The organism is Mesorhizobium sp. M1428, from assembly GCF_040317515.1.
In the GTDB taxonomy this organism is placed as follows: domain Bacteria; phylum Pseudomonadota; class Alphaproteobacteria; order Rhizobiales; family Rhizobiaceae; genus Mesorhizobium.
Genome location: NZ_JAMYKT010000030.1, coordinates 1 through 54,647, shown reverse-complemented (window position 1 = coordinate 54,647; position 54,647 = coordinate 1). Strand labels below are relative to the sequence as shown.

The following is a 54,647-nucleotide window of genomic DNA, read 5'->3' as shown; positions in this document are numbered from 1 at the left end:
AATCAACGGATGGCTGCAGATCCTCGTCTATTGCGGGATCGTCGTTTTGCTGGCCAAGCCGCTCGGCGGCTACATGCATCGCGTTTTCGGCGGCGAGCACACATTCCTGTCGTCAATTCTGGCCCCGCTCGAGCGCGGGCTCTACCGCATATCAGGGACCAGCGAGCGCGAGGAGCAGCACTGGACCTCCTATGCGGCGGCCCTGCTGTTCTTTAACCTGGCCGGCTTCCTGGTGCTCTATTTGCTGCAACGGCTGCAAGGCGGCCTGCCCTACAATCCGGCCGGCATGACCGCCGTCGAACCTGGGCTGGCGTTCAACACCGCCGCCAGCTTCATGACCAACACCAACTGGCAGAACTACGGCGGCGAAAGCACGATGTCCTATCTCGTGCAGATGGCCGGCTTGACCGTGCAGAATTTTCTGTCGGCGGCGACCGGGATCGCCATTGCGGTCGCACTGATCCGCGGCTTTGCCAGGGCCTCAGGCAAATCCATCGGCAATTTCTGGGTCGATATGACCCGCTGCACGCTCTATCTGCTTTTGCCGTTCTGCATCGTCCTGACGCTGATCTGTGTCTATCTCGGCATGCCGCAGACGCTCGCTGCCTACGTCAACGCGACCACGCTCGAAGGGGCGCAGCAGACCATCGCGGTCGGGCCGGTCGCTTCCCAGGTTGCCATCAAAATGCTCGGCACCAATGGCGGCGGTTTCTTCAGCGCCAATGCCGCGCACCCGTTCGAAAATCCCGATGCGATCTCCAACCTGATCCAGATGGTGACGATCTTTGCCCTCGGCGCGGCGCTGACCAATGTCTTCGGCCGCATGGTCGGCAACCAGCGCCAGGGCTGGGCAATTCTGTCGGCTATGGGCGTGCTGTTCATCGCCGGCGTTGCCGTCTGCTACTGGGCCGAGGCCGCCGGCAATCCGCTGGTCCATGCCCTCGGCATCGACGGCGGCAACATGGAGGGCAAGGAGAGCCGTTTCGGCATCGCTTTGTCGGCACTGTTTGCCGTCATCACCACCGCCGCGTCCTGCGGCGCGGTCAACGCCATGCATGACAGCTTTACCGCACTTGGCGGCATGATCCCGATCATCAACATGCAGCTCGGCGAGGTCATTGTCGGCGGCGTCGGCGCCGGCTTCTACGGTATCCTTATGTTCATCGTCATTGCCGTTTTTGTCGCCGGGCTGATGGTCGGGCGCACGCCCGAATATCTCGGCAAGAAGATCGAGGCCAAGGAGGTCAAGATGGCAATGCTGGCCGTGCTCTGCCTGCCGCTGGCAATGCTGATCTTCACCGCTATCGCGGTGGTGCTGCCGACCGGCGTTGCTTCCAGCGCCAACGCCGGCCCGCACGGCTTCTCCGAGGTTCTCTATGCCTACACCTCGGCCGCGGCGAACAATGGCTCCGCCTTTGGCGGCCTCAGTGGCAACACGCCCTGGTACAACATAACGCTCGGCATCGGCATGCTGATGGGCCGCTTCCTGGTCATTATTCCGGCGTTGGCGATTGCTGGCTCGCTGGTTGCGAAGAAGACCGTCCCTGCCTCCGCCGGCACCTTCCCGACCGACGGTCCGCTGTTCGTCGGGCTGCTGGTCGGTGTCATCCTGATCGTCGGTGGCCTGACCTTCTTCCCGGCCCTGGCGGTCGGACCGATCGTCGAGCACCTGGCGATGATTCACGGTCAGACATTCTGAAACGGCGATGCCCTGGTTCAACCTCATACGTCGGCACGACCGTCACCAACCCGATGACGGAAGGCCGGATGACGGGAGGGACGAGACGCCTCGTCCTTTTCCGACGGTCTCCACCTTCCTCGGCATGGCAGCCGTGCTGTTCGTGCTGTGGCTGCTGGCCTCCGCCCTTCCGCGCCTGTTCCCGAAGAGCGAGCACCCGGCGCCGTCCAACATTACCGACACTGGAGCCACCAAATGAGCCCGTCGAAATCCGTGAGCATCATGGACACGCGCATTCTGTGGCCCGCTATCGGCGGTTCCTTCAGAAAACTGAACCCGCGCACTTTGATGCGAAACCCGGTGATGTTCGTCGTCGCCGTCGTCTCGGCACTTACCACCGTGCTGTTCGTCAAGGACCTCGTCACCGGCGGCGGCGATCTTGGCTTCACGCTGCAGATCATCATCTGGCTGTGGTTCACAGTGCTTTTCGCCAATTTCGCCGAAGCGGTGGCCGAAGGCCGCGGCAAGGCGCAGGCTGACTCGCTGCGCCGGGCGCGAACCGAGACGCAGGCCAAGCTGTTGAACGGCGGCGACCGCCGCAAGTTCAAACTGGTGCCCGGCACCAGCCTGAAGGTCGGCGACATCGTGCTTGTCGAAGCCGGCGACATCATCCCCTCGGACGGCGAGGTGGTCGAAGGCGTGGCGTCGGTCAACGAGGCGGCGATCACCGGCGAATCCGCACCGGTCATCCGCGAATCCGGAGGCGATCGTTCGGCGGTGACTGGCGGCACGCAGGTCTTGTCGGACTGGATCCGCGTGCGCATCACTGCGGCTGCCGGCCATACGTTCCTCGACCGCATGATCTCGTTGGTCGAGGGCGCCGAGCGCCAGAAGACACCCAACGAGATCGCGCTCAACATCCTGCTCGTCGGCATGACGCTGATCTTCGTGCTAGCGACGGCGACGATCCCGAGCTTCGCCTCGTATTCGGGCGGCTATATCTCGGTGACCGTGCTGGTCGCCCTGTTCGTTACCCTGATCCCGAGCACAATTGGCGCCCTGCTGTCGGCGATCGGCATTGCCGGCATGGACCGCCTGGTGCGCTTCAACGTGCTAGCAATGTCGGGCCGCGCCGTCGAGGCGGCCGGCGATGTCGACACGCTGCTGCTCGACAAGACCGGAACCATCACCCTGGGCAACCGTCAGGCGACGGCATTTCGTCCGGTCAAGGGCGTCACCGAACAGGAACTGGCCGACGCGGCCCAGCTTGCCTCGCTTGCCGACGAAACGCCGGAAGGCCGCTCGATCGTCGTGCTGGCGAAGGAAAAATACGCCATCCGCGCCCGCGATATGGCAAGCCTGCACGCGACTTTCGTGCCCTTCACCGCGCAAAGCCGCATGAGCGGCGTCGATCTGGAAGGCTCCTCGGTCCGCAAGGGCGCAGTCGATGCGGTGCTTGCCCACGTCAACCTCTCGACCGTTGCCACAGGCAGTACGCGCCCCGGCAGCGACACCGTCCGCGACCTCCAGGCGATCGCCGACGAGATCGCCAAATCGGGTGGCACCCCACTGGCGGTCGAGCGCGACGGGCGCCTGCTCGGCGTCGTCCATCTGAAGGACATCATCAAGGGCGGCATCGCAGAACGTTTTGCCGAGTTGCGTCGCATGGGCATCCGCACGGTGATGATCACTGGCGATAATCCGATGACCGCGGCTGCGATTGCGGCGGAAGCCGGTGTCGACGACTTCCTTGCTCAGGCGACGCCCGAGGACAAGTTGAAGCTGATCCGCGACGAGCAGGCCAAAGGCAAGCTGGTCGCGATGTGCGGCGATGGCACCAACGATGCGCCGGCCCTTGCGCAGGCCGATGTCGGCGTTGCCATGAACACCGGCACGGTCGCGGCGCGCGAGGCCGGCAATATGGTCGATCTCGACAGCGATCCGACCAAGCTGATCGAGATCGTCGAAATCGGCAAGGCGCTGCTGATGACGCGCGGGTCGCTGACCACCTTCTCCATCGCCAACGACGTGGCCAAGTATTTTGCCATTATCCCGGCAATATTCGCCGTCTTCTACATCGCCCCGGGCCAGACTGCCGGGCCGCTGCAAGCGCTCAACGTCATGCATCTGGCAACGCCGCAGAGCGCCATTCTCTCGGCCATCATCTTCAACGCACTGATCATCATCGCGCTGATCCCGCTGTCGCTAAGGGGCGTCAAATACCGCCCGGTCGGCGCCGGTGCGCTGCTCAGCCGCAATCTCATTGTCTATGGCCTCGGCGGCGTCGTCGTCCCCTTCGTCGGCATCAAGGTGATCGACATGGCCATCACTGCTCTCGGTCTCGCATAAGGAACCACGTCGATGCTCAATCAAATCCGGCCCGCGATCGTCATGATCGTCTTCTTCACCGTTCTGACGGGTTTGGTCTATCCGATCGGCATGACCGGCATTGCCCAGGCGCTGTTTTCGCGCCAGGCCAATGGCAGCCTGATCGAGAAGGACGGCAAGCTCGTCGGTTCCGAGCTGATCGGCCAGGCTTTCGCGAGCGACCGCTATTTCCATGGCCGCCCGTCGGCTGCCGGCGACGGCTACAATGCCGCCGCCTCGGGCGGCTCGAATCTCGGCCCGACCAACCCGAAGCTCATCGACCGCATCAAGAGCGACGCCGAAAAGCTGAGAGCAGAAAACCCGAACCAGCCGGTGCCGATGGATCTGGTCACCACGTCCGGCAGCGGGCTTGATCCGCATATCAGCCCCGATGCGGCCTATTTTCAGATTGCCAGGGTGGCCAAGGCCAGGGGCGTCGATGAATCCAGGATCAAATCGCTTGTCGACGGCCATGTCGAGGATCGCGAATTGGGATTCATCGGCGAGCCGGTGGTCAATGTGCTGGCCCTCAACCTTGCGCTGGACGATGCGATGAAACAGTGAAGGACCGGCGCCGGGATCGACACCGAAGCCGGCACCGTTCATGATTGACCCTTATGCCAGACGACAGCCGCACCGCCGAAACCAGGCCCTCTCCCGACGCGCTGCTCGAGCATGCCGAGCGGGAGGAGCGCGGTCGCCTGAGGATATTTCTCGGCGCCGCCCCCGGCGTCGGCAAGACCTTCGAGATGCTGATGTCGGGCCGCGCCAGGCTGGCCGACGGGGTCGACGTGGTGATCGGCATCGTCGAGACGCACGGCCGCAAAGAGACGCAGACGCTGGTCGAAGGCTACGAGGTCATTCCTCGCCTTGAGATCGACTACAAGGGGCGGCTGCTCGAGGAGATGAACCTCGACGCCATCCTCGCCCGGCGCCCGGCGCTCGTCCTCGTCGACGAGCTTGCCCATACGAACGCGCCAGGTAGCCGTCACCCCAAGCGCTACCTCGACGTCCAGGAAATCCTGACGCACGGCATCGATGTCTACACGACGCTGAACATCCAGCACGTCGAGAGCCTGAACGATGTCGTGGCGCAGATCACCCGCGTCAGGGTGCGGGAAACTGTCCCCGACTCCATAATCGACCAGGCCGACGACATCGAGATCATCGACCTCACCCCCGACGACCTGATCAAGCGGCTTGAGGACGGCAAGGTCTACATCCCCAGCACCGCCCAGCGCGCCATCGAGAACTACTTCTCGCCGGGCAACCTGACGGCGCTTAGGGAACTGGCGTTGCGCCGCACCGCCCAGCGTGTCGACGAGCAGTTGCTCAACCATATGCAGGCCCACGCCATTCCGGGGCCGTGGGCGGCCAGCGAGCGTGTCCTGGTCTGGGTCGATGAGGATCCGCGCAGCGCGTCGCTTGTGCGCTATGCCCGCCGCCAGGCAGAGCGGCTGCGCGCCTCGTGGCTGGCGCTCTATGTCGAGACGCCACGCTCAACCGGCCTGTCCGAGCAGGATCGCGACAGGCTGGCATCGACGCTTAGACTTGCTGAACAATTGGGCGGCGTTGCCGTCACTATTCCCGGCCACGATATCGCTTCCGACATCCTGCGTTACGCGGCGGCCAACAACGTCACCCACATCATCACCGGCAAGCCGCGCAAGCCGCGCTGGCGGCAGTTGTTTGACGGCTCCGTCACTTATGACCTGATACGCGATGCCGGCAAGATCAGCATTCACGTCGTCTCCGGCGACGCCCAGGCGCAAGTCGCGCCGTCGCGGGGGCTGACCCCCGCTCAACCACCGCGCCTCGACATCAGGCCCTATCTGATTGTCGTCTTCTATGTTGTGGCAGGGCTGTTGTTCGGCGAATTGCTGTCGCGCGTGCTGGATGTGCGCAACATCGCTCTCGTCTTTCTCATGGCTGTGCTGGCGTCGGCGGTCACGGCCGGGCTTTGGCCGGCGATATTCGCTTCCGTTCTCAGCGCCGTGGTTTTCAATTTCTTCTTCCTCGATCCGCTCTACACGCTGAATATCAGCGACCCTGAAAGCGCCGTCGCACTCGGCTTCTTCTTTTGCGTGGCGATCATCGCCAGCAATTTGACGGCTCGGGTGCAGCGCCAGGTCGTGGCGGCACAATCCCGCGCCCGCACTACCGAGGATCTTTATTTGTTCTCCAAGAAACTGGCAGGAACGGGCACGCTCGACGACGTTCTCTGGGCGACTGCCTTCCAGATCGCCTCGATGCTGAAGCTGCGTGTGGTGCTGCTTCTGCCGGAGAACGGCACGATTGCGGTCAAGGCCGGCTATCCACCCGACGACACGCTGGCCGAGGCAGACATTGCCGCGGCGCGCTGGGCGTGGGAGCATAACCGCGCCGCCGGACGCGGCGCCGACACGCTGCCGGGCGCAAAACGCCTCTATCTGCCCTTACGGACCGGACGCACGGCGGTCGGCGTCGTCGGCCTCGACAACGACAAGCAAGGTCCGCTGCTGACACCCGAGCAGCAGCGTCTGCTCGATGCGCTCGCCGACCAGGCGGCGGTCGCCATCGAGCGCATCCAGCTCGTCGCCGATGTCGACCGGGCCAAGCTTGCGGCCGAGGCAGACCGTCTGCGCTCGGCCCTGCTCACCTCCATTTCACACGATCTGAAAACGCCGCTTGCCGCCGTCATGGGAGCGGCCGGAACGCTCAGGGACTTCGAGGCCGCACTTCCCGAGCAGGACCGGGCGGACCTGCTGTCGACCGTGCTCGATGAAGCGGAGAGGCTGAACCGCTTCATCGCCAATCTGCTCGACATGACCAAAATCGAATCCGGCACGATGGAGCCGAATTATGCGTTCCACTATGTCGGCGACATTGTCGGCTCAGCCCTGCGTCGGGCCCGCAAAATCGTCGGCGAGCACAAGACCGAGATCGATATTCCATCGGATCTGCCGATGTTGCGGGTCGACCCCGTTCTGTTCGAACAGGTGCTGTTCAACCTCCTCGACAATGCTGCAAAATACGCGCCGCCAGGTTCGACGATCCGCCTGCAGGGCTGGCTAGACAATGGCTTCGTCATCCTGCAGATCATGGATGAAGGACCAGGCATTCCGCCAGCCGATCTGGAGCGCGTTTTCGATACATTCTATCGGGTACGTAAGGGCGACCAGGTGCGTGCCGGCACAGGGCTCGGCTTATCGATCTGCCGCGGCTTCATCGAAGCGATGGGCGGCACCATCTCAGCGGCAAACAGGACCGACCGTACCGGTGCGGTTTTCACCATCAGGATGCCGCTGCCGGCAGAACTGCCTGATCTCGGTGAAACCACTGCAGACGATCAACACACGGACCACCTGGCATGACGAGCCTGGACGTCAGGATATTGGTGGTCGACGACGAACCGCCGATCCGAAAACTGCTTCGCGTCGGGCTCGGCAGCCAAGGCTATGCCATCAGCGAGGCGCCGAACGCCAGGGTGGCGATCGAACTCATGGAAGCGGAAAAACCGGACCTTGTGCTGCTCGATCTCGGCCTGCCCGGCATGAGCGGGCATGAGCTGCTGCGCAAATGGCGGGATGATGGCCTGGACATTCCCGTGGTTATTCTTTCCAGCCGCACTGATGAGGCCGGCATCGTCTCGGCCCTCGAACTCGGCGCCGATGACTATGTCACCAAGCCATTCGGTATGAACGAGCTTGTCGCACGCATCCGCGTCGCGCTTCGGCACAAGTTCCAGCAGCAGGGTGAGAGGCCGGTGTTCCAAACCGGCGACCTCTCGGTCGATCTGGTGAAGCGCATCGTCAAGGTCGAGGACAGGGAGATAAAGCTCTCGCCGAAGGAGTACGACATTCTTCGCACCTTGGTGCAGCACGCCGGCAAGGTTCTCACCCACCAGTTCCTGCTGAAGCAGGTCTGGGGCGACTCCACCGACGTTCAATATCTCAGGGTCTACGTCCGGCAGATCAGGCAAAAGATCGAAAAAATGCCCGACCAGCCCCGCTATATCACCACCGAGACCGGAGTCGGATACCGGCTGCGCGAAGTCGATTGACGCGACGAGCATCCGAAGCCGAAATGCCTCTTCCAATCCGCTTCAAATCAGCGGCGGCCATGGTGTCGCCGGACAAAAGCCCTATATTAAGGGAAGATTGGTTTTGTGCGGGAATGATCGAATGCCACGGCTTCGCCTATTGCAGTCTTTTGGGTCGGCAATGCTGACTGCGGCGATGCTGTCGGGCGTAAATCCGGCTGCATCGGCACAGGTCGTCAGTCCGGCCGACCGCAACGTGTTGATCCAGCAAGACCAGTTGCAGATGTTGGAGAACAGGCTGCGGCGGCAGCAATACCAGCAGCAGCAACAGCAGTACCGTGCCCAGGATCGCCAAATCCCAATACCGCAACGGCCGGAGGTGCCGCAGATGAGGCCAACTTGCCAGTTGCTGCCGTCGGGGAGCGGCTTTGTCAGCACCTGCCGCTGACGACCGGGCCCTTTCATTTATTTAGCCGACTTATATACTGGGGAAGCCGCTCCGCTTGCGCCCCTTGAAAGCGGCAGACTTTGCAACGCTGCCCTTGCCGTCTGGGCACCGCCTCGACTGGATTATCGAATGGCAGCCAGCAAGAAGAAGGTCGTACGCAAGACAAGGAAGGGCGACGGGGTTCATCAGGTCGCGGCGATTCCCTTTCGGCTGAACGAGCACGGCGATGTCGAGGTCATGCTGGTCACATCGCGAACGACGAGGCGCTTCATCGTACCGAAGGGCTGGCCGATGAAGGGCAAGAGCGGCCGCAAGGCAGCCACCATCGAAGCACAGGAAGAAGCCGGTGTTCTCGGCAAAACACTGAAACAGCCGGCCGGCACCTACCACTACTGGAAGCGGCTGACGAACCGCTTCGTTCGCGTCGACGTCGTCGTCTATTTGCTTGAGGTAACCGAGGAACTTGCCAATTGGCAGGAAGCCAAGAGACGGCAGCGGGCATGGCTGACGCCGACCGACGCGGCATTGCTGATCGACGAGCCGGATCTTTCGACGCTGGTGAGGAACATCGGGATTCCCGAGGTGGAGCATAATCCCGAAAAGCAGAATCCGGTTCTCGGAAAAGATCACGCCCAATAGAAGATGGAGCCCCGCCCCGGCTGTGTCGGGATGGAATTGGTTCCAGCGCCCGCCGCCGTCTCTTGGACCAATGCCTCACTGATTGCCATCGTCTTCCTCGGCCAGAGGCCGCGCCGGCGTGCCGGTATAGGCCCACAGCCATTCGCGCGGCAGCGGCCCCTTGTTGCGGTCGCTTTCTTGCGACTGTTCCCATGCATGGGCGAGGATGCCGACCGAGCGCGACAGCACGAAAAGGCCTCGCGTCAAAGGCGGCGGGAAGCCGAGCTCGCCGTAGATGACGGCCGTGGCACCATCGATATTGAGCGGGATTTTTTTGCGCTTGCGCCGCGCAACCTCGGCCTCGACCCTCTCGGCGATGTCGGCGAAGCGCCCGCTGACGACGCCGCGCGCGGCAAAGTCGCGGGTCAGCTCGATGAGGCGGGGCGCCCGCGGGTCGACCGGGTGGAAGCGATGGCCGAGCCCCGGCACATAACCGTCTTCCCCAGCAAGGAAATGATCAACCCGCAGTGACACGGCGTCCGTGAGGGGCACGCCGGCGTCCAGTTCGGCGGCGATGTCGCCGTAGAAGGAAAGCGCCTGTTCGCCGGCGCCGCCATGCACATCGCCAAGCACGTTGATGGCAGAGGCCATGGCGCTGTTGATGCCGACGCCGCAGGTTATCGCCATGCGGGCGATGGCGATCGACGGCGCCTGCGGCCCATGGTCGACGGCAGCACCCAGCGCGATGCCAAGCAGCGCCGCCTGCTCCTCGCTCGGCAGTTCGCCGCGCAGCATCAGCCAGATCATTGCCGGAAAGCTGACGCGGCCTATCAGATCCTGGATTTCATAGCCGCGCAGCCGGATGACGCCGGGGCGCATCTCTATGATGCCGGTCTGCCACCATTCCTCGCCGCGCGCACGGCCAGTCTTGTTCTCCGTGTCGCTCATGCCTTCTTTTCCGTGCCGCTCATGCCTTCGCTCTTTTCTTGGCGCGTGGCGGCAGGCCGGCAAAAACCTCGTCCATATGCTCGCCGAGCTTCGGCGGCGGCCTGCTCGGCAAGGGTGCCTCGCCATCAACCATGAAGCCGCCTCGCACCACGGTTAGCGGCCGGTCCATCCCGGACACAGCCTGGAAGCGCGCCGTCATGCCGCGCTCGATCACCTGTCGCTCCTGCAGTACCTGCGGGATCGTCAGCACCCGGCCTGCCGGCACGCCGGCGCGATTGAACGTCTCCTCCCAGGCGGCGGCAGAGCCGCTCGCCAGGGCGTCCTCGATCAGCGCCTTCAAGGCGATGCGGTTCTGCTTGCGCGTTTCGCGCTCGGCAAAGCGGACATCCGAGGCCAGCTCCGGCCGGCCGATCAATCGGCAGAGCGCGACGAACTGCTCCTGCTTGTTGGCGGCGATGTTGAGCAAGCCGTCGCCGGTGCGAAACGCGCCAGACGGTGCGGCCGTCATGTTTTCATTGCCCATCGGCTGCGGCTCGATATCCGCCGTCAGATAGTTCGACACCGGCCAGCCGAGCGCAGAAAGCGTGCATTCGAGCATCGAGACGTCGAGGAACGCGCCCTCGCCTGTCGTCTTCTGCCTGACCAGCGCGGCGGTAATGGCGAACGCCCCGACCAGCCCGCCAAGCGTATCGGCGACGGGATAGCCGACACGCAGCGGCGCCGTTTCCGGTGTACCGGTGATGCTCATAATGCCGGAAAGACCCTGGATGATCTGGTCGTAGGCTGGATTGTCGCGCATCGGCCCGGTCTGGCCGAAGCCCGATATCGCACAATAGACAAGGCTTGGCCGGACCTCTTTCAGCCTGGCATGGCCAAGCCCCAGCCGGTCCATTACGCCGGGCCGGAAATTCTCGACCAGCGCGTCGGCCGAAGCGACCAGATCGAGGAAGCGTTCGCGGTCGGCCTCCTGCTTGAGATCGAGCGCCACCGAGCGTTTGCCGGCATTCTGCGCCAGGAACGAAGCGCCCATGCCCGCCCGGTTGAGCTCCGGAGAGGCGCCGAGCTGGCGCGCCAGATCGCCGCCTTGCGGCGTCTCGACCTTGATGATGTCGGCCCCGAGCAACGCCAGCTGGTAGGCGCAATAGGGGCCGGCCAGCACATTGGTCAGGTCAAGGATGCGGATGCCGGAAAGCAGGTCTGTCATGACGTCACGAACAGCTCAGGCATCGCCCGGCACGTGCTCCGGTCCGCGCACGCGCCTGTGCTCGATGTAGGCCCAGATATGCGGTCCGACCAGCCCGATGAAGGCCAGCGTCAGCAGCGTCAGCGACAGCGGATGCTTGTAGAACACCGTCCAATCGCCGTTGGAGATGGTCATCGCGCGGCGGAACTGCGTTTCGGCAAGCGGCCCGAGAATCATGCCGATGATGACCGGCGCGGTCGGGAAATCGAAACGCCGCATCAGGAAACCGGCGGCACCGAGCAGATAGAGGATGACGAGGTCGATCGGCGATTGCGAGATGCCGTAGGTGCCGACCGTGGCAAACACCAGAATGCCGGCATAGAGCTGCGGCGCCGGGATCTTCAGCAATCGCACCCAAAGCCCGATCAGCGGCAGGTTCAGGACGACGAGGATGACATTGGCGATGAACAAGCTGGCGATCAGCCCCCACACCAGGTCGGCCTGCGTCGTCAAAAGCAGCGGCCCCGGATTGATGCCGTAGCTCTGAAATGCCGACAGCATGATCGCGGCCGTCGCCGAGGTCGGCAGCCCGAGCGTCAGCATCGGCACCAGCACGCCGGCGGCGGATGCATTATTGGCCGCTTCCGGCCCGGCAACGCCCTCGATGGCGCCGACCGTGCCGAACTCCTCCTTGTGTCTGGAGAGTTTCTTCTCGATCGCATAGGACAGGAAGGTCGGGATTTCGGCGCCGCCGGCCGGCATGGCGCCGATCGGGAAGCCGATCAGGGCGCCGCGCAGCCATGGCCTCCACGAACGCGACCATTCGGCCGCGGTCATGTAGAGCGACCCTTTCAACGGCACGATGTCGTCCTTGCCGGCATAGCGGCGCGAGGCCATGTAAAGCGTCTCGCCAACGGCGAACAGGCCAACCGCGACGACGATGACGTCGACGCCGTCCAACAATTCGCTCATGCCGAAGGTGAAGCGCGGCTGCCCCGTCTGCAGATCGACGCCTATCATGCCGACGACGAAGCCGACGAACAGGCTGGTCAGGCCGCGCACCGACGACGAGCCGAGCACCGCCGAAACCGTGATGAAGGCCAGCACCATCAGCGAGAAATATTCGGCCGGGCCAAAGGCCAGCGCGAATTTGACGACGATCGGCGCCAGAAAGGCAACGCCGATCGTGCCTAGCGTGCCGGCGACGAAGGAGCCGATCGCCGAGGTCGCCAGAGCCGCGCCGCCGCGGCCGGAGCGGGCCATCCTGTTGCCCTCGAGCGCGGTGACGATGGTGGCGCTTTCGCCAGGCGTGTTGAGCAGGATCGATGTCGTCGAGCCGCCATACATGGCGCCGTAGTAGATGCCGGCAAACAGGATGAAGGATGCCTCCGGCGCCACCTGATAGGTGATCGGCAACAGCAGCGCGATGGTCAGTGCCGGTCCGAGGCCGGGCAACACGCCGATCGCAGTCCCCAGCGTGGTGCCGACCAGGCACCATATGAGGTTGATCGGTGAGAAGGCGACGGAAAATCCGTGCGCGAGATGGCCGAGCGTTTCCATGGCGTCAGCCCCTCAGCATGGCGACGACCGAATCGACGATCGCGTTCAGCTGGTTTTCGATGAAGCCGGCGCCAATATTGACGCCGAGCGCCCTGGCAAAGCCGAAATAGGCGGCCAGCGCCAGGATCAGCCCCAGCAGCACATCACGCAGCGGACGCCGGCTGCCGAAACCGTGGCAGATGAGAACGAACATGATGACAGATGCGGCGGTAAAGCCGAGCGGCTGGATCAGCGCCAGATTGGCGATCAGTCCGAGGGCGACGATGCCCATCGCCTTCCAGTCGGTCGGCGTCTCCTTTTCGTCCTCCGGCTGCCATCCGCCCCGCAAGGCGGCAATGATGAGCAGCAGCGACAGGATCGCCATCCCGGTCATGGTGATGTAGGGAAATACGGTCGGACCGACCTTGGAATAGAGCGGCGACACCGGGATTGCCAGCGTCTGCCAGGCAACCGCACCCGCACAGGCGAGGAGCCCAACGCCGATCAGCAGTTCGGGCACTGCAAGGCGCGGCGGCGCCTGCTGGTCGCTGGTGCTCATGATCGTCCTCCCAATGTCGGTCCCTTGGGGCCGGTTCTCCTTGGACCGGTCTCACTCGGCCGATCTCGTAGTTTCACCTCCGGCGCCGCGTATGTCCATGCGGCTGGCGAAAGTCGGCAAGGGTTGGCGCAGGCCGCCCCTTGCCGAGAGCATCACGCCAGGCCGAGGTCCTTGAGGATTGTCCCGATGCGGGCCGTGTCTTCGGCGACGAATTTCGCATAATCGTCACCGGTAAGCAGGATCTGCGTCCAGTTGCGGTTCTTGCATTCGGTGGCCCAGGCGTCGCTCTTGGCCATGGTCTCGATCAGCTTGATCATTGCTGCCTTGTCAGCGTCTGAGACGCCGGGCGGTGCGAAGACGCCGCGCCAATTGAACAACTCGACATCGATGCCGGCTTCCTTCATCGTCGGCGCATCGATCCCGTCCTGGCGTTTGTCGGCGGAGATGGCCAGCAGCCGCAGCGCACCCGCCTTGATCTGTTCGGCGAACTCGCCATAGCCGGAGATGCCGGCCGCGACCTGGTTGCCGAGCAGCGCCGAAAGCGCCTCGCCGCCGCCGGCAAACGGCACATAGGAGAGATTGGTAGCCGGAACACCGACGGTCTTGGCGATGAGGCCGAACAAGATGTGGTCCGAGCCGCCGGCCGAACCGCCAGCGACCGGAACCTGCGTCGGGTCAGCTTTGAGGGCAGCGACAAAGTCCGCGGCCGTCTTGAACGGCGAGGCGGCCGGCACCACAAGCGCCTCGAACTCGCCGGTGAGGCGGGCGATCGGCGTGACTTCGGTAAGGTTGTTGGCCGCCTTGTTGGCGATGATGGCGCCAACCATGACCATGCCGGCCACCATCAGCGCATTGCCCTTGCCTTTCCACTGGTTGACGAACTGCGGCAGGCCGACAGTGCCGCCTGCACCGCCGACATTGGTGATCTGCGAGCCGGAGATCAGTTTTTCGCTGCGCAGCACCTGGTCCATGGCGCGCGCCGTCTGGTCCCAGCCGCCGCCCGGCGCCGCCGGCACGAAAATCTGCAGCTGCGGCGCGTCCTGCGCGAAGGCGGGGACAAAATGCGATGCTGCGAGTCCGGCAGCACCTGCTGCCGCGGTGCTCATCAAGAATCGGCGTCTGTTCAGCATGGGATTCCTCCAAATCGCGACACCTCCTCCGGTGCCTGCCAGAAACGTGGCCTGACTTCAGACCCGCTCGACAAAATTCATGCAGAGTTTGCGTCCTCCTGTCAAAGACAGAAGGCGCTGCATGCGGCACAATCGGCCTGCGCGATTTCAGGCTGGCGAACTCGATGCCCGACGACGACGTGGCAGGCAGTGCCAAACAGCATCCGTCAGGGTTGCCGCTCCAGCAGGATGGTCGGCTTGCCTTGGTAGACGGTTCGCAGCACTTCGCCATAACCACATTTTGCCGCGACGTTCAGCGATCCGGTGTTTTCCGGATCGATGATGCAGACGGTCTTCGCGGCGCCGAACGTCTCGTCGCCCCAGGCAAGCACCCGTGCGACGACTTCGCTGGCCAACCCCTGGCCATGCGCGCCCGAAACCAGAGCCCAGCCGGTCTCCGGAATGCCCTCGATCGACGGCGTCATGTCGCGTTTCAGATCGTGAAAGCCGGCCTCGCCGATGAAGCGGCCGGTCGCCTTTTCCTCGATCGCCCAGAAGCCGTAGCCCAGAAGCGACCACAGGCCGGCGTGGCGTAGAAAGCGCATCCAGCTTTCCTCCCGCGTGCGCGGCTTGCCGCCGATAAAGCGGGTGACAACGGGATCGGCCCACATGGCGACATAGGCGTCGAAATCGTCAAGCCGGTGCGGCCGCAGGACCGTGCGCGAGGTTTCAATCACTGGAGCGACAATTGTCTGCGGACTGGCCATGGTCATGTCTCGGTTGTGTTGCCGGTGCCTAATGCAGGTCTTCCAAAAGTGGGGACAGCGACACGCACGAGACGGGAAATCCAAATCCGTTGCGAAAAACAAGAGCCAAGGCTGTGTAGATCATCTTCCAGGCTGATGTGAATCCTACCAGGCAGTGTTAGTTTTTCTCCAGTATTGGTTCAGGCGCGTTGGGTTTCGGCGCTGCCGTCCGACAGAGGGAAAACAGCATGGACACCACCGACCTTGTGCTTGCCATCTTCCATCATCTCCTGGTGTTTTCGCTGGCAGGCATCATCGGCGCCGAATTCGTCCTGATCCGCAGCGACTTGTCCGCCGCGACGCTGAAGCGGCTCGTCGGCATCGACCGCCACTACGGCATCGTTGCCATGCTGATCATCGTCGTTGGCATCGGCCGCGTCGTCTATGGTCTGAAAGGCTGGGAATTCTACGTCTACAATTGGATGTTCTGGGCAAAGATGGCCGCTTTCGCCATTGTCGGCCTGTTGTCGATTATCCCGACCATCCGTTTCCTGTCCTGGAACAGGCAGGCGAGCGTCAGTCCCGGCTTCCAGGTGCCTGCGGCGGAGCTGGCGTCCGTTCGCACCTATGTCCGCATCGAGGCATTGATCTTCCTGTTGATCCCGCTGTTCGCGGCGGCGATGGCGCGCGGCTACGGCTATTAGAATAGGTTGGACGAAGGGCATCGCACGGCCCAACCTTCCCACTCATTTGGGCGGACAGACGTGCAGTTTGCCGTTTGAGCCCGATTGTCATTTGTCGGGTTGCGCTAGTTATTGCTCCATCTACAGTTGGTTTTAGAGGAATCCGCGCAGCGGTTGGCATTCATATCCTGGGAGGAAACACGATGCGAAAATTCATCGCCGCGCTGGCTGTCGCTGGGCCGCCATGATTTACCCGTCGGCCGCTGGCGCGCAGACCTACCCCGAACGCACCATCACCATTGTCGTGCCGTTTTCGGCCGGCGGCCCGACCGACACCGTCACGCGTCTTGTCGCGGAAGCTATGTCGAAAGATCTCGGCCAGCAGGTCATCGTCGAGAATGTCGGCGGCGCCGGCGGCACGCTCGGCGCGGGCCGCGTCGCGAATGCCGAGCCTGACGGCTACACGCTGCTCCTCCACCACATCGGCATGGCGACCAGTGCGACGCTATATAGGAATCTCGCCTACGACACGCTGAACGCGTTCGAATATGTCGGCCTCGTCACCGAGGTGCCGATGACCATTGTCGCCCGCAAGGACCTCGGCCCGACCGATCTGAAGGGACTGGTCGACTACGCCAAGGCCAACAAGGACACCGTCACCGTCGCCAATGCCGGAATAGGCGCGGCCTCGCATCTGTGCGGCATGCTGTTCATGAGCGCCATCGGCACGCCGCTCGTCACCGTGCCCTACCAGGGCACCGGCCCGGCCATGACCGATCTTCTCGGCGGCCAGGTCGATATCATGTGCGACCAGACGACCAATACCACCAAGCAGATCCAGGGCGGCACGATCAAGGCTTATGCCGTAACCTCGCCGCAACGGCTAGACGTGCTGCCGGACGTGCCGACGACGATAGAAGCCGGCCTTCCCCAGGTGCAGGTCGGCATCTGGCACGGCATCTATGCACCCAAGGGCACGCCGGCCGAGATCACCGAACGCCTGTCGAAATCGCTGCAGGTGGCGCTGAAGGACCAGAACGTCGTCGCCCGATTTGCCGAACTCGGCACCAAGCCGTCGCCCGAGGCCGATGCCACGCCGGCCGCGCTCAAGGCCAAGCTGGAAAGTGAGATCGCGCGCTGGAAGCCGATCATCGAGGCGGCCGGCCAGTACGCCGACTAAAGGTTTTAACGGGGCGCCGCCAGCGCCCCGTTTTTTACACCGGCATCGGCACGCCCGTGAGGCGGGCCGGGAGGACGCCATGAAACCTTTCGCAATCGACAGAACCAACGGCATATGCGCCGCGGTGTTGATCTTTATTGGCGCCTTTTTCGCGCTGCAGTCGCTGAGCCTGGAAATCGGCACCGCCTTTCGCATGGGGCCGGGCTATTTCCCGCTGGTGCTGGCGATCGTGCTGATCCTGCTTGGCGCCGCCATCCTCGTCCAAGCGGTGCGTTTTGAGAGCGAGCCGATCGGTTACATTGCGTGGCGCGGCATGCTGTTCATCCTGCCCGCTCCGATCTTCTTCGGCCTGACGGTGCGCGGCCTCGGCTTCATCCCGTCGATCTTCCTGACGTCGCTGATCGCATCTTTCGGTAGCGGCCGTATGAAGCCGCTGACTGCATTCGTGCTGTCAGCCGGCCTGACGCTGTTCGCATTCGTCGTCTTCAGCTACGCACTCGGCCTGCCGTTTCGGCGTTTCGGCCCGTGGTTGCCACTGTCGTTGTGAGGAGATGAAATGGAACTCCTCAACAACCTCGCACTCGGCTTTTCGACGGCCACATCTTTGGTAAATCTCGGTTTCTGCCTGATCGGCGTTCTTCTCGGCACGCTGATTGGCGTCCTGCCCGGCATCGGCGCCACCGCAACCATCGCCATGCTGTTGCCGATCACCTTCCAGATCGGCGACCCGGTTTCCTCTCTCATCATGCTCGCCGGTATCTATTACGGCGCGCAGTATGGCGGCTCGACCACCGCCATTCTCATCAACATGCCCGGCGAATCCTCGTCGGCCGTCACCGCAATCGACGGCTATCAGATGGCCCGGAACGGCCGCGCCGGAGCAGCCCTGGCGACCGCGGCGATAGGCTCGTTCTTTGCCGGCACGGTGTCGACCTTCCTCGTCGCCATCTTTGCTCCACCGCTGACGGCGATAGCGCTGAGATTCGGCGCGGCCGAGTATTTTTCGCTGATGATCGTCGGCCTGGTCTCGTCCGTCGCGCTCGCCCACGGCTCGATCGTCAAGGCGCTGGCCATGGTCGTGCTCGGCCTGCTGCTCGGACTTGTCGGCACCGATATCTACACCGGTACGCCCCGCTTCACGCTCGGTATCCGCGAATATGCCGACGGGCTGAATTTCGTCGCAGTGGCGGTCGGCGTCTTCGGCGTCGCCGAGATACTGCGCAACCTCGAAAACGAGCATGAGCGTTCCGTGCTGATCCGAAAGATCTCCGGCCTTATGCCGAGCCGCGAAGATTTTCGGCGCATGGCGGCTCCCATCGTGCGCGGTACAATCATCGGTTCGGCGCTCGGCATCCTGCCGGGAGGCGGCGCGATCCTTGCCGCTTTTGCCTCCTACACCGTCGAAAAACGTGTCTCGAAAAATCCCGGGGAATTCGGCAAGGGCGCCATCGAAGGCGTCGCCGGGCCGGAATCGGCCAACAATGCCGGCGCCCAAACCTCCTTCATTCCGATGCTGACGCTCGGCATTCCGGCCAACCCGGTAATGGCGCTGATGATCGGCGCGATGATCATCCAGGGCATCGTGCCCGGTCCCAATGTCGCCATCGAACAGCCTGCGCTGTTTTGGGGTATCATCACCTCGATGTGGATCGGCAATCTGATGTTGATTGTCCTAAACCTGCCGCTGATCGGGCTTTGGGTGAAACTTCTTACCATCCCCTACTACGTGCTCTTCCCGATCATCATGGCGTTCTGCTCGATCGGTGTTTACAGCGTCAACACCAACGTCTACGACCTCTATGCCGTCGCTTTCTTCGGCTTGCTTGGCTACCTCCTGACCAAGCTGCGCTGCGAACCTGCGCCGCTGCTGCTCGGCTTCGTGCTCGGCCCGCTGCTCGAGGAAAACCTGCGCCGCGCCATGATCCTCTCGCGCGGCGACCCGAGCACCTTCGTGACGCGGCCGATCAGCGCCAGCCTGCTCCTCATCGCGCTTGCTGTGCTCGTCATCGTGTTTCTCCCCGCGGTCAAGAAGAAGCGCGAGGAGGTGTTCGTCGAGGAGAGTTCCTGAATGTGGACGGAGCCACATAGGAGGAACTTCAGAGTCACTTGGCTGGCACTGATTCAGTAGCCGGCCCTACTGGCCCGAGCGGCGCGATCTCGACCAGCGGTGCAGGCACGCTGGTCGTCTTTTCCTTGGCCTTGCAGATATCGGCGATGACGCAGGCCGGGCAATCCGGCTTGCGCGCCTTGCAGACATAGCGGCCGTGCAGAATCAGCCAATGATGCGCATGCCGCATATATTCATCCGGAATGATCTTCAGGAAACCTTGCTCCACCTGTTCCGGCGTCTTGCCCGGCGCCAGGCCGAGCCTGTTGCCGATGCGGAAAATATGCGTGTCGACCGCCATCGTATGCTGGCCGAAGGCGACGTTTAGCACGACGTTGGCGGTCTTGCGCCCGACACCCGGCAGCTCGACCAGCTGATCGCGATCCTCAGGCACCTTGCCGCCATGGTCACGGATCAGCGCCTCGGACAGCGCTATGACGTTCTTGGCCTTGTTGCGCCACAGCCCAATGGTGCGGATATGGTCGCCGAGCTTGGCCTCGCCCAGCGCCAGTATCTTTTGCGGCGTGTCGGCAATTTTGAACAGCGCCCGCGTCGCCTTGTTGACGCCGGCGTCCGTCGCCTGCGCTGAAAGCACCACCGCCACCAACAGCGTGAAGGCGTTGATATGTTCGAGCTCGCCTTTCGGCTCCGGCCGCTGAACGGAAAAGCGCCGGAAAATCTCATGCACCTCAGCGCGGCTGTAAAGCGCCCGCGACCTCGCCGGCCGCGGACGCGGCTTGGCGTTCGAGCCATCGCGGCGGCCGGGCAACAGATCTTTTTTTAGCGCCGAAGAGTTTTTGGGCTTGGGGCTTGTCATTGCTCTCCTATAATATTCTGTAATGAGCGACACAAACGCCTCATTTCAGGCCGACGAGCCATTCTTCCAGGCGCTGCTGACACCGCACCGGTCGCTGGGCAAGACCGGCTTTGCCATCCTGATGGGCGCACTGCTGTTCGGGTGGCTGGTGACCGGAGCGTTTTTTCTGTCGCGCGGCGCCTGGCCGGTATTCGGCTTCTTCGGCCTTGACGTGATCGCCGTCTATATCGCCTTCCGCGCCAATTATCGTGCAGCCCGAGCTCGCGAGGAGGTGTCGGTGTCGCGCACCAGCCTCGATATCCGCAAGACTGCCCCGTCAGGCAAATCGGAAGCACATCGCTTCAATCCATTCTGGGCACGCTTTTCGATCGCCCGCCACGCCGAGATCGGCATCACCAGAATGGCGGTCGAGGCGCAAGGAAAAACCGTCTCGATCGGCGGCTTTCTCAACCCCGACGACCGCGAGAGTTTTGCCACCGCATTTTCGCGCGCTCTGGCGACCGCCAAGGCACGCTGAGCCAGCGTTTCAGAACCGATAGCGCAACAGCCTGCCGATCTTGCGCAATGCCGGAATGTATTTCCAAAGGCGAACAAACAGTTTCGCGAACCAGCGCATGCGAGCGGCATGTTCCGGCTTATAGGCGGGGATGTCCTCGACGAACCGCAGCTTCGGAACGGCTCGCTCCAATTCATGCGGGTTCTCGATGCTCCAATGGACCTCGGCGCCGGTGGCGCGGAAGGAGGAATTGAGGCGAATGATCTTCAGGCCCAGGCGACTATAGGCATCGAAAATCAGTTCGCCGCTCGAAAGATGTCCCACCAAACGAGAAAACAGTTGCTGCCCCTCCTTGACACCCAGGTAGGGAGTCAGGCCTTCCGCCACGACTATGGCCGGGCGATCCCGAGGCACTTCGTTCAGCCATCCCGGTTCGGTGACCGACGAAGCGATCAGGTGGTAGTGATCCCGCACGGGATAGAGCTTGCGCCTGAGCTCGATGACTTCGGGATAGTCGACGTCGAACCAGTCCACGCCGGCTGGCGGGTCGATACGGAATATGCGCGTATCGAGCCCACACCCCAGATGCAGTACGATGGCGTCAGGATTTCGGGCGACAAAGTCCTGAACGCAGACGTCCAGCGTCTTTGCCCTGATTGCCAGACCGATGCCGAGATTGTTGTCGACCTTGAGCCGTGAGAAATCATAGTCGATGTTGCGCACCGCCTCGTCGGCAAAGTAGTCCCTGAGCAGCGAATTGGGCAGCCGGCTCTCCAGCGCCTTGCCGTAAAGTGTCAAAAGCAAAGTCTCCTTTGCCCCGGTCAGGTTTACTTTTTCACCAGCCACGACCGTCCTCCCCATTCAAAGCCCAGCTCTATCTGGGTACATGCCGCGGGAAAGCAAGTTTCGGGTGGTGATCGGCGCCGCGAAGGACGATATTCGCACTCAAGGAGATACTGCCATGAACGCCCAAACGCCTCTCAAAACGACAGCAATCCTTCAGAAAGACATCACGCCTGAAGGTGGAGACTACGAAATCGTCCGTCGTGCCATCGAAAAGATCAGCCTCGACTATCGCGACCAGCCTTCGCTGGAGGTGCTGGCCGAGGAGGTCGGCGAGACGCCGACGGGACTGCAGAAGCTGTTCACCCGCTGGGCCGGCCTGTCGCCCAAGGCTTTTCTGCAGGCCGTCACCCTCGATCATGCGCGCAAACTGCTGGATGCCGGCATGCCGCTGCTTGAAACCTCGTTCGAACTCGGCATGTCCGGCCCAGGCCGGCTGCACGATCTGTTCGTCACCCACGAAGCGATGTCGCCGGGCGATTACAAGACCCGCGGCGCAGGGATCACTATCCGCTACGGCTATCATATCTCGCCCTTCGGCATCGCGCTGATCATGGTGACGGACCGCGGCCTTGCCGGCCTCGCCTTCAACGACCCCGGCGGCGAGCGTGCGGCCTTTGCCGACATGTCCAGCCGCTGGCCGAATGCGACCTATGTCGAGGACATGGCGGCGACGGCGCCCTATGCCGCGCGCATCTTCGATCCGTCGCTGTGGCGCGCCGACCAGCCGCTGCGCGTCGTCATGATCGGCACAGACTTCCAGGTCCGTGTCTGGGAGGCCTTGCTGCGTATTCCGATGGGCCAGGCCTGCACCTATTCCTCGATCGCCGCGCGCATCGGCGCACCGAGCGCCAGCCGGGCCGTGGGTGCCGCGGTCGGTGCCAATCCGATGTCCTTCGTCGTGCCGTGCCACCGGGCTCTCGGCAAGTCCGGCGCGCTCACCGGCTACCATTGGGGCCTGACCCGCAAACGCGCCATCCTCGGCTGGGAGGCGGGACAGGTCTCTTGAAGCGAGGCAAGGACCGCTAGGGTGACAAGCAGCGATCTTACGGAGTAGTTTCCCGCGCAATTAGAGTGATATGCGCTAGCGGGAGGCACTTCTTGATCGTCGTCATCGGCTCCATCAATCTCGACCTCATCGCCAGTGTCGACCGCTTGCCCGGTCCCGGCGAGACCGTGCGGGGCTCCGGTTTCGCCACTGCCCCCGGCGGCAAAGGCGCCAACCAGGCGCTGGCCGCCGCCCGCGCCGGCGCCAAGGTGCGCATGGTCGGCGCGGTCGGCAAGGACAGCTTCGCCAGCGACGCTCTGGCGCTGCTGCGCGACGGCAAGATCGACCTGTCCGGCGTTGGCGAGACCTTTGCCTCGACCGGTACCGCGTTGATCATGGTCGGCGCCGACGGCGAGAACGTGATCGCCGTTGTGCCGGGCGCCAACGATTCGGTCGTGCCGGGTGATCTCTCCAAGGCTTTCCTGAAAAACGGCGATGTCGTGCTGTTGCAGTTGGAAGTCCCGCTGCAAACGGTCGAGACGGCGCTCGACGCGGCAAGGACGGCCGGCGCGGTCACCGTGCTCAACACCGCCCCTTTCCATAGCGACGCGGCCGGCTTCCTCGGCAAGGCCGACTATCTCGTCGCCAACGAAACCGAGTTCGACCTCTATGGCGAGGCGCTGTCGTTGAGCGGCCGCGACCGCCCGGCACGGATGCGCGACTATGCCGCGAGAACCGGCCGTACCATCGTCGTCACGCTTGGCCCGGACGGCGTTCTGGCGGCAACGCCGGACGATCTGCTGATGGTTCCGGCGCTGCAGATCACCCCGCTCGACACGGTCGGCGCCGGCGACACGTTCTGCGGCTATTTTGCTGCCGGGCTGGCAGCCGGCCTGCCGCTCGACCAGGCGCTTGCCCGCGCTGCCGCAGCCGGTTCGCTGGCCTGCCTGAAAGCCGGTGCACAACCGGCGATCCCGCTGGCCAGGGACGTCGATGCTGCCTTGCAGAAATCTGCAGGCTAAAGCGGGATGACAGCCGTGCGCCCGACCACGAAGCATGCGGTGCCGCCCGCCGGCGACATCTGCCGCCTGTCTGCCGTGGAGCTTGCCGAGAAGATCAGGCGCCGGCAGCTTTCGGTGCGCGAAGTGGTCGCGGCATTTCTCGACAGGATCGAGGCAGTGAACCCGCTGGTCAACGCTATCGTTTCATTGCGTGAGCGTGCCGACATCCTGCGCGAGGCCAACAGCGCTGACGCCCATCTGGCGCGAGGAGGAGGCATCGGATCGCTGTTCGGCCTGCCGATCGCGATTAAGGATCTTGCGCTGACAAAAGGCTTGAGAACCACCTTCGGCTCGCCGATCTTCGCCGATTTCATGCCTGAGGAAGACGATTTCTTCGTCGAGCGCGTCCGCAAGGCCGGTGCCATCATCATCGGCAAGACCAACGTTCCCGAATTCGGGCTCGGCTCCAACACCTACAACACCGTGTTCGGACAGACGCTCAACGCATTCGACCCGGCGCTGACCGCCGGCGGCTCGAGCGGCGGCGCGGCGGTCGCGCTGGCGCTCGACATGGTTCCTGTTGCGGATGGCAGCGATTTCGGCGGTTCGCTGCGCAATCCCGCTGCCTACAACAATGTCTATGGCTTCCGCCCGTCGCAGGGATTGGTGCCGGCTGGCCCTGACCTTGATGTGTTTCATGCGCAGATGGGCGTCGAAGGGCCGATGGGCCGTAACGTGCGCGACATGGCGCTGCTGCTCGACGTGCAGGCCGGCTATCATCCTCGCGCGCCGCTGTCGCATGATAAGCCAGGCTCGTTCCTCGAAGGGCTGGAAGCACCGGCGGCCAGCGGGCGTATCGCCTGGCTCGGCGATCTCGAAGGCCATCTGCCGGTTGAAGCAGGCATTCTACAGCTTTGCGAGGCAGCACTCGGCCGGTTCGCGGATGTATCCTTCGAGGCCGAGCCACTGATGCCGGAATTCGACTTCGAAGTGCTGTGGCAGGCCTTTGTGACGCTTCGCCAGGCGAGCAGCGGTTGTGCCCTCAAGGCGCATTACGATGATCCCTTGAAACGCAGTCTGCTGAAGCCGGAGGCTGTTTGGGAGGTGGAACATGCACTGCGCCTCACCGCGCCGCAGATCCATGCCGCCACGGTGAGGCGCTCGTCCTGGCATCGAGTGCTGCTGTCGCTCTTCGAGCGTTTCGATCTGATTGCGCTGCCAGCCGCACAGGTCTTTCCCTTCGATGTCGTCACCCACTGGCCAAGGGAAGTGGCTGGGCGTGCCATGGACAGCTATCATCGCTGGATGCAGGTCTCAGCGTTCGCCACGCTGGGCGGCTGCACGGCGGTCAACGTACCGGCGGGCTTCGACGCCAGCGGCAGGCCAATGGGCATGCAATTGATCGGGCGGCCGCGCGGTGACCTCTGCGTGCTGAGGGCGGCTGCCGCCTATGAGGCAACGCTGCCATGGCAGGCCGGCGCCTGCTGACATCAGCTCCGCATTGTCGGCGCCTCGCCGACTTGCACGCAACTCATCGCCATGCATTGATCGCGACAGCGCGCCGCACGAGCGGCATTCTGCGGAGGGAAAAAATGTCGCTGGAACTCTACGCCACCTATGTCGTCGCCTGCATCGTCATCATCCTGGTGCCGGGGCCGACGGTGACGCTGATCATCGCCAACAGCATCCGCCACGGCTCGCGCGCCGGCCTCGCCAATGTCGCCGGCACCCAGGCCGGACTGGCCATCATGATCGCCATCGTCGGCATCGGATTGACTTCGCTGATCGCGGGCATGGGCCACTGGTTCGAATGGGTCCGGCTGATCGGCGCCGCCTATCTGATCTGGATGGGCGTGCAGATGTTCCGCTCGAAAGGCAAGCTTAACGCCGACGGATCGGCAAAAAAGCCGCGTGGCGGCTTCTTCTTGCAGGGGCTGCTGGTGGCGATCAGCAATCCAAAGACGCTGGTGTTCTTTGGCGCCTTCTTTCCGCAGTTCATCGCGCCTGAAGGCAATTACGCATTACAGATCGGCGTCATGGGTCTCACCGCCATGATCTTCGCCGCAGTGTCGGATTCGACCTATGCGCTGGCCGCCGGCCGCGCCGGACGCCTGCTGTCGGCCGGCCGCGTCAAGCTGCTTTCACGGATCAGCGGCAGCTTCCTGGTCGGCGGCGGCCTGTGGCTGGCGTTTTCCAAGGCAAAGTAACAGCCGCGAGCCCGGCGACGCCAACAGCAACATCCTGGAATAGGAAGGCCGATTGAAAGTCGGCCTTCAGGCCACTACATGGATCAACAGCTGGGGATTCATGTCTATGCCGTGGACTTACGCGGATTTGAAAAGGAACGCGTTTGGCGTGATCCTGATCGGTGCTTTGTTTGTGGCCGTGTTTGCCTTGGATCCGCACAAGTGGGCGAATGACGCCAGCCCGATCCGCTCCGTGGACCCAATCGACGCAACCGTCAAAAGTGCCCATTGGGGCAAAGACCAGAGTGTCTATATGCTGGTCGTGGAAGACGGTTCATCTGTTTTCATCGACGACGACCTCCCGCATCTGATCGGCTCGCGCGTCGGCATCGAGCGCGTAACGCGCGACAATGGCTTCGTCTTTTACCGGTTTGCAAATTGAACGACGATCGATCGATAAGCTGTTTTCAAGGTGAAGCGAGTGACGAGGCTTTTTCGGGGAATCGCTCTTGAACAAAGCCCCTACGCTACTCAACTCTAAAGTATGGGGCTGACAAATCTTTCTCTTAGAACCCGCATTCTTTTGCTTCGGGAAGAATTTCGCGACAGAGTTGTTGGCATCCCAATCTTGTGCGCGCTCGCTCTCGCGATCGCTGTGCCGATTGTAACAAGACAGAACAGTCCGATCACGGGCACACAACTCGTAGGAGGTACCGTCGAAGATGTTGCGACACTGCCTCTAAATCCGAAGGGTTCCGTCGGCCATGGACTTTATTATAGATATGAAGTCCGCCTCCATGACGGCAACGCTCGGATATTTGTCGATGGTGAGGTGGAAACACCCCACATGATCGGATCGGGAGTCTCTATCGAACAACAACATCGCCAGGACGGCACCAACACCTACCGCTTGCTCAACGACTGAGCGGCCCTAAAGCCGCCCCAGCCTCTCCAGCAACAGCTCGAAAAACGCATCATGGTCGATGTCACGCATCACCATGGCGTTCTTCGGCCGCTTGGTCACCCCCCACCAGTCGATCACCGTCATGCCCATGGTGAGCTCCGAGGCGGTTTCCACGCTGACATTGCAGTTGCGGCCCTTGAACAGCTTTGGCTTCAATAGGTAGGCGATGACGCAAGGATCGTGCAGCGGGCCGCCATCGGTGCCGTATTTCTCCTCGTCGAAACGTTCGAAGAATTCCAGCATGTCCGCGGTGGCCGTGCCGACCCTGGTGCCGAGCTTGCGGAAGGCCTTCGTGCGCTTGGCGGTGGTCAGCGCCTTGTGGGTGACATCGAGCGGCATCATCACGATTGGAATACCGGATTTGAACACGACATCGGCGGCATGCGGGTCGACATAGATGTTGAATTCGGCGGTCGGCGTGACATTGCCGCCCTCGAAGAAGCCGCCGCCCATCAGCACGATCTCCTTGATGCGCGGCGCGATTTTCGGCTCGCGGATCAGCGCCAGCGCAATGTTGGTGAGCGGCCCGAGCGCGCACAGCGTGATTGTGCCGCTCTCCTCTCTCATCAGCGTCTCGACGATGAAATCGACCGCATACTCGTCCTGCAGCTTCATCTTTGGTTCGGGCAGTTGCGGTCCGTTGAGGCCGGTCTTGCCATGCACTTCTTCGGCGGTGACCAATTCGCGCGCCAGCGGCCGGATGGCGCCTGCATAGACCTTGACGTCCGGCCGGCCGGCCAGCTCACAGATCTTGCGGGCGTTTTTTTCGGTAAGTTTCAGCGGCACGTTGCCGGCCACCGCGGTGATGCCGACGATCTCCAGCTCGGTGCTGCCGAGCGCCAGCAATATGGCGACGGCATCGTCCTGGCCGGGGTCAGTGTCGATGATGATCCTGCGGGATTGGGGCATTTCAATTCCTTGTTTTGGCAAGTCTTTTTGGGCGGGACGAGTGACGGCTTGAAGTCTGCCGGGCGACGGACCATATCAAGACCATCGGGAAAAATGCCATCCGGGTTTTTCCACTTTATGTCGCTCTTAAGAGGACACTGTAACATGAGCCGAATGACGCCTTTTTCCAGCCCGCTTCTCCTCGGTTTCGATTCCATGGAAAAGACGCTGGAGCGCCTGGCAAAGTCCGGTGACAGCTATCCTCCCTACAACATCGAGCGCCTCAGCGGTGCCGACGGCAAAACCGAAAGGCTGCGTATCACGCTCGCCGTCGCCGGTTTCGCGGAAAGCGATCTCGATGTCACAACGGAGGAGAACCAGTTGGTCGTGCGCGGCCGTCAGAACGACGACACCGAGCGCGAATTTCTCCACCGCGGCATCGCCGCGCGCCAGTTCCAGCGCTGTTTCGTGCTGGCCGACGGCATGCGGGTGATTGCGGCGGAATTGAAGAACGGCCTTCTGTCGATCGATCTCGATCGGCCGGAATCCGAACGGCTGGTACGAAAAATAAACATATCGGTGAAAGACTGATTTTTGCCGATAGCTCTCATGCGGGATGGCCTTGAGCGGCGTCTCGCGGCAAGGAGGCTTGAAATGACCAGAACTAACGAAAATATCATCATGACCAGCGGCGAATTCGCCCATCTCGGCGAAGGTTCAGTCGCCTATCTCAGGAAAGTGTCGAGCGACGATCTGCGCGGCCGGTTCCCGGGTCTCGGCGAAATCGCCCCCGGGCTGGAACTGTGGGCCCTGTTTGCCGCCAATGGCCAGCCGATCCTGCTTTCGGATGCTCGCGACCGGGCACTGGCTGGCGCGCTGGAAAACGACCTGACCCCGGTCGCCATCCACTAACGGCGCCATCCACTGACAAATACGGCGCAGCGATCTGGTTGGAAACGCACAGGGCCGCTCACGGCGGCCCTTCAACGGATTTAGTCTTAATCAAAACCTCAGGCGGCGTGCGAGGCCTGCGTGTCTGACAGCAGCGCATGGATGGCCACGGCGTCGCGCGTGCCCCTGATCTTGGCGACCGTGTCGTTGTCGCGCAGCACCCGCGCGATGCGCGACAGCGCCTTGAGATGGTCGGCGCCGGCACCTTCGGGGGCCAAAAGCAGAAACACCAGGTCGACCGGCTGATCATCGAGGGCTTCGAAGTCCACCGGTGTCTCCAGCCGGGCAAAAACGCCGGCGATCCGCTTCACCCCGGCCAGCTTGCCGTGTGGAATGGCGATGCCGTTGCCGACGCCGGTCGAGCCGAGCCGCTCGCGTTGCAGGATGGTGTCGAACACCTCTCGCTCCGGAATGCCAGAAATCGCCGCCGCCCTTTCGGACAGCAGTTGCAGCAATTGCTTTTTGGAGTTCGCCTTCAACGCCGGCATGATTGCCGGAACGCTGACGAGATCGCTCAGATCCATGCTTGAAATCCCTTGTTCGCCTGCCGTCGCCAGTCCCCACGCTCGCGTGCGGCTGGTCTTTACCCCTGCGCGACCTTGGCCGTGGACGGGTCGATCCAGCCAATATTCCCGTCCGGCCGGCGATAGACGATGTTGAGATGGTCGTTTCCGGCATTGCGGAAGACCAGGACCGGGCTGTCCTTGGTATCGAGTTCGATCACCGCTGACGCCACCGACATGGTCCGCAGCGTCATGGTCGATTCGGCGACGATGGCCGGCGCGAAATTCTCCGGTATGTCCTCCTCGTCGTCGGCAAGCGGCGCCATCACCGTATAGGCGACGTCGGTGAGCTCGCCGTTGCTATTGCCTGAATTGTGCGACTTCAGCCGGCGCTTGTAGCGCCTGAGGCGCGTTTCCAGACGGTCTGCCGCGGTATCGAAGGCAAGCGTTGGATCCTGGGCATCGCCGGTCGCCTGCAGCGAAGCACCGGAGTCCAGCCGGATCATGCAATCGGCCGTGTAGCGCGACCCCGATTTGACGACTACGATTTGCCCTGAAAAGCCCCGATCGAAATATTTCCCGATCACTTCCCCGACACGGTCGTTGATGCGCGTACGGAACGCATCGCCGATATCCATGTGTTTTCCCGATATGCGCAGTGTCATCTGAAAACTGACCTTCCTTGCTCAGGCTTCAAACTGTCCCGAGTTTATACTCGTGGTCCGCGCGCACAAGCTTTTGCGGCGTCACTTGCGCCGATTTTAGATCCGAACTTTCCGGTTGATCACAAGCCGCCTTCTTGGCCGTCCCGTGGCCTACGTCGTGACGGACCATCTCTCGTGCGGGCATCGGCGAACTCAAATCCACTCGCCAGCCCGTCTCATGCGGGCGGGCTTCTAGCCACTTCGTTGCCGCTTGTCAATGAAGGGCGAAAGCCGTGGAAATTCCGCCGGAGCTCAACGGCCGGCACTGGCCAAAGCGCGTTTTTCGCGCCGCCGCTGCACCGACGAGGGTATGTTCATGCCTTCCCGGTATTTGGCCACCGTGCGCCTGGCGATGTCGACGCCGCTTTCCCGCAGCATGTCCACGATGGCATCGTCGGAAAGCACATCGACGGCTTTCTCCTCGTCGATCAGCTGCTTGATGCGGTCGCGCACCGCTTCCGACGAATGCGCATCGCCGCCACCTGACGAAGCGATCGAGGCGGTGAAGAAATAGCGCAGTTCGAACACACCGCGCGGCGTCAGCATGTATTTGTTTGCCGTGACCCGGCTGACCGTTGATTCGTGCATGCCGATGGCGTCCGCCACCGTGCGCAGGTTGAGCGGCTTCAGGTGCCGCACGCCGTGGACGAGAAAAGCGTCCTGCTGGCGCACGATCTCGGAGGCCACCTTGAGAATGGTCTTCGCCCGCTGGTCGAGGCTGCGTGTGAGCCAGTTGGCGTTCTGCAGGCATTCGGCGAGGAAATCCTTTTCCGCCTGGTTTTTCGCATGTGGCGTGACCTGGGCGAAATAGATGTGATCGACCAGCACGCGCGGCAGCGTCTCGGCGTTGAGCTCGACCGTCCAGCTGCCGTCATTGGCTGCGCGCACCTCGACGTCGGCCACGATCGCATCGCTGGCACCGCGCGAAAACGCCATTCCCGGCCGCGGGTCGAGCGCCCGGATCTCGGCCAGCATGTCGAGCAGATCCTCCTCGTCGACGCCGCAAATCCGCTTCAGTGTCTGGAAATCGCGCCGTGCCAGGAGTTCGAGATTGGCGATCAGCGCCTTCATCGCCGGATCGAGCCGGTCGCGCACGGCAAGCTGCAGCAACAGGCATTCGGCGAGGTCGCGGGCGAAGATGCCGGCGGGCTCAAATGTCTGGCAGACCGCCAGGACCCTCGCCACCGCCGTGGCGTCCGTGCCGAGGCGGGCCGCGATCTCGGCCATGTCGGCACGCATGTAGCCGGCCTCGTCGAGGCCGTCGGCAAGCTCGCTAGCGATCAGGCGCGCCACCGGATCGGCAAAGGCGAGCGCCACCTGCTCGCCGACATGGTCGCGCAGCGTGATGGCAGCCGCCGCCATATCCGCGACATCGAAGCCATCGGAGGAAGAGGTGGAACCGTTGCCGGACGCCGATTTCCATTGCGCCGTCAGGTCGGGCCCGAGCCGCTCGCTCGTACCCGGATCGTCAGGAAACAGGTTTTCCAGCGACGTATCGAGCTTTTCCGAAATCGCCTCGGCGCTCCACGCCGTCTCCGCCTCGAACCAGTCGCCGTCGGCAGCCGGTTCCGATGCCGCGTCGCCCTTCTGCGCCTGGTCGCTGGCGGCGTCCTCCTGCGGTTCGGCGCGCTCCAGCAGGGGATTGCGTTCGATCTCGTCGTCGATGAAGCGTTCCAGCTCGAGATGGGTGAACTGGAGCAGGCGGATCGACTGCATCAGCTGCGGCGTCATCACCAGCGACTGCGACTGTCGTAGCTGTAGTTTTGCCGCCAACGCCATGGTTCGGTTTCAAACGCTCCGTCTACGCACCCGCACTGCTGGAAGGAATTTTCCAGGCCAGCATAGAAACTGGCCCGGCTTTTGCTTGTCAAGGCGAGGAGCCGTAAAACTCGCCTGCCGGCGCGTTTTCAGGCAGAAAATTGAAGAAAAAGCTGCTGGACTACGCCGGAAATCCCGCTCGAACCGGAATTTCGCATTTAGAGCGTAAATCCCTCGCCGAGATAAAGCCGCCGCACATCGGCATTTGCGACCACCTCGTCGGCTCGGCCATGGGTCAGCACCTGGCCGGCATGGATGATGTAGGCGCGGTCAATCAGGCCAAGTGTCTCGCGCACATTGTGGTCGGTGATCAGCACGCCGATGCCACGCGCCGTCAAGTGGCGCACGAGCTGCTGGATGTCGGCGACGGCGATCGGGTCGATGCCGGCGAACGGTTCGTCGAGCAGCATGTAGGCGGGGCGGGTTGCCAAGGCGCGGGCAATTTCGAGGCGTCGCCGCTCACCACCGGAGAGCGACAGCGACGGAGCCTTGCGCAGATGGCTGATATGGAATTCCTCGAGCAATTCGTCGAGCAGGCGCTCACGCTCCTTGCGGCTCTTTTCGACCACTTCGAGCACGGCCCGGATGTTTTGCTCGACATTCAGGCCGCGAAAAATCGAGGCTTCCTGCGGCAGATAGCCGATGCCGAGACGGGCGCGGCGATACATCGGCATCGACGTGACGTCGAAACCGTCGATTTCGATGGTGCCTTCATCGACCGGCACCAGGCCGGTTACCATGTAGAAACAGGTCGTCTTGCCGGCACCGTTGGGGCCGAGCAGCCCAACCGCCTCCCCGGCGCGCACGCCCAGCGTCACGCCGCTGACGACCTTGCGGCCCTTGTAGCTTTTGGTCAGCCCCTTGGCGATCAAAGTTCCCTTGAACTTTGCCGCTTCGACGGTGACCCTGGCCGGTGCCGCAAGTTTGCTGGCGGCGCGCCCTGGAAGACGCGCCAGCAGCGACGATATGCCGGTCATCAGGGTTTCGCTGCTCCAGACTTCGCCGGCGGCGTGATCGACATCATGACGCGGCCGCCGCAAGCGTCGACCTGGGCAAGGCCGCTCTTCATCTGCACGGTAAGCTTGCAGCCGACAAGCACGTTGTCGCCTTGCGAGAGCACGACCTTGCTGCCCGAAAGCACCAGCACTTCGGTCTTCATGTCGAAGGTGCCGCGGTCGCCAGTGGCAACCTGATTGTCCGATTTGATGTAGACCTTATCGTCGACCTCGAGATGGTCGATGTTGGCGGATCCGGTCATTGCCGCGGCACCCGCGGGCTGGGCGCCTTTGGCGGCGCCTGCATCCCTAACGTAATAGACCGTCATTTTGCCGGCCTTGAGCACGGTTGGACCCTGGACGACGTTGACGTTGCCGGTGAAGACGGCGACGCTTTCCGCCTGGCGCACCTCAAGCTTGTCGCTTTCGATCTGGATCGGCTTGTCGCCCGACAGCCTGAGACCGGACATTTGGCTGGTGGCACTGGATTGCGCCAGCGACGGCGCTGTCCCGAAGGTCAGCCCCAAGGGCAACCCGAGCGTCAACGCCGAAATCGCGGCGAGGCGCCGTGCCGAACTACTGAACCGCATTGGTCTCTCCGCTCTTTGCCTCTGCCGCCTTCAAACTGGCGGGATCGATGTCGACGCGCACCTTGTTCTCGAAAACCAGGACCTTGCCATTGTCCTGGACCGACATCGAATCCGCCCTGATCCGCGACCCGCCGCGGCTGACATCGACGGGCTCGCTTGTCTTCATAGTGCCTTCGCCCATGTCGAGATAGACTGATTTGAATTTTGCCACCACACCATCCGTGGTCGACACGGTCACATCGCTGGTCAGGCTGAGCGTGTTGCCGTCGCGATCGTAGGTGCCGTGCGTGGCATTGATGGCGGCCGTGTTGTCGGCCGCAATCGGCAGCTTGGCCTTGATGCCTTCCAGATCGATGATGCCCTGTTTGCTGACATCCTGTATGGCGCGCAGGGCTGTCATCGAATAGGGCAGGTTCTGTTTGGTGAAGCCGTTGAGCTTGGGGTTGGCCATCACCAGCTTGCCATCGGCAAAGGCGCCGCCGTCGGCCTGCACCTCGATTGCAGCGGGCGCCATGAGATAGGAATAGACCGGAAACGCGACCGCGATCACGGCAGCGACCAGCGGCACGGCCAGCTTGAGGATCCGGACCCGGCGCGAATGACGCTGCGCAATGTCAAAGGCGTCGCCCCGCGCCCGGCCTGCGGCCTTGGGAGCCAACTCCGTCTCGGTGTTGGTCGGTTCGATTGGTCCCGCTAACATGACTGCTTCTTCTAAACCCCTGCCCGCCAGGCCGCCCTATAGGTGGGGTGCCGGCGCCCTCAAGCAAGCACAAGCCGAGGAAAACCGCAAAAATGTGACAGCCGCCCCTGTACAATGAAAATGGCCCCAGCGCAGCCTGTACCTCATACCAGATATGGGCGCACAGTGTTAGAGCCTGTGGAACGTGACAGGTCGAGGCTCGCCGCGAATGCCTAACGGCCTTTGGCGCAAGGCCGTCAGGAAACGGTAGCCGGGCGCGAATGGTTGCTTTAAAAGCATCTGCTCCCACCGACTACGAGGCTGACCATGGCATTGAGAGCCGACGACCTGATCGACCGCCGCCGCTTGCGCCGCAAGCTGACGTTCTGGCGTGTTGCGGCGATTATCGTCGCCGCAGCCGGACTGATCGCCTTCTCGGCGTGGATCTATGGTGACGACTTCACCGGCGCGGCTGTCGACCACATCGCCAAGGTCAAGATCGAAGGTACCATCACCGAAGACGAAGAACTGATCAAGCGGCTGGAGGCCATCCGTCAGTCGCCGCGCGTTAAGGCTGTGATCCTGTCGATCGATTCACCCGGCGGCACCACCGTCGGTGGCGAGTCGATCTATGAGGCAGTGCGCAAGCTCGCCGCCGACAAGCCGGTGGTGGCCGAGGTCGGCACGCTCGCGGCTTCGGCGGGCTACATGATCGCCACTGCGGCCGACCATATTGTCGCACGCAAATCCTCGATCGTCGGCTCGATCGGCGTGCTGATCCAGTACCCGGACGTCAGCGGCCTCATGGACAAGCTCGGCGTCAAGCTGGAGGAGGTGAAATCCTCGCCCTTGAAGGCCTCGCCTTCTCCCTTCAAGCCGACCAATGACGATGAGCGCGCCATGGTCCGCAAGCTCATCCTCGACAGCTACGACTGGTTCGTCGGCATCGTCGCCGAGCGCCGCAACATGACCAAGCCGGAGGCGCTGGCGCTCGCAGACGGGTCGATCTTCACCGGCCGGCAGGCGGTCACCAACAAATTGATCGACGCGGTCGGCGGCGAAGCCGAAGCGATCGACTGGCTTGCAGGCAAGGGTGTCGATGCCAAGCTCAAGGTGGTGGAATGGAAGGACACGGAAAAACGCGGTGGTTTCCTGTTCTCCAAGGCGATGGCGCAGACCGTCGGTGCTGCGCTTGGCCTGCCCGGCTATGGCGGCGATGTCCTTCACGAAATTGGAGCGGACCGCTTGTTTCTTGACGGTCTCGTTTCCGTCTGGCACCCTTGAGAAACCGCTTGGGACGAGTGAAAAACCAAATAAAATCATTCTGATAATTTCGGCGGCACTGCTTTTACGGGGAGCCTTTTCATGATCAAATCCGAACTTGTGCAGATCATCGCCACGCGTAATCCGCATCTTTTCCTGCGCGACGTCGAAAACATTGTCAGCGCCATCTTCGATGAAATCACCGACGCGCTTGCCGAGGGCAACCGGGTCGAGTTGCGCGGCTTCGGCGCGTTTTCGGTGAAAAACCGCCCTGCCCGCACCGGCCGCAACCCGCGCACCGGCGAATCCGTAGAGGTCGAGGAGAAATGGGTACCGTTCTTCAAGACCGGCAAGGAATTGCGTGAAAGGCTGAACGGAGGCAAATAGGCGCGGCGCCCGCCACCGCTCCTGCCTTTTCTTCCGAACGGAAAAACATGTTCAATCGCTTCATTCTCATCGTGGTTTTCGTGCCGCTGGCCGTCATCCTGATTGCGCTGGCCGTCGCCAACCGCGAACCGGTGGCCTTCACGCTCGATCCGTTCAATCCCGGCAATCCGGCGCTGACGCTGACCGTGCCGCTCTTCATTTTCCTGTTCCTGGCGCTGGCCATCGGCATGATCGTCGGCAGCCTGGCGACCTGGATCAAGCAGGGCCGCTACCGCAAGCTGGCGCGCCAGCGCGGCGCCGAGGCCGAGAACCTGCGCCAGGCGGTCAGCCGCGCGCCCACCGCGTCGCAGAGCCCAGCCTTGCCGAAGCCGACGAACTGAGCCGCGGCTCGGGCCTGAAGCACAACCGGCCTAGTTCTCCACGGAGCCTTTCATGCTGACCATTTCCGCCGCCGAGGTCGACCGCGCGCTGACCTTTTCCGGGCTGGTCGAGACGTTGCGTGCCGCTTTTCGCGATGGCGCCGTGCAGCCGGTAAGGCACCATCACACGGTCGAGCGGCCCGACGGCGCCGCCTCGACGCTGCTCTTGATGCCGGCCTGGACCGACTTCAACGCAGCCGGCACCTCGGCCGATGGCCATATCGGCGTCAAGATCGTCACCGTGTCGCCCAACAACAATGCCGTCGGCAAGCCGGCGGTGATGGGGCTTTACCTCTTGCTCGACGGCGCCACCGGCGAACCGCAGGCATTGATCGATGGCCAGCGGCTGACGCAGTGGCGCACTGCCTGCGCCTCGGCGCTGGCCGCCTCCTATCTGGCCCGTGAGGACGCATCGCGGCTGCTGGTGGTCGGCGCCGGCGCGTTGTCGCCATTCCTTGCAAAGGCGCATTCGGCGGTGCGTCCGATCAGGAACATCCGCATCTGGAACCGCACGCCGGCCAATGCCGAAAAGGTTGCGGCAAAATTGCGTGCCGATGGTTTTTCGGCCGAAGCAGCAGGCGATCTCGACGCCGAACTCGGAAAGGCCGATATCGTATCGTCAGCGACCATCACCACCATGCCATTGATCAAGGGGGCACTGTTGAAGCCAGGAATCCATGTCGATCTGGTTGGCGGCTTCACGCCGGCGATGCGCGAAAGCGACGACGACGCGATCCTACGCGCCCGCGTCTATGTCGACACCCGCGCCGGCGCCACCAAGGAAGCAGGCGATATCGTCCAGCCGCTGGCATCCGGCGTGTTGAAGCCGGAAGCCATCGTCGCCGACCTCTATGAACTCACGCGCGGCCAGAAAAAAGGCCGGCAGAGCGACGACGAGATCACGCTGTTCAAGTCGGTTGGCGCGGCCCTCGAGGACCTCGCCGCCGGCATTGCCGTGTATCGGGCAAGTGTAGGGGAGTAGGGGAGTAGGGGAGTAGGGGAGTAGGGGAGTAGGGGAGTAGGGGAGTAGGGGAGTAGGAAACCGTACTGATCGTGCGGCGCCGCGCCAGCTATATTTCCTGTCACGTACTGCCTTACTCCCCTACTTCCGTATTCCCCTACTCCTTTTGCCAATAAACCCGCAGCCGGTGGTTGTCCGGATCGAGCGCGACAAAGGTGCGGCCGAAATCCATGTCGGTCGGCGTCTGCAGAATTTTCAGCCCGCGTCCGGCCCAGTCGGCGTGAGTGGCATCGATGGCATCCGGCGTGTGCAGCGCAAAGACGATCTCGGCGCCGCCGCCTGCTGCCGCGGCGGCCGGCTCCACGGTGTGACGCGACCAGAGGCCGAGCTTAAAGCCGCTGTCGAGCACGAACAGCACGAAGGTCGGTGAGGTCTCGACCGGCTGCCGCCCAAGCAGCGCGCTGTAGAAGGCGCCGCTTTGCTCAGGCTTGTCGACATAGAGGATGACGAAATTGGGCGGTGTCATGAATTGCTCTCCAGATGGTTTCGATTGGCGGAGCATAGAGTACGCCACTGCCAGATTCTGGCAGCAGTCTTAACTGAGCAGCAGCCTCAGTTTGGCGTGTGAGCGTCGCCCGCCATTCTTTGAGCAGTACCTGACGGCGGCGCGGATAGCGCATCTCGGTGGCGTTGAGGCCGGATATCCGATCGGCGCGAAAGTGCCTGAAATCCTGGCGCATCTCGCACCAGGCGGCGACGACACGCACCTTGTCGAAGAAGCCGAGTGCGAACGGCCAGACGGTGCGCTCGGAGGCAGCGCCGCCGGCGTCGCGATAGACAAAGCTCAGCTTGCGCTCCTCCCGGATGGCCTGCCGCACCACTCCGAGATCGATGCCTTCGGTGACCTCGGTGCGCGACCCGACCAGCAGCGTCGAGGCATCGAGCTCTTCACGCAAATCGTCCGGCAGCACCGCGGCGATCTTGGCCAGCGCGTCGGTGGCGGCGTTCGCGAGCCGCCAGTCCGGCTGCTTGGCCACCCAGCGCGAACCGAGCACGATCGCCTCGATCTCCTCATCGGTGAACATCAGCGGCGGCAGCATGAAACCTGGCCTGAGCACGTAACCCAGCCCCGCCTCGCCCTCGATCGGCGCGCCCTGCCCCTGCAGCGTGGCGATGTCGCGATAGAGCGTGCGGATCGACACACCCATTTCGCCCGCAAGGCTGCGGCCGCTGACCGGCCGGCGATGCCGGCGCAGGATCTGGATCAGGTCGAGCAGGCGTTCGGCGCGGGACATGGATCGCAACCCGGTTGATGGATGCCCAATTTGAATGGACGATAGCGCCTGCACTTTCGGCGGCAAGCAAGATGATCGCCGACCGGAACGTCTGCGCCCTCACGCCGTTGTCTGGCCATTATGGATATACGCGGTTTTCTGTTGTTCTGGTCGGTTTTGACCGCCATCGTCGCTGCGCTCAGCCTTGGGCCGTCCTTCGCCCATGTGCTGGAATCGGTGCCGCGGCTGACCAGGTGGTCGCCTTCGCTCTGGCGTGAAACCACTGTCTTCAACGCTCAGTTCCAATTCTTCGCGATTGTCGGCGCACCGCTGGACGTGGCCGCGATCGTCTGTCCGGGCCTTCTCGCCTGGATGCTGCGCAGCGACCACCCGGCATTCTGGTGGGTCTTGGCCGCCACCGTGCTTTATCTGATAGCCCTCGTGGCGTGGTTTACCCTGGTCAAACCGGCAAACGATGTCCTGGCCACCTGGGTGCCTGGACCGATCCCGGACAATTTCGAAACTATCCGGAGCCGCTGGGAAACCGGCCATATGGTCGTCACCGGCTTCAAGGCCGTTGGTTTCATAGCGCTCGCAATCGGCCTGCTGTCGATCAGGCGCGGCTGATCCGGTTGCGCACGTCCGCAGCCCTTTTGTTGCGCCGGTCAATGTGCTGTGGCAGAAGCGGCCGAGCCGCCTTCCGGAGATGCGCCTTCTTGAAACCTTCTCGCGACAAACGCCGCGACAGCCGCCCGCCCACGAAGGGCGGGGCGGAGCAGCCGCGGCGGCGCGATGCCGGCCTGACCGTCGGCTCGGAGCCTAAACCGCAAGACCGGTCCGAGCCGAAAGCCGCGCCGCGCCCTCTATCCCGCCGCGATGGTGCGCTGCCTGCCGAACATCTGCCGCTGATCCTCGAGGTCGGCCCCAATCAGGACTACGCGCTGCTCGACAGCGGCGCCGGAGAAAAACTCGAGCAATACGGCCCCTACCGCATCGTTCGGCCGGAGGGCCAGGCGATCTGGCAAAAGGCTTTGCCGGCCAGGGACTGGGAGCGCGCCGACGCCATTTTCACCGGCGATACCGACGAGGAAGGCATCGGCCGCTGGCGCTTCCCCAAGACGCCGCTCGGCGAGACCTGGCCGATGAAGCACGACGGCATCGACTATCTCGGCCGCTTCACGTCGTTTCGCCATGTCGGCGTCTTTCCCGAGCAGGCCTCGCACTGGGATCACATGGCCGGGCTGATCGCGGCGGCAAAACGGCCTGTGAAGGTGCTGAACCTGTTCGGTTACACCGGCCTTGCCTCGCTGGTGGCGGCGCGTGCCGGCGCCGAGGTCACGCATGTCGATGCTTCCAAGAAGGCGATCGGCTGGGCGCGCGAAAACCAGGAGATGGCGGGCCTGTCGCAAAAGCCGATCCGCTGGATCGTCGACGATGCCGTGAAATTCGCCGAACGCGAGGAGCGCCGCGGCAGCCGCTACGACATCATCCTGTTCGACCCGCCCGCCTATGGCCGCGGACCGAAGGGCGAGGTCTGGCAGCTGTTTGAGGACCTGCCGGCGCTGACCGACATCTGCCGCGCCATCCTGACGCCGAAGCCGCTCGCCGTGGTACTGACCGCCTATTCGATCCGCGCCTCTTTCTTCGCCATCCATGCCCTGATGCGCGACACCTTCGCCGGCATGGGCGGCACGGTCGAATCGGGCGAATTGATCATCCGCGAGAATTCCGCCGGCCGGGCGCTGTCGACCTCGCTGTTCTCACGCTGGGTGGCTTGAATGAGTGCGTACGAACGGCATGCAGGCGCGCCAGGGCAGGTGAAGGAAGTCACCAGCCTCGCCAACCCGCTGGTCAAGGACATCAAGGCGCTCGCGTTGAAGAAATTCCGTGACCAGCAGAATGCCTTCATTGCCGAAGGCCTGAAGCTGGTCATCGACGCGCTCGATCTTGGCTGGTCGATCAGGACATTGGTCTTCGCCAAGGCCGGACGTGGCAATGCGGCAGTCGAAAAGGTCGCGGCGCGCACGGTCGCCGCCGGCGGCACCGTACTTGAAGTCTCGGAAAAAGTGCTGGTCGCTATCACCCGCCGCGACAATCCGCAAATGGTCGTCGGCGTGTTCTCGCAAAAATTCCTGCCGCTGAAAGACATCCGCGCCCGTGACGGCGACGTCTGGGTGGCGCTCGATCGGGTGCGCGACCCCGGCAATCTCGGCACCGTCATCCGCACCGTCGACGCTGTCGGCGCCAGGGGCGTCATCCTGGTCGGCGAGACCACCGATCCCTTTTCGGTCGAGACGGTGCGCGCCACCATGGGCTCGATTTTCGCCGTGCCGGTCGCCAAGGCGTCGCCCGAAGCTTTTCTCGCCTGGCGAACGAGCTTTCCCGGGCTCGTCGCCGGCACCCATTTGAAGGGTGCGGTCGACTACCGCTCGGTCGATTTTTCAAAAGGTCCGGTGCTGTTGGTGATGGGCAACGAGCAGCAAGGCCTGCCTGACGAGCTTGCCGCAAGCTGCGACAAGCTGCTGCGGATACCGCAGGCGGGCCGCGCCGATTCGCTCAACCTGGCGGTGGCCACCGGCGTCATGCTGTTCGAGATCCGGCGCGGCGCGCTGAAGCTCGGCCCGGAGGACGCCAGATCGTGACATCCCAAGCCGTGAAACTGCAAACCATGAAGTCCTGGAGGCCGTATGCTCTTCTGGTCGTCGCCGCGATAGCGCTCGACCAGTTGCTGAAATATCTGGTCGAAACCGGCCTTGCCTTTCAGGAACGGCTCGACCTGCTGCCGTTCCTGGCGCTGTACCGCACCTACAACACCGGCATCGCGTTCTCGCTGTTTTCGTCCTTCGGCGACACCGGCCTGGTGGTCGTCGCGGTTCTGGTGGTCGCTTTCGTGCTCTGTCTTGCGGCCCGCACGCCGCCCGGTCACCTGCTTGCCCGCATCGGCTTCGCACTGATCGTCGGCGGCGCGCTCGGCAACCTGATCGACCGCGCTGCCTATGGCCACGTCATCGACTATGTCCTGTTTCATACGCCGGTCTGGTCCTTCGCCGTCTTCAACCTCGCCGACGCCTTCATTTCGGTCGGTGCCGTGCTGGTCGTCTTCGACGAACTCATTGGCTGGCGGCGCGGAACGTCGGGCGATTGACCTCACTCGCCTGGCGCCGCACATTCTGATCTGCAAGCCCGAGGAGAAAAAATGCCCGAAACCTTCAAAGCCATCCTCGTTTCGCGCGACGCCGAGAAAAACCAGTCGGTCGCGGTGACCGAGCTTACCGAGGCAGACCTGATGGAGGGCGACGTCACCGTCGCGGTCGAGGCGACGACGGTGAACTACAAGGACGGCCTTGCAATCACCGGCAAGGCGCCGGTGATCCGCCGCTGGCCGCTGGTGCCGGGCGTCGATTTCGCCGGCACCGTCATCTCGTCTTCCAATCCCGACTGGCGCAAGGGTGACAAGGTCATATTGAACGGCTGGGGCGTCGGCGAGACGCATTTCGGCGCCTATGCCGGACGCGCCCGCGTCAAGGGCGACTGGCTGGTGCCGCTGCCGGACGGCATGAGCCCGCATGAAGCGATGGCGGTCGGCACGGCCGGCTACACCGCCATGCTTTGCGTCATCGCGCTGGAGCGCCACGACATCGTGCCCGATCGCGGCCCGGTGGTGGTGACGGGCGCTGCCGGCGGCGTCGGCTCGGTCGCGGTCTCGATCCTGTCCAGCCTCGGCTATCACGTCGTCGCCTCGACCGGTCGCAGTGCCGAAAGCCCCTATCTAACCGACCTCGGCGCCGCGGAAGTGATTTCACGCGACGAGCTTACCCAGCCGGCAAAACCACTCGCCAAGGAACGCTGGGCCGGCGGCGTCGATGCGGTCGGCAGTCACACGCTGGCCAACATTCTGTCGATGACCTCCTATGGCGGCGCCGTCGCCGCTTGCGGCCTCGCCGGCGGCATGGACCTGCCGGCAAGCGTCGCCCCCTTCATCCTGCGCGGCGTCTCGCTGCTCGGCATCGATTCGGTGATGGCGCCCAAGGCGGTCCGCCTCGAGGCCTGGCGCCGCATCGGCGCCGATCTCGATCACGCAAAGCTTGCCAGCCTGTCGACGAGCATCGGCTTCGACGGCATCATCGGCGCCGCGCATGACATCGTCGAGGGTAAGATCCGCGGCCGCGTGGTGGTGGACATATGAGCCTCCAAAGGGACAAAAAAGAGCGCGACCGCTAAAATTCGAACGATCAACCACAACCTTCGATAAGCTCTGTCTGGCAGGAGTTCCGTATGATTGCGGAACCCGGCATCAGAGATGCGGAACCAGCCGAACGGGCCGACGGGACGGCCCCCGAGGCACCAGGACGGCAACTTGTCGCCGCGCCACCGCTGGCGCCGGAACTACCGGCCGCCAACCGCGAAGGCCTGCCCTTCCTGACGCTCGTCGCCATCGTCGTGCTGGCAGGCCTGTCGCATCTGACCGGGGCGCCGATCTTCATCACCATCGGCCTTTTGGCGACAGCCATCGCCGGGCTCGCCATGCATCTGCGCAACAGGCGTACCGAGCGCCGCGCGGTGGCCCTGCTCGATGCCACGACCGCCCGCAGCCGCGCCGAAATCGAGACACTGGCCGACCGCATGTGGGAGATGCAGGAGAGCGAGGAGCGCTTTCGCGGGCTGATCGATGCACTCGGCGATCTCGTCGTCCACCGCGACCGCGACGGCCATATCGTCTACGCCAACAAGGTTTTCGCCGACCTTGTCGAAACCGACCAGCGCGACCTCGCCGGCAAGACCCTGGCCGAACTGGGCATCGATGTCGGCATCGTTCCCGACGCCGCCTTTTCCGACCATGAATGCCTGAGTTCCACCGATGTCGCCATTCGCACGCCGGACGGCCCACGCTGGTTCTCTTGGATCGAGCTGTCGGTGCGCGACAAGGACAGCGGCGCCGTCTCGCATCGCGCCATCGCCCGCGACATCACCGCCCGCAAGCGCGCCGAATCCTCGCTGATCACCGCCCGCGAGCGGGCCGAATATGCGAGCCAGGCCAAATCGCGCTTCCTCGCCACCGTCAGCCACGAGATCCGCACGCCGATGAACGGCATCATGGGCATGGCCCGGCTCCTCGCCGACACCAGCCTTTCGCCCGAGCAGCGGACCTATGTCGGCGCCATCTCGACCTCGGCCAGCGCGCTGCTGGCGCTGATCGAGGACCTGCTCGACTACTCCAAGATCGAGGCCGGCCGCTTCGATCCCGAACCGCAGCCGATGTCGGTGCGCGAGATCGCCGACAATGTCGTCGAGCTTTTGGCGGCGCGGGTTTTTGCCAAGGATATCGGCCTCGGTTGTCATGTCGAACCCGACGTGCCGCAGCTGATCACCGCCGACCCCGGCAGGGTCAGGCAGGTGCTGCTCAACCTCATCGGCAACGCCGTCAAGTTCACCGACAGCGGCGGCGTCCTGGCGAGCATCGGCCGCGTCCGCACCGAATCCACCGACCGCATCCGCTTCACCATCACCGACACCGGCCCCGGTCTGCGCGAGGAGGACATGGAGCGCATATTCGAGGACTTCGAACAGGCTGACGGCACCTCGACCCGTGCGCATGGCGGTGCCGGCCTCGGTCTTGCCATTTCCAAGCGCCTGGTGACCGCCATGGGCGGCACCATCTCCGTGTCGAGCCGGCTTGGCCAGGGGTCCGAATTCGTCTTCGAGATTCCCGCTATTTCCGCCGTCGAGGCGCCGCAGATCCGCCAGGACGCCCTTTCGGGCCGGCATGCGGTGATCGTATCGAAGAACCTGGTCGAGGCCGAAGCCCTCGCCCGCACCATTCGCGCCAATGGCGGCACGGTCGATCTGGCCGCCGCCGCCGCCCAGGCCACCGCTTTCGCCGAGAGCTGTGACGTGCTGCTGATCGATGCTGCCATGGAGCAAAGCGACGGCAGGCTGCTCAGGCGCCTGCGCCAGAGCGGATTTGCCGATTGCGAGGCGGTGACGCTGATCGCGCCGACCGACCGCGGCATGCTTGGCGAGTTCCGTGCCAACGGTTACGCCACCTTCCTGGCAAGGCCTGTGCGCGGCGAAACACTGCTGCGTGTCCTGTTGACCAGCCATGCGCCGGTCATCGCCGAGCCGCAGCTGCAAAAGCGCGGCGCGCTGGCTGGGCACGCCATTGGCGGCCGCCAGCAAGGCCTGTCGGTGCTGATCGCCGAGGACAACGACATCAACGCCATGCTGGCTCGCGCCACGCTGCTGAAGGCCGGGCATCGCGTCAAAGTGGTTGGCAACGGCAAGGCCGCCGTCGAGGCGGTCATCAGCACCGGCCACAAGCACCGCTACGACGTGGTGCTGATGGACTTGCATATGCCTGTCATGGACGGTCTGGACGCCATCGCCGCCATCCGCCGCCATGAGGAGGAGACCGCGGTGCCGCCGGTACCGATCATGGTGCTGTCGGCCGACAGCCAGGAAAAGACCCGCCACGCCGTGCTCGCTCACGGTGCCAGCGGCTTCGTCACCAAGCCGCTTGACCCCGATGCCCTGGTTCATGCGGTCGAAGGGCAAGCGGCCGCCTGAGGCACAACCTAGACGGTCGATAGATTACCCAGCCGACGAAGTATTGCCCGCAGAGCCGTATCACGGTACTGTCACAATCCTGTTGCACCTACACCGTATCCCCGTGCCAAGAGGGATGGCTCGAAGGAGAATCACTCGTGCATACAGTCATGCCGGAATGTGATGCTCGGCCGAACGCCAGCGGGCCTTTGCTCGTCGGCCGGAACGCCGATGCCGTCATAAAAGGCGCATCGCTCGGCCGCATCGGCAATCTCGAAGTGCGGCTCGCCCGCAACGAGGCCGAGATCGCTGCCGCGCAGGAAGTGCGCTACCGGGTGTTCTACGACGAGCTTGGTGCCAGGAAGGACCTGTTCCAGATGCAGGACCGCCGCGATGCCGATCGCTTCGATCCCCTCTGCGACCATCTGCTGGTCTTCGATACTTCGCTTTCCGGCCCCGAACATCGCCGCATCGTCGGCACCTACCGCCTGCTGCGGCAGGAGATTGCCGCGGCGGCCGGCGGCTTCTATTCCGAAGGCGAATTCGAGCTGACCAAGCTGATCGCGCGGCATCCCGGCCAGCGCTTCCTCGAGCTCGGCCGCTCCTGCGTTCTGCCGGAATACCGCTCGAAGCGCACCATCGAGGCGCTGTGGCAAGGCATCTGGGCCTATATCAACCATTACGGCATCGGCGTGATGACCGGTTGCGCGTCGTTCCACGGCACCGTGCCGGCGGCACATGCCGAGGCGCTGACCTATCTTGCCCACCACTGCCGGACGAATTCATCGTGGGACGTGCGTGCCGTCGCCGGGCGCTATTGTTCCATGGATCTGATGCCGATCGAGGCCGTCAATGCCAAGGCGGCGATCGCCGCGATGCCGCCGCTGGTCAAGGGTTATCTGCGCGTCGGCGCGCGCATCGGCGACGGCTGCGTCATCGACCGTGAATTCTCGACGGTCGACGTGTTCGTGGTGATGCCGGTCAAGGAGATCGGCGCCCGCTACGTCAATTATTATGGCGGAGAAGCGCAGCGGTTTGCGGCCTGAGTAGGGGAGTAGGCGGAGAGAAGGCAACGGCCGGAGTAGGCAATTGCTCTACCTTACCCGACGTAGCGTTATTCCCTACTCCCGTACTGCCCTATTCCCCTACTCCCCTAACTTACGCATCCTTCTCGGCCTGCTCATTGACCGGCCCCGGCTCGACCGGTGCTTCGCTTGCTACATGCTTGGGGCCGCCCTTGGCCACGCCGACCATGGCCGGCCGCAACACGCGCTCGCCGATCGAATAGCCGGGCTGCACGACTTGCACGACCGTGTTGGCCGGCACGTCGGGATTGGGCACCTCGAACATCGCCTGGTGGAAATTCGGATCGAATTTCTCGCCCTCGGGTTCGAGCTTCTTCACGCCGTGACGTTCCAGCGCCGACAGCATGGCGCGCTCGGTGATCTCAACGCCGTCGATCAGCGCTTTGAACCCGGCATCGCCCGAAGCTTTGGCCTCCTCCGGGATGGCATCCAGGGCACGGCGCAGATTGTCTGACACCGAAAGCATGTCGCGGGCAAAGTTGGCGACCGCATAGGCGCGCGCATCGTGGACGTCGCGGGCGGTACGGCGGCGCAAATTCTCCATGTCGGCCGCGACGCGCAGTGCGCGATCCTTCAGCTCTTCGTTTTCCTTCAGAAGCCGCACAAGCGCTTCATAGTCGCCGTCGACGCCGCCTTCCCTTGGCTCCGCGGCAGCCTCGGTCTTCTCGGCTTCGTCGGGCGCGCGTTCGTCTTTTGCCTGGTCGCTCATCGCCGTTTCCCGTCATTTTCGAATGGTGTGGATTTGCGCCCGATATCGAGGTTTAGCGGCCAAAAATCAAGGGGCAAGCGCTACTGCAGCCGCTGTCGCGGCCTGATGGCGGGCCGCGCAAACCTTTCGATTTTAATTCAAACTTTACCGTGACCGCCGGCTTTGCTTGCCAGGCTACTACAATGCGGGAACCATTCCTCCCTTGGAAGAGTTTCGAAGCCGACACAGGATTTTGAGATGATGCCCCGCAGGAACGGCGAAAAACGCGACGGGCTCGCCGCCGATATCCGGCGCCAGCTCGGCACCGAGGCGACCAAGCGCTTTCTGCGCACCTTGCCGGCTTTCCGCACGGAGTCCGATATTCCCGACCGTCTGAAGGAATTGCTCGACCGCCTGGACGGCGTGGAAGCCAAGGTGGTCGCAGGCGGGCGCCGTCGGTAGGCGCCGTTGCCGGCGCCGCGCCCGGCGGTTGTGGCCGGCATTCCTTGCCATCGCGCGACATTTACGCGCAGTAACTTTGCGTGATCTCCGCCTTGCGGCAGCGCCCTGCTCCGCCTATGTTTCATGATGAACATGATTTCCCCCGAAGCTGTGGCAAACAGCAAGCGCGCCTGGTTGAAAATCCTGTCGCGCTATAAAAAGCCCGACAGGCGTCGCAGCGCCGTCGAACTCGCCATCACCCTCATCCCCTTCGCCACGCTGTGGGCACTGTCCTCGGCCGCCTATGCCTATGGCCATTGGTGGGGTCTGGTCCTCATCCTTCCGGCAGCCGGCTTTCTGGTGCGGATCTTCATGATCCAGCACGATTGCGGCCACGGGTCCTTCTTTGCCAACCGCTATGCCGACGACTGGATCGGCCGCGTGCTTGGCGTGCTGACGCTGACGCCTTACGATTGCTGGCGTCGCGCCCACGCAACCCATCACGCCAGCGCCGGCAATCTCGACGAGCGCGGCACCGGCGACATCAAGACACTGACCGTCGCCGAATACCGGCAACTGTCGTGGCGGGGCCGGCTCGCCTATCGCCTCTATCGCCATCCGCTGGTGATGTTTGGCCTTGGCCCGATATGGATCTTCATTTTCGAGCAGAGACTGCCCTTGGGCATGATGCGGGGCGGCCTCACCCCCTGGGTGTCGTCGATGTCGACCAATCTCGCCATCGCGGTCATCGCCGCGCTGCTCATCTGGTTCGTTGGCCCTGGCGCGTTCCTGGTCGTGCATTTGCCGATCGTCATCCTCGCCGGATCGGCCGGCATCTGGCTGTTTTATGTCCAGCACCAGTTCGAGGAGACGGAGTGGACAAAGGACTCCGAGTGGGAATTCCAGCACGCTGCCCTGCACGGTTCGTCCTATTACGACCTGCCGCCGGTGCTGAACTGGATCACCGGCAATATCGGCGTCCACCATGTGCACCACCTCTCGGCCAAGGTGCCATGCTATCGGCTTCCGGAAGTGCTGAGGGACTATCCGGAGCTGCGTGAGATCGGCCGCGTCACGCTCCTCGACAGCCTGCGCTGCGTCAAGCTGGCGCTGTGGGACGAGAGCCGCAGCAAACTGGTATCATTCCGCGAAGCGCGGATGGCCGTGTAGACGCACCGCCGCACGAAGAGTGCGGCGGCTCCAAATTCCGAGCTTAAGCCGCCCGGCGTTGGTCGCGCATCAGGATTTCGCCCTGGCGGATCTCGGTGCCCAGCACTTTCAGGCATTCGCGCATGAAGGCGGCAAGGCCCGGCCAGCCCTTGGCCGACACAAGATTGCCGTCGACATGAGCGCCGGTCGGCGCAACATCGATATAGATGCCGCCGGCCAGCGTGACTTCCGGCTCGCAATATTGCAGCGCCGCAACCTCGCGGCCGCGCACCACGCCGTCGACTGCAATCAGGATCTGCACGCCGTGGCAGATGGTGAAGATCGGCTTGCCCGTTTCATGGAAATGCCGCACCAGCGCCTGCACGCGCTTGTCGATGCGGATATATTCCGGCCCGCGCCCGCCCGCCGCATAGACGGCGTCGTATTCGGCCGGGTTGACCTCTGAAAACGTCTTGTTGAGGATGTAGTCGTGGCCGAGCTTTTCCGTATAGGTCTGGTGGCCTTCGAAGTCGTGCAGCGAGGTCTTCAAGATATCGCCGGCCTTCTTGTCGGGACAGACGACATGGACGGTGTGGCCCACGGCGTGCATGGCCTGTTCAAAGACGAAAATCTCGTATTCCTCGCTGAACTCGCCAACGAGCATCAATATCTTCTTGCCAGCCATATCCGGTTCCTCCCTTGTGGCCACATTTATTCGGATCGCGAAATAATGGGCCTATCGTAAGGCGGAGAGGCGCAAAATAAAAGGCTGAATCGGGAATGTGGTCCGACCAGATAGGGCTTCTGACACCTGGAGCGGATCAGCCGGCGCGCACCCGCCGCCAGGAATATTTCGGGCCTTTGGCCTCCGGCTTCACCGACGGTTGGTAGGACAGCGGCAGTCCGCCGGTGCGGCCTTGCTCGAGCCGCTTCAGCAGCACCGGGTGCGAGATCTCGAATTCGTCGAAGCCGAGGCGCAGCATGTGCGGCAGCTGGTCGACCAGCACCTGCCCGGTGGCGCGCATGGCGCCGGCGAAGTGGTAACGGCTGCGCAGCAATTCGCCCTTGGAGAACGAGCGGCCGTCATTGAACGCCGGGAAGGCCAGCGCCACCAGCGACAGCTGATCGAGCAGGCCGGCGATCTTTTCGAGCTGGTCGCCGGGCTGCAGCAGCACGCCGATGCGTTCCTTTGCCGACCGCCGCACCTCCGGATCGAGGCCGAGAAACGCCTGCAGCGGCAGGATGACGCGGCCATTGCCGACCAGCGCCTCGGCGCTTTCGGCATGAACCCACTCGTCCTCGCGGAACCCATCCGGTGTCCACAGCCGCGTGGCGTTTTCGGCTATCAAGTCGCTCATCAAGAAATTCCCAAGTCCAAAATCTGAATGCCAAAAATCCTGGATCCCAAAAAAGACCCTAAAGCGAGGCGTCGGTCAGCGACCTTTCCAGCCCCGACAAATGGATGCCGCATTCGGTCTTGGCGTGCCCGGCCCAGCGGCCGCTGCGCGCGTCGTCGCCCGGCTGCACCGGCTGCGTGCATGGGAAGCAGCCGATCGACAGATAGCCATAGGCGACCAGCGGGTTTTCACGCAGCGCATGTGCGCGCATGTAGCCGGCCTGGTCCGATGTCGTCCAGTGCGCCAGCGGATTGATACGGATACGCGAGCCGACCGCCTCGAACACCGGAAGCGCTGCCCGGGTCGCCGCCTGGAAGCGCTTGCGGCCGGTGAACCAGGCGCGGAACGGCTCGACGCCGCGCGCCAGCGGCTCGACCTTGCGCACGTCGCAGCAGGCGTCGGTATCGGTCTCGTTCAGATTGCCGGTCGGGTCGATCCTTGCCAGCGCCGCATCGTCGGGCTTGATCACCCGGATATCGGTCAGCCCGAAATCGGCGACCAGCGCGTCACGATAGCCGAGCGTCTCCTCGAAATGCTTGCCGGTGTCGAGAAAGATCACCGGCAGCGTGCGGTCGATCTCGGCGATCATGTGCAGCAGCACCGCCGAATCCGCGCCGAAGGACGAGACGGCGGCGATTTCGCCGTGAAAGAATTCCCGGGCCGACCGCTCGATGATCTCCAGCGGCTTCAGATGGCCATAGAGCGCGTCGAGACCTGCCGCTTGGGCGGCGATGCCGGCCTCGACGTCGACGATCCGGTCAAGCGGCCTTGGTTTCGCCAGCATAGAGTGCCTCCTTGAACGGCGCGGGACCGACTCGGCGGTAGGCGTCGATGAATCGTTCGTTTCTGTCCAGCCGAAGCCCGAGATAGGTCTCGACGATCTGCTCGATGGCATCGGTGATCTCTTCCGAACTGAAGCCGCGACCGATGATCTCGCCGACCGAGGTGTTCTCGTCGGCCGAGCCGCCGAGCGTCACCTGGTAGAGCTCGGCGCCTTTCTTCTCGACGCCGAGGATGCCGATATGGCCGACATGGTGATGGCCGCACGCATTGATGCAGCCGGAAATCTTCAGCTTCAATTCGCCGATCTCGCGCTGGCGCTCCAGCGAGGCGAAGCGCCGCGAAATTTCCTGCGCCACGGGAATCGAGCGCGCCGTCGCCAGCGCGCAATAATCGAGGCCGGGACAGGAGATGATGTCGCTGATCAGGTTGGAATTGGCCGTCGCCAGCCCGATATCGACAAGCGCGTCGTAGACCGCCTTGAGGTCGGCCCGCGCCACATGCGGCAGGATCAGGTTCTGCTCGTGACTGACGCGCAGCTCGTCGAATGAATATTTTTCGGCAATGTCGGCGACCGCTTCCATCTGGCTGTCGGAGGCGTCGCCCGGCGTCTCGCCGATGCCCTTAAGCGAGATGGTCACCGCCGCGTAGTCGGGATGGCGATGGGTGACCACATTCTGGTCCAGCCATTCGGAAAAGCTCTTGGAGTCGAGCCGGGCAAGCTTGACCGCCTCGTCGCCTTCCGGCCGGTCGACAAGCGCCGGCGGCGCGAAATAAGCGTCGATGGCTCGGATGTCTTCTTCCGGCAGCTTCAGCTCGGCGTCTTTCAATTCCTGCCATTCGGCTTCGACCTGGCGGGTGATCTCCTCGACGCCGGTCTCATGGACGAGGATCTTGATGCGCGCCTTGAACTTGTTGTCGCGACGGCCGTAGAGATTGTAAACGCGCAGGATCGCCGTGCAGTAGGACAACAGATCCGCTTCGGGCAGGAAGTCGCGGATCTTCTTGGCCACCATCGGCGTGCGGCCCTGGCCGCCGCCGACATAGACGGCGAAACCGAGCTCACCGGCGGCGTTCTTCTTCAGGTGCAGGCCGATGTCGTGCGTCTGGATGGCGGCGCGGTCGCGCTCGGCGCCGGTCACGGCGATCTTGAACTTGCGCGGCAGGAACGAGAATTCCGGATGCACCGACGACCATTGCCGCAGGATTTCGGCATAGGGGCGCGGATCGGCAACCTCGTCGGCGGCGGCGCCGGCGAAGTGGTCGGCGGTGACGTTGCGAATGCAGTTGCCGCTGGTCTGGATGGCGTGCATCTCGACGCTTGCCAAATCCGCCAGGATCGCCGGAATGTCCGACAGCGCCGGCCAGTTGAACTGGATGTTCTGGCGCGTCGTGAAATGCCCGTAACCCTTGTCGTATTTGCGGGCGATATGACCGAGCATGCGCAGCTGCTTGCTGTTCAGCGTGCCGTAGGGCACCGCGATGCGCAGCATATAGGCGTGCAGCTGCAGATAGACGCCGTTCATCAGGCGCAGCGGCCGGAACTGGTCCTCGGTGATCTCGCCGGCAAGCCGCCGCGCGACCTGGTCGCTGAACTCGGCGGCGCGGGCCTTGACGAAATCGTGGTCGAACTCATCGTAACGGTACATATTCAGGTCTTTCCGGGCGCGTCCGCCCGTTATTTTCTTCGTTCGAGCATGATCGGGATCATGCTTGTGTCATCTATGCCGCGCGTGCGGCTTGCGGACGGGCCTGCTTGCCCAGATCGTTGCGGGTCGTCGGGCCGGCGGCACGGATCTTTTCCCGCAGCCGAACCGCCTCGACCACGCCGTTGGCCACGATTACGTCGATCAGGTTGACGTCAACGACCTCGTTGGCGGCGGAAGCCTTGGCGCCAATCGCCTCCAGCCGGTCCTCGGCCGCCTTGTCATGGGCGATGTCGGCATGGTCGATGGTCTCGGCCCAGCCGCCATTGGCGTACCAGACGGCTATGCCGTCGGCGAGGCGGTTCGCGGTCAGGACTTTCATTGGTTCACTCCTTGCGCGGCAGCACGGGCCACGCCTTCCTGCCTGTGTGCCGCCAGCGGCTCGGACCGTTCGAAATTGGCGCCGGCGACCGCGTCGCCGATGATGGTCATCACCGGGCCGCTGAGGTCGGCGCGTGCCTCCAGCGACGGCAGGTCGGCGAGCGTGCCGTGGAAACGGCGGCGGTTGGCAAGGCTGGCGTTCTCGACCACGGCGACGGCGGTATCCGGCGACAGGCCGGCTTCGATCAGCCGGCCGGCGACCTCGGCGGCGACCGAGCGGCCCATATAGACGGCGACTGTCGCGCCGGAAATGGCGAGCTTTGCCCAGTCGGGCAGCGAATTTCCCTTGAGGTCATGGCCGGTGGTGAACACCATAGACGACGACACGCCGCGCAGCGTCAGCGGCAGTTCGAAATCGGCGGCGGCGGCGAAGGCCGCGGTGACGCCCGGAACCACTTCGTAGGCGACGCCGGCATCGCGAAGTGCCGCCATCTCCTCGCCGGCCCGGCCGAACACCAGCGGGTCGCCGGACTTCAGCCGCACAACGCGCTTGCCGGCGTGGCCAAGCTCGACCAGCAGCGCATTGATCTCGGCCTGGCTCTTGGAATGGCAGCCCTTGCGCTTGCCGACCGGCAGGCGCTCGGCGTCGCGGCGGCCCATGGCGACGATCGCCTCCGGCACCAGCGCGTCATGGACGATCACGTCGGCTTCCATCAGCAGGCGATGGGCGCGCAGCGTCAAAAGGTCCTCGGCGCCGGGACCAGCGCCTACAAGCGCGATATGGCCCGATGCCGGTTCGTTCGAAAGCAGCAGGCCAACGGCCGCATCATGCGCCTGCGAAAGCTCGCCGGCCTCGACGGCGCGCGCCGGTGCGCCGCCAAAGAAATCGCTCCAGAAGCGGCGGCGGGCATTGCCTTTTGGCAGCAGTTTTTCGGCGGCGTCGCGAAACGATGCGGCAAGGGCTGCGAGCGGACCGAGCGAGGGCGCCAGCATGCGGTCTATGCGGCTGCGCAGCATCTGCGCCAGCACCGGGCCGGCGCCTTCGGTGCCGATGGCGATGGCGACCGGTGCGCGGTTGACCAGTGCCGGCGTGAAGAAATCGCAGAGCTCCGGCCGGTCGACGGCATTGACCGGAATGCCCAGCCGGCGCGCATCCCCGGCAACGCGGCGGTCGAGCGCCTCATTGCCGCTGGCGGCAAACACCATCACCGCACCATTGAGATGTGCTGCATCGTAGGCGTCGGCAATGTGGATGGCCCCCGTCTCGGCGATAAAGGCCAGCAGATCGGCGCTTGCGGCATCGCCGACGATGCGCAGCACAGCGCTCGACTGCGCGAGCAGCCGCGCCTTGGCCAGCGCTTCCTCTGCGCCGCCGACGATGGCGACGGCTTCGCCCTCGACCCGCATGAAGACGGGAAAGGCATTGAGCTTGGGCGTGGCTTGCGGCATGACGAGCGGAATCCTGGAACCGTTTATCAGTTCTACGCGCGGGCGCGAAAAACCAGAAGGCACCCACTCGCGCATCGCTTCGTAGCAGGCAATCTCTTTTCTGCAAGCATGAAGGCCAAGAGAAAAATATTCCACATTCAAATGCGGAGCGGATTGAAGCTGCTGTTGCGGCCCTTGATCCGCTGCCGTTCTAGCGGCTGGCAGAGCCGGCTACAAAACAGATTTTTCTAAATTCTATCAATTTAGTAGATTAAAGCCGCCGAATGCCAACCGAGCCATCAAAGGCGGCCCGGCGCTCTCGCCGGCACTTGTCGGAATACTGGGTCCGAGTACCGGAACATTCCCGCCTCGGCACGCGTTTGCCCTATGGGCCCAGGCCCGGTCATGCCTCCGCGGCAAAGGCTTGGCGATGGGCTTGAAAAATCAAAAAAGGAGCGCCCCATGAGCAACGTCAGACTGAAACGCGGACTGTGGATCGTGGTGGCAGATGGGGAAAAGGCGCTGTTCCTCGAGAACCGTGGAGACGTCCAATATCCCGACCTTCAGGTCGTGCACGAAATGGAGCAGGAAAATCCGGCAACCCGGGAACAAGGCACGGATCGCCCCGGCCGCTACAGCGACGGCCCTTCCGTCCATCGCAGTGCGGTCGAGGACACCGACTGGCACCGTCTCGGCAAGGAGCGTTTTGCCGAAGAGATTGCCGACAGGCTCTACAAACTCGCGCATCGCGGCACCTTCAAGGAGATCGTGCTGATCGCGCCGCCGCCGGTGCTGGGCGACATGCGCAGGAAGCTGCACAAGGAGGTCATCGACAAGATAATGGCGGAAATTCCAAAGACGCTGACCAACCACAGCATACCCGATATCGAAAACCTGCTGCAGGCGACCTGATCGGGGCATCGGCAGCGCGCAAATTCCTAATTAGTCGCCAGGCTGGAGAGGCCAGGGCAATCGCATCAGGTTTGCGCCGCCCCTCACCCTTACCCATTCCGAGGCGAGCCGCTTGTCTCGCCCGTCCTTCGGACCCCCGTGAAGAACGGGGTGAGGGGGTCGCCAGCGTTGCGTCCAAGCCCCTTCTCCCCCGTTCTGCACCTATCGGATTCACACATTTTGCAGATTGAGTTTGGTTCCGTACTTGATGGCGTGGAATTCGGCGAGGCCGATGCGCATGACCT

The 54,647-nt window shown here is 63.4% G+C and carries 57 protein-coding genes and 1 pseudogene (1 of these 58 running past the window's edge); 34 read left to right on the top strand and 24 right to left on the bottom strand.

From position 1 onward, the window contains the following. The 8 genes from kdpA to NKG60_RS27890 form a co-directional block, all read left to right on the top strand. Positions 1 to 1,699, top strand: the 3' portion of a protein-coding gene (gene kdpA / locus NKG60_RS27925) for a potassium-transporting ATPase subunit KdpA (protein ID WP_352665611.1). The gene continues 5 nt to the left of window position 1, outside the view; the window shows 1,699 of its 1,704 coding nt (coding positions 6-1,704); its start codon lies beyond the left edge, outside the window; the stop codon is at positions 1,697 to 1,699. A 7-nt stretch (positions 1,700 to 1,706) separates the two neighbouring features. Then, positions 1,707 to 1,937 carry a hypothetical protein gene (locus NKG60_RS27920; protein ID WP_352665612.1) on the top strand — a complete coding sequence of 77 codons (231 nt, stop codon included), beginning with the start codon at positions 1,707 to 1,709 and terminating at the stop codon, positions 1,935 to 1,937. Beyond that, on the top strand, positions 1,934 to 4,027 hold the full coding sequence (kdpB, locus tag NKG60_RS27915) for a potassium-transporting ATPase subunit KdpB (protein WP_352665614.1): 2,094 nt from the start codon (positions 1,934 to 1,936) through the stop codon (positions 4,025 to 4,027). The genes NKG60_RS27920 and kdpB overlap by 4 nt, the downstream gene beginning before the upstream one ends. Positions 4,028 to 4,039: 12 nt before the next feature. Next, positions 4,040 to 4,609 carry a potassium-transporting ATPase subunit KdpC gene (gene kdpC, locus NKG60_RS27910; protein ID WP_352665616.1) on the top strand — a complete coding sequence of 190 codons (570 nt, stop codon included), beginning with the start codon at positions 4,040 to 4,042 and terminating at the stop codon, positions 4,607 to 4,609. Between the two features lie 53 nt (positions 4,610 to 4,662). Next, a complete protein-coding gene (locus tag NKG60_RS27905) occupies positions 4,663 to 7,398 on the top strand; it encodes a DUF4118 domain-containing protein (RefSeq protein ID WP_352976110.1) in 2,736 nt (911 codons plus the stop codon). Then, entirely contained in the window at positions 7,395 to 8,087 is a 693-nt protein-coding gene (locus NKG60_RS27900; protein WP_352665618.1) for a response regulator transcription factor, read from the top strand. The genes NKG60_RS27905 and NKG60_RS27900 overlap by 4 nt, the downstream gene beginning before the upstream one ends. A gap of 160 nt (positions 8,088 to 8,247) precedes the next feature. After that, the gene (locus NKG60_RS27895; protein ID WP_352665619.1) at positions 8,248 to 8,514 is read left to right on the top strand and encodes a hypothetical protein; all 267 of its coding nucleotides are present in this window, start codon (positions 8,248 to 8,250) and stop codon (positions 8,512 to 8,514) included. A 129-nt stretch (positions 8,515 to 8,643) separates the two neighbouring features. Then, positions 8,644 to 9,153, top strand: coding sequence for an NUDIX hydrolase (locus tag NKG60_RS27890; protein ID WP_352864270.1), 510 nt, complete (start codon positions 8,644 to 8,646; stop codon positions 9,151 to 9,153). 75 nt (positions 9,154 to 9,228) lie between these two features. Here NKG60_RS27890 and NKG60_RS27885 read toward each other — a convergent pair whose 3' ends face one another. The 6 genes from NKG60_RS27885 to NKG60_RS27860 form a co-directional block, all read right to left on the bottom strand. Then, complete coding sequence (locus tag NKG60_RS27885) at positions 9,229 to 10,080, bottom strand: citryl-CoA lyase (protein WP_352665621.1); 852 nt, start codon at positions 10,078 to 10,080, stop codon at positions 9,229 to 9,231. A gap of 19 nt (positions 10,081 to 10,099) precedes the next feature. Then, positions 10,100 to 11,284, bottom strand: a complete 1,185-nt coding sequence (locus NKG60_RS27880) for a CaiB/BaiF CoA transferase family protein (RefSeq protein WP_352665622.1) — start codon at positions 11,282 to 11,284, stop codon at positions 10,100 to 10,102. Between the two features lie 15 nt (positions 11,285 to 11,299). Then, positions 11,300 to 12,823 (bottom strand): tripartite tricarboxylate transporter permease, encoded by a 1,524-nt coding sequence (locus NKG60_RS27875; RefSeq protein WP_352665623.1) that lies wholly within the window; start codon positions 12,821 to 12,823, stop codon positions 11,300 to 11,302. Positions 12,824 to 12,827: 4 nt separating this feature from the next. Then, entirely contained in the window at positions 12,828 to 13,361 is a 534-nt protein-coding gene (locus NKG60_RS27870) for a tripartite tricarboxylate transporter TctB family protein (protein ID WP_352976107.1), read from the bottom strand. A gap of 152 nt (positions 13,362 to 13,513) precedes the next feature. Further along, on the bottom strand, positions 13,514 to 14,491 hold the full coding sequence (locus NKG60_RS27865; RefSeq protein ID WP_352868634.1) for a Bug family tripartite tricarboxylate transporter substrate binding protein: 978 nt from the start codon (positions 14,489 to 14,491) through the stop codon (positions 13,514 to 13,516). Positions 14,492 to 14,697: 206 nt separating this feature from the next. After that, complete coding sequence (locus NKG60_RS27860) at positions 14,698 to 15,237, bottom strand: GNAT family N-acetyltransferase (RefSeq protein WP_352976105.1); 540 nt, start codon at positions 15,235 to 15,237, stop codon at positions 14,698 to 14,700. A gap of 227 nt (positions 15,238 to 15,464) precedes the next feature. On the opposite strand from NKG60_RS27860, the gene NKG60_RS27855 reads away from it, so the two are divergent. From NKG60_RS27855 to NKG60_RS27840, 4 genes are all read left to right on the top strand, one after another. Next, entirely contained in the window at positions 15,465 to 15,920 is a 456-nt protein-coding gene (locus NKG60_RS27855; RefSeq protein ID WP_352863884.1) for a DUF2214 family protein, read from the top strand. Between the two features lie 223 nt (positions 15,921 to 16,143). Continuing rightward, on the top strand, positions 16,144 to 17,079 hold the full coding sequence (locus NKG60_RS27850; protein WP_352976103.1) for a tripartite tricarboxylate transporter substrate-binding protein: 936 nt from the start codon (positions 16,144 to 16,146) through the stop codon (positions 17,077 to 17,079). Positions 17,080 to 17,158: 79 nt separating this feature from the next. Next, complete coding sequence (locus tag NKG60_RS27845) at positions 17,159 to 17,626, top strand: tripartite tricarboxylate transporter TctB family protein (protein WP_352863887.1); 468 nt, start codon at positions 17,159 to 17,161, stop codon at positions 17,624 to 17,626. A 9-nt stretch (positions 17,627 to 17,635) separates the two neighbouring features. Beyond that, positions 17,636 to 19,147, top strand: a complete 1,512-nt coding sequence (locus NKG60_RS27840; RefSeq protein WP_352976101.1) for a tripartite tricarboxylate transporter permease — start codon at positions 17,636 to 17,638, stop codon at positions 19,145 to 19,147. Positions 19,148 to 19,181: 34 nt separating this feature from the next. On the opposite strand, the gene nth is transcribed toward NKG60_RS27840, so the two are convergent. Next, a complete protein-coding gene (gene nth / locus NKG60_RS27835) occupies positions 19,182 to 20,003 on the bottom strand; it encodes an endonuclease III (protein ID WP_352976099.1) in 822 nt (273 codons plus the stop codon). A gap of 22 nt (positions 20,004 to 20,025) precedes the next feature. Between nth and NKG60_RS27830 the strand changes: the two genes are divergently transcribed. Beyond that, positions 20,026 to 20,520, top strand: coding sequence for a DUF2244 domain-containing protein (locus tag NKG60_RS27830; RefSeq protein WP_352863892.1), 495 nt, complete (start codon positions 20,026 to 20,028; stop codon positions 20,518 to 20,520). A gap of 9 nt (positions 20,521 to 20,529) precedes the next feature. Here NKG60_RS27830 and NKG60_RS27825 read toward each other — a convergent pair whose 3' ends face one another. After that, entirely contained in the window at positions 20,530 to 21,345 is an 816-nt protein-coding gene (locus NKG60_RS27825; RefSeq protein ID WP_352863894.1) for a class I SAM-dependent methyltransferase, read from the bottom strand. A 115-nt stretch (positions 21,346 to 21,460) separates the two neighbouring features. Here NKG60_RS27825 and NKG60_RS27820 point away from each other — a divergent pair, with 115 nt between their 5' ends. The 5 genes from NKG60_RS27820 to NKG60_RS27800 all read left to right on the top strand — a co-directional run bounded on the left by NKG60_RS27820 (position 21,461) and on the right by NKG60_RS27800 (position 25,959). Beyond that, positions 21,461 to 22,351, top strand: a complete 891-nt coding sequence (locus tag NKG60_RS27820; RefSeq protein ID WP_352863896.1) for a methylated-DNA--[protein]-cysteine S-methyltransferase — start codon at positions 21,461 to 21,463, stop codon at positions 22,349 to 22,351. A gap of 92 nt (positions 22,352 to 22,443) precedes the next feature. Then, the gene (locus tag NKG60_RS27815; RefSeq protein WP_352665634.1) at positions 22,444 to 23,352 is read left to right on the top strand and encodes a ribokinase; all 909 of its coding nucleotides are present in this window, start codon (positions 22,444 to 22,446) and stop codon (positions 23,350 to 23,352) included. Positions 23,353 to 23,358: 6 nt separating this feature from the next. Further along, the gene (locus NKG60_RS27810; protein WP_352665635.1) at positions 23,359 to 24,819 is read left to right on the top strand and encodes an amidase; all 1,461 of its coding nucleotides are present in this window, start codon (positions 23,359 to 23,361) and stop codon (positions 24,817 to 24,819) included. Positions 24,820 to 24,923: 104 nt separating this feature from the next. Continuing rightward, complete coding sequence (locus tag NKG60_RS27805) at positions 24,924 to 25,538, top strand: LysE family translocator (RefSeq protein WP_023675274.1); 615 nt, start codon at positions 24,924 to 24,926, stop codon at positions 25,536 to 25,538. 52 nt (positions 25,539 to 25,590) lie between these two features. Continuing rightward, complete coding sequence (locus NKG60_RS27800; protein ID WP_352665636.1) at positions 25,591 to 25,959, top strand: hypothetical protein; 369 nt, start codon at positions 25,591 to 25,593, stop codon at positions 25,957 to 25,959. Positions 25,960 to 26,448: 489 nt separating this feature from the next. On the opposite strand, the gene NKG60_RS27795 is transcribed toward NKG60_RS27800, so the two are convergent. Continuing rightward, positions 26,449 to 27,390 (bottom strand): nucleoside hydrolase, encoded by a 942-nt coding sequence (locus NKG60_RS27795; protein WP_352665637.1) that lies wholly within the window; start codon positions 27,388 to 27,390, stop codon positions 26,449 to 26,451. A 144-nt stretch (positions 27,391 to 27,534) separates the two neighbouring features. Between NKG60_RS27795 and NKG60_RS27790 the strand changes: the two genes are divergently transcribed. Both NKG60_RS27790 and NKG60_RS27785 read left to right on the top strand, forming a co-directional pair. Next, entirely contained in the window at positions 27,535 to 27,960 is a 426-nt protein-coding gene (locus NKG60_RS27790; protein WP_023675270.1) for an Hsp20 family protein, read from the top strand. 63 nt (positions 27,961 to 28,023) lie between these two features. Continuing rightward, positions 28,024 to 28,281, top strand: coding sequence for a BQ00720 family protein (locus tag NKG60_RS27785; protein WP_023675269.1), 258 nt, complete (start codon positions 28,024 to 28,026; stop codon positions 28,279 to 28,281). 98 nt (positions 28,282 to 28,379) lie between these two features. On the opposite strand, the gene ptsN is transcribed toward NKG60_RS27785, so the two are convergent. The 6 genes from ptsN to lptC form a co-directional block, all read right to left on the bottom strand. Continuing rightward, a complete protein-coding gene (gene ptsN / locus NKG60_RS27780; protein ID WP_352665638.1) occupies positions 28,380 to 28,844 on the bottom strand; it encodes a PTS IIA-like nitrogen regulatory protein PtsN in 465 nt (154 codons plus the stop codon). Positions 28,845 to 28,903: 59 nt separating this feature from the next. Then, positions 28,904 to 29,488 carry a ribosome hibernation-promoting factor, HPF/YfiA family gene (gene hpf, locus NKG60_RS27775; protein WP_023675267.1) on the bottom strand — a complete coding sequence of 195 codons (585 nt, stop codon included), beginning with the start codon at positions 29,486 to 29,488 and terminating at the stop codon, positions 28,904 to 28,906. Positions 29,489 to 29,779: 291 nt separating this feature from the next. Next, positions 29,780 to 31,306, bottom strand: a complete 1,527-nt coding sequence (rpoN, locus tag NKG60_RS27770) for an RNA polymerase factor sigma-54 (RefSeq protein ID WP_352665639.1) — start codon at positions 31,304 to 31,306, stop codon at positions 29,780 to 29,782. Positions 31,307 to 31,503: 197 nt separating this feature from the next. Continuing rightward, positions 31,504 to 32,322, bottom strand: a complete 819-nt coding sequence (gene lptB / locus NKG60_RS27765) for an LPS export ABC transporter ATP-binding protein (protein ID WP_292664962.1) — start codon at positions 32,320 to 32,322, stop codon at positions 31,504 to 31,506. Then, positions 32,322 to 32,930: an LptA/OstA family protein gene (locus tag NKG60_RS27760; RefSeq protein WP_292664963.1), complete on the bottom strand. Its 609-nt coding sequence runs from the start codon at positions 32,928 to 32,930 to the stop codon at positions 32,322 to 32,324. Before NKG60_RS27760 ends, lptB begins: the two co-directional genes overlap by 1 nt. Then, entirely contained in the window at positions 32,917 to 33,630 is a 714-nt protein-coding gene (lptC, locus tag NKG60_RS27755; protein WP_352976095.1) for an LPS export ABC transporter periplasmic protein LptC, read from the bottom strand. Before lptC ends, NKG60_RS27760 begins: the two co-directional genes overlap by 14 nt. Positions 33,631 to 33,936: 306 nt before the next feature. On the opposite strand from lptC, the gene sppA reads away from it, so the two are divergent. The 4 genes from sppA (at position 33,937) to lhpI (ending at position 36,660) form a co-directional block, all read left to right on the top strand. Beyond that, positions 33,937 to 34,893 carry a signal peptide peptidase SppA gene (gene sppA / locus NKG60_RS27750; RefSeq protein ID WP_352665641.1) on the top strand — a complete coding sequence of 319 codons (957 nt, stop codon included), beginning with the start codon at positions 33,937 to 33,939 and terminating at the stop codon, positions 34,891 to 34,893. A gap of 81 nt (positions 34,894 to 34,974) precedes the next feature. Further along, entirely contained in the window at positions 34,975 to 35,259 is a 285-nt protein-coding gene (locus NKG60_RS27745) for an integration host factor subunit beta (protein ID WP_023675261.1), read from the top strand. A gap of 47 nt (positions 35,260 to 35,306) precedes the next feature. After that, positions 35,307 to 35,639, top strand: a complete 333-nt coding sequence (locus NKG60_RS27740; protein WP_352616482.1) for a LapA family protein — start codon at positions 35,307 to 35,309, stop codon at positions 35,637 to 35,639. Between the two features lie 52 nt (positions 35,640 to 35,691). Continuing rightward, positions 35,692 to 36,660 (top strand): bifunctional Delta(1)-pyrroline-2-carboxylate/Delta(1)-piperideine-2-carboxylate reductase, encoded by a 969-nt coding sequence (gene lhpI, locus NKG60_RS27735; RefSeq protein WP_352665642.1) that lies wholly within the window; start codon positions 35,692 to 35,694, stop codon positions 36,658 to 36,660. Between the two features lie 136 nt (positions 36,661 to 36,796). Here the strand turns inward: lhpI and NKG60_RS27730 are convergent, their stop codons facing one another. Together NKG60_RS27730 and NKG60_RS27725 are read right to left on the bottom strand one after the other, a co-directional pair. Then, the gene (locus NKG60_RS27730) at positions 36,797 to 37,165 is read right to left on the bottom strand and encodes a VOC family protein (RefSeq protein ID WP_352665643.1); all 369 of its coding nucleotides are present in this window, start codon (positions 37,163 to 37,165) and stop codon (positions 36,797 to 36,799) included. 94 nt (positions 37,166 to 37,259) lie between these two features. Then, positions 37,260 to 37,934: pseudogene (locus NKG60_RS27725) on the bottom strand (helix-turn-helix transcriptional regulator); the annotation flags it as partial. Between the two features lie 120 nt (positions 37,935 to 38,054). Here NKG60_RS27725 and NKG60_RS27720 point away from each other — a divergent pair. The 7 genes from NKG60_RS27720 (at position 38,055) to olsB (ending at position 45,502) form a co-directional block, all read left to right on the top strand. After that, the gene (locus NKG60_RS27720; protein WP_352665644.1) at positions 38,055 to 38,540 is read left to right on the top strand and encodes an anthrone oxygenase family protein; all 486 of its coding nucleotides are present in this window, start codon (positions 38,055 to 38,057) and stop codon (positions 38,538 to 38,540) included. Positions 38,541 to 38,629: 89 nt separating this feature from the next. After that, positions 38,630 to 39,691 carry an RsmD family RNA methyltransferase gene (locus NKG60_RS27715; protein ID WP_352665645.1) on the top strand — a complete coding sequence of 354 codons (1,062 nt, stop codon included), beginning with the start codon at positions 38,630 to 38,632 and terminating at the stop codon, positions 39,689 to 39,691. Beyond that, positions 39,692 to 40,555, top strand: a complete 864-nt coding sequence (locus NKG60_RS27710) for a TrmH family RNA methyltransferase (RefSeq protein WP_352665646.1) — start codon at positions 39,692 to 39,694, stop codon at positions 40,553 to 40,555. It abuts the gene before it with no gap. Between the two features lie 26 nt (positions 40,556 to 40,581). Further along, a complete protein-coding gene (lspA, locus tag NKG60_RS27705) occupies positions 40,582 to 41,058 on the top strand; it encodes a signal peptidase II (RefSeq protein ID WP_352665658.1) in 477 nt (158 codons plus the stop codon). Positions 41,059 to 41,109: 51 nt separating this feature from the next. Further along, positions 41,110 to 42,099 carry an acrylyl-CoA reductase (NADPH) gene (gene acuI / locus NKG60_RS27700; protein WP_352976089.1) on the top strand — a complete coding sequence of 330 codons (990 nt, stop codon included), beginning with the start codon at positions 41,110 to 41,112 and terminating at the stop codon, positions 42,097 to 42,099. Between the two features lie 89 nt (positions 42,100 to 42,188). Further along, positions 42,189 to 44,477 (top strand): PAS domain-containing hybrid sensor histidine kinase/response regulator, encoded by a 2,289-nt coding sequence (locus NKG60_RS27695; protein ID WP_352665648.1) that lies wholly within the window; start codon positions 42,189 to 42,191, stop codon positions 44,475 to 44,477. Positions 44,478 to 44,626: 149 nt separating this feature from the next. Continuing rightward, positions 44,627 to 45,502, top strand: coding sequence for a l-ornithine N(alpha)-acyltransferase (gene olsB, locus NKG60_RS27690; protein WP_292664606.1), 876 nt, complete (start codon positions 44,627 to 44,629; stop codon positions 45,500 to 45,502). Between the two features lie 112 nt (positions 45,503 to 45,614). Here olsB and grpE read toward each other — a convergent pair whose 3' ends face one another. Further along, positions 45,615 to 46,250 (bottom strand): nucleotide exchange factor GrpE, encoded by a 636-nt coding sequence (grpE, locus tag NKG60_RS27685; RefSeq protein ID WP_023675250.1) that lies wholly within the window; start codon positions 46,248 to 46,250, stop codon positions 45,615 to 45,617. Positions 46,251 to 46,487: 237 nt separating this feature from the next. Here grpE and NKG60_RS27680 point away from each other — a divergent pair, with 237 nt between their 5' ends. Together NKG60_RS27680 and NKG60_RS27675 are read left to right on the top strand one after the other, a co-directional pair. After that, complete coding sequence (locus NKG60_RS27680; RefSeq protein ID WP_023675249.1) at positions 46,488 to 46,691, top strand: hypothetical protein; 204 nt, start codon at positions 46,488 to 46,490, stop codon at positions 46,689 to 46,691. 126 nt (positions 46,692 to 46,817) lie between these two features. After that, positions 46,818 to 47,840: a fatty acid desaturase gene (locus NKG60_RS27675; RefSeq protein WP_023675248.1), complete on the top strand. Its 1,023-nt coding sequence runs from the start codon at positions 46,818 to 46,820 to the stop codon at positions 47,838 to 47,840. A gap of 43 nt (positions 47,841 to 47,883) precedes the next feature. On the opposite strand, the gene NKG60_RS27670 is transcribed toward NKG60_RS27675, so the two are convergent. The 6 genes from NKG60_RS27670 to cysG all read right to left on the bottom strand — a co-directional run bounded on the left by NKG60_RS27670 (position 47,884) and on the right by cysG (position 53,472). After that, entirely contained in the window at positions 47,884 to 48,504 is a 621-nt protein-coding gene (locus NKG60_RS27670; RefSeq protein WP_352665649.1) for a DJ-1/PfpI family protein, read from the bottom strand. Positions 48,505 to 48,640: 136 nt separating this feature from the next. Further along, on the bottom strand, positions 48,641 to 49,177 hold the full coding sequence (locus tag NKG60_RS27665) for a DUF934 domain-containing protein (RefSeq protein ID WP_352665650.1): 537 nt from the start codon (positions 49,175 to 49,177) through the stop codon (positions 48,641 to 48,643). Positions 49,178 to 49,235: 58 nt separating this feature from the next. Continuing rightward, a complete protein-coding gene (locus NKG60_RS27660) occupies positions 49,236 to 50,000 on the bottom strand; it encodes a phosphoadenylyl-sulfate reductase (protein ID WP_352665651.1) in 765 nt (254 codons plus the stop codon). Beyond that, positions 49,975 to 51,645, bottom strand: coding sequence for a nitrite/sulfite reductase (locus tag NKG60_RS27655; RefSeq protein WP_352665652.1), 1,671 nt, complete (start codon positions 51,643 to 51,645; stop codon positions 49,975 to 49,977). The genes NKG60_RS27660 and NKG60_RS27655 overlap by 26 nt, the downstream gene beginning before the upstream one ends. A gap of 73 nt (positions 51,646 to 51,718) precedes the next feature. Then, positions 51,719 to 52,024, bottom strand: a complete 306-nt coding sequence (locus tag NKG60_RS27650; RefSeq protein ID WP_352665653.1) for a DUF2849 domain-containing protein — start codon at positions 52,022 to 52,024, stop codon at positions 51,719 to 51,721. Beyond that, positions 52,021 to 53,472, bottom strand: coding sequence for a siroheme synthase CysG (gene cysG / locus NKG60_RS27645; protein ID WP_352665654.1), 1,452 nt, complete (start codon positions 53,470 to 53,472; stop codon positions 52,021 to 52,023). Before cysG ends, NKG60_RS27650 begins: the two co-directional genes overlap by 4 nt. 441 nt (positions 53,473 to 53,913) lie before the next feature. On the opposite strand from cysG, the gene NKG60_RS27640 reads away from it, so the two are divergent. After that, entirely contained in the window at positions 53,914 to 54,363 is a 450-nt protein-coding gene (locus tag NKG60_RS27640; protein ID WP_352665655.1) for a baeRF12 domain-containing protein, read from the top strand. The last annotated feature ends 284 nt before the right edge of the window (positions 54,364 to 54,647 follow it).

Excerpts from the sequence above, each read along its gene's own strand:
- NKG60_RS27920 (WP_352665612.1), top strand. The coding sequence starts at position 1,707 with ATGCCCTGGTTCAACCTCATACGTCGGCACGACCGTCACCAACCCGAT.
- kdpB (WP_352665614.1), top strand. The coding sequence starts at position 1,934 with ATGAGCCCGTCGAAATCCGTGAGCATCATGGACACGCGCATTCTGTGG.
- kdpC (WP_352665616.1), top strand. The coding sequence starts at position 4,040 with ATGCTCAATCAAATCCGGCCCGCGATCGTCATGATCGTCTTCTTCACC.
- NKG60_RS27905 (WP_352976110.1), top strand. The coding sequence starts at position 4,663 with ATGCCAGACGACAGCCGCACCGCCGAAACCAGGCCCTCTCCCGACGCG.
- NKG60_RS27900 (WP_352665618.1), top strand. The coding sequence starts at position 7,395 with ATGACGAGCCTGGACGTCAGGATATTGGTGGTCGACGACGAACCGCCG.
- NKG60_RS27895 (WP_352665619.1), top strand. The coding sequence starts at position 8,248 with ATGCTGACTGCGGCGATGCTGTCGGGCGTAAATCCGGCTGCATCGGCA.
- NKG60_RS27890 (WP_352864270.1), top strand. The coding sequence starts at position 8,644 with ATGGCAGCCAGCAAGAAGAAGGTCGTACGCAAGACAAGGAAGGGCGAC.
- NKG60_RS27885 (WP_352665621.1), bottom strand. The coding sequence starts at position 10,080 with ATGAGCGACACGGAGAACAAGACTGGCCGTGCGCGCGGCGAGGAATGG.
- NKG60_RS27880 (WP_352665622.1), bottom strand. The coding sequence starts at position 11,284 with ATGACAGACCTGCTTTCCGGCATCCGCATCCTTGACCTGACCAATGTG.
- NKG60_RS27875 (WP_352665623.1), bottom strand. The coding sequence starts at position 12,823 with ATGGAAACGCTCGGCCATCTCGCGCACGGATTTTCCGTCGCCTTCTCA.
- NKG60_RS27870 (WP_352976107.1), bottom strand. The coding sequence starts at position 13,361 with ATGAGCACCAGCGACCAGCAGGCGCCGCCGCGCCTTGCAGTGCCCGAA.
- NKG60_RS27865 (WP_352868634.1), bottom strand. The coding sequence starts at position 14,491 with ATGCTGAACAGACGCCGATTCTTGATGAGCACCGCGGCAGCAGGTGCT.
- NKG60_RS27860 (WP_352976105.1), bottom strand. The coding sequence starts at position 15,237 with ATGGCCAGTCCGCAGACAATTGTCGCTCCAGTGATTGAAACCTCGCGC.
- NKG60_RS27855 (WP_352863884.1), top strand. The coding sequence starts at position 15,465 with ATGGACACCACCGACCTTGTGCTTGCCATCTTCCATCATCTCCTGGTG.
- NKG60_RS27850 (WP_352976103.1), top strand. The coding sequence starts at position 16,144 with ATGATTTACCCGTCGGCCGCTGGCGCGCAGACCTACCCCGAACGCACC.
- NKG60_RS27845 (WP_352863887.1), top strand. The coding sequence starts at position 17,159 with ATGAAACCTTTCGCAATCGACAGAACCAACGGCATATGCGCCGCGGTG.
- NKG60_RS27840 (WP_352976101.1), top strand. The coding sequence starts at position 17,636 with ATGGAACTCCTCAACAACCTCGCACTCGGCTTTTCGACGGCCACATCT.
- nth (WP_352976099.1), bottom strand. The coding sequence starts at position 20,003 with ATGACAAGCCCCAAGCCCAAAAACTCTTCGGCGCTAAAAAAAGATCTG.
- NKG60_RS27830 (WP_352863892.1), top strand. The coding sequence starts at position 20,026 with ATGAGCGACACAAACGCCTCATTTCAGGCCGACGAGCCATTCTTCCAG.
- NKG60_RS27820 (WP_352863896.1), top strand. The coding sequence starts at position 21,461 with ATGAACGCCCAAACGCCTCTCAAAACGACAGCAATCCTTCAGAAAGAC.
- NKG60_RS27810 (WP_352665635.1), top strand. The coding sequence starts at position 23,359 with ATGACAGCCGTGCGCCCGACCACGAAGCATGCGGTGCCGCCCGCCGGC.
- NKG60_RS27805 (WP_023675274.1), top strand. The coding sequence starts at position 24,924 with ATGTCGCTGGAACTCTACGCCACCTATGTCGTCGCCTGCATCGTCATC.
- NKG60_RS27795 (WP_352665637.1), bottom strand. The coding sequence starts at position 27,390 with ATGCCCCAATCCCGCAGGATCATCATCGACACTGACCCCGGCCAGGAC.
- NKG60_RS27790 (WP_023675270.1), top strand. The coding sequence starts at position 27,535 with ATGAGCCGAATGACGCCTTTTTCCAGCCCGCTTCTCCTCGGTTTCGAT.
- NKG60_RS27785 (WP_023675269.1), top strand. The coding sequence starts at position 28,024 with ATGACCAGAACTAACGAAAATATCATCATGACCAGCGGCGAATTCGCC.
- ptsN (WP_352665638.1), bottom strand. The coding sequence starts at position 28,844 with ATGGATCTGAGCGATCTCGTCAGCGTTCCGGCAATCATGCCGGCGTTG.
- hpf (WP_023675267.1), bottom strand. The coding sequence starts at position 29,488 with ATGACACTGCGCATATCGGGAAAACACATGGATATCGGCGATGCGTTC.
- rpoN (WP_352665639.1), bottom strand. The coding sequence starts at position 31,306 with ATGGCGTTGGCGGCAAAACTACAGCTACGACAGTCGCAGTCGCTGGTG.
- lptB (WP_292664962.1), bottom strand. The coding sequence starts at position 32,322 with ATGACCGGCATATCGTCGCTGCTGGCGCGTCTTCCAGGGCGCGCCGCC.
- NKG60_RS27760 (WP_292664963.1), bottom strand. The coding sequence starts at position 32,930 with ATGCGGTTCAGTAGTTCGGCACGGCGCCTCGCCGCGATTTCGGCGTTG.
- lptC (WP_352976095.1), bottom strand. The coding sequence starts at position 33,630 with ATGTTAGCGGGACCAATCGAACCGACCAACACCGAGACGGAGTTGGCT.
- sppA (WP_352665641.1), top strand. The coding sequence starts at position 33,937 with ATGGCATTGAGAGCCGACGACCTGATCGACCGCCGCCGCTTGCGCCGC.
- NKG60_RS27745 (WP_023675261.1), top strand. The coding sequence starts at position 34,975 with ATGATCAAATCCGAACTTGTGCAGATCATCGCCACGCGTAATCCGCAT.
- NKG60_RS27740 (WP_352616482.1), top strand. The coding sequence starts at position 35,307 with ATGTTCAATCGCTTCATTCTCATCGTGGTTTTCGTGCCGCTGGCCGTC.
- lhpI (WP_352665642.1), top strand. The coding sequence starts at position 35,692 with ATGCTGACCATTTCCGCCGCCGAGGTCGACCGCGCGCTGACCTTTTCC.
- NKG60_RS27730 (WP_352665643.1), bottom strand. The coding sequence starts at position 37,165 with ATGACACCGCCCAATTTCGTCATCCTCTATGTCGACAAGCCTGAGCAA.
- NKG60_RS27720 (WP_352665644.1), top strand. The coding sequence starts at position 38,055 with ATGGATATACGCGGTTTTCTGTTGTTCTGGTCGGTTTTGACCGCCATC.
- NKG60_RS27710 (WP_352665646.1), top strand. The coding sequence starts at position 39,692 with ATGAGTGCGTACGAACGGCATGCAGGCGCGCCAGGGCAGGTGAAGGAA.
- lspA (WP_352665658.1), top strand. The coding sequence starts at position 40,582 with ATGAAGTCCTGGAGGCCGTATGCTCTTCTGGTCGTCGCCGCGATAGCG.
- acuI (WP_352976089.1), top strand. The coding sequence starts at position 41,110 with ATGCCCGAAACCTTCAAAGCCATCCTCGTTTCGCGCGACGCCGAGAAA.
- NKG60_RS27695 (WP_352665648.1), top strand. The coding sequence starts at position 42,189 with ATGATTGCGGAACCCGGCATCAGAGATGCGGAACCAGCCGAACGGGCC.
- olsB (WP_292664606.1), top strand. The coding sequence starts at position 44,627 with ATGCCGGAATGTGATGCTCGGCCGAACGCCAGCGGGCCTTTGCTCGTC.
- grpE (WP_023675250.1), bottom strand. The coding sequence starts at position 46,250 with ATGAGCGACCAGGCAAAAGACGAACGCGCGCCCGACGAAGCCGAGAAG.
- NKG60_RS27680 (WP_023675249.1), top strand. The coding sequence starts at position 46,488 with ATGATGCCCCGCAGGAACGGCGAAAAACGCGACGGGCTCGCCGCCGAT.
- NKG60_RS27675 (WP_023675248.1), top strand. The coding sequence starts at position 46,818 with ATGAACATGATTTCCCCCGAAGCTGTGGCAAACAGCAAGCGCGCCTGG.
- NKG60_RS27670 (WP_352665649.1), bottom strand. The coding sequence starts at position 48,504 with ATGGCTGGCAAGAAGATATTGATGCTCGTTGGCGAGTTCAGCGAGGAA.
- NKG60_RS27665 (WP_352665650.1), bottom strand. The coding sequence starts at position 49,177 with ATGAGCGACTTGATAGCCGAAAACGCCACGCGGCTGTGGACACCGGAT.
- NKG60_RS27660 (WP_352665651.1), bottom strand. The coding sequence starts at position 50,000 with ATGCTGGCGAAACCAAGGCCGCTTGACCGGATCGTCGACGTCGAGGCC.
- NKG60_RS27655 (WP_352665652.1), bottom strand. The coding sequence starts at position 51,645 with ATGTACCGTTACGATGAGTTCGACCACGATTTCGTCAAGGCCCGCGCC.
- NKG60_RS27650 (WP_352665653.1), bottom strand. The coding sequence starts at position 52,024 with ATGAAAGTCCTGACCGCGAACCGCCTCGCCGACGGCATAGCCGTCTGG.
- cysG (WP_352665654.1), bottom strand. The coding sequence starts at position 53,472 with ATGCCGCAAGCCACGCCCAAGCTCAATGCCTTTCCCGTCTTCATGCGG.
- NKG60_RS27640 (WP_352665655.1), top strand. The coding sequence starts at position 53,914 with ATGAGCAACGTCAGACTGAAACGCGGACTGTGGATCGTGGTGGCAGAT.